Here is a 57671-nt window from a genome sequence, read left to right on the forward strand (position 1 = left end):
GCTCAAGATGCTCATGATACTGCTGTAAATGCTCAAACTGCTGCTGCAGATAAGTTAGCTGCTGCTAAGGCTTATGCAACTGCTAGTGCTAACGTAAACAAGGCTAGCGAAGACTTTGCAAACGCTCAAGCTGCTCAACAAAAAGCTCAAGCTGCTTATGATGAAGCTATGAATGCTCAAACTGCTGCTGCTGACCAGTTAGGTACTACTAACCCTGACGTAGCTGCTCTTCAAAAGGCATATGATGATGCTTCAGCTGCGGCTAACCAAGCAGGTGCAAAGCTTGAAGATGCTAAGGCTGCTCTTGCAAAGCAAAACCAAAAAGTTGCTGATGCTCAAAAGGCATACGATGACGCAACTGCTAAGGTTAATGATGCAACTAAGTCATTAGAAGATGCTAAGGCTGCTACTAAGAAGGCTCAAGATACCTTCAATCAAAACAATGAATTCGCTACTGATGCTGCTGCAGCATACAACGAATTAAAGGCTGACCATGCAGAAAACGCATTGAATGCTGCTCAAGCTATGCTTAACAAGGTTCAAAAGGTTTACGGTTACAATGCACCACAAACTGATGCAGCCGAAGCATTAGTAAGTGCTCTTAAGGATTACTACCTTAACCCAACTACACCAGCTGACAAGACTGCTACCTTGAACAAGATTCAAGCAGCTCAAGATGTCTTTAACAACCTTGTTAAGGATGCTAATGCTGCCAAGGATGCTGCTGAAGCTAAGTACCAAGATGCTCAAAAGAATGCTGATGCAGCTAAGGCAATTCTTGATCGCGTAAACAATGGTGACTTTAGTGACTTCCCAGCTGTTAAGGATGCAGAAGATGCTCAAAAGCTTGCTCAAACTAACTATGACAATGCATTAGCTAACTTGAAGAATGCTCAAGCTAACTTAGACTTAGCAAAGGCTAACCTTGAAGCTGCTAAGAAGGCTGCTGACAACACTAACAAAGGTGACGACAACACCAACAAAGGTGACGACAACACCAACAAGGGTGATGACAACACCAACAAAGGTGATGACAACACCAACAAAGGTGACGACAACACCAACAAAGGTGACGACAACACCAACAAAGGTGACGACAACACCAACAAGGGTGATGACAACACCAACAAAGGTGACGACAACACCAACAAAGGTGACGACAACACCAACAAGGGTGATGACAACACCAACAAGGGTGATGACAACACCAACAAAGGTGACGACAACACCAACAAGGGTGATTCAAACAAGGATCAAAAGACCAACGACACTGTTAAGGATAACGGCGCAGTTGTAAACGACACTAAGAAGAGTGAAGCTACTGTTGCTACACCAGCTGACAAGAAAGCTACTGCAACTACTAGCGTAACTCGTGCTGAATACAAGGCTGCCAACAACCAAAACGGTACTAAGGATGAAACATTACCACAAACTGGTAACGAAAATGGCGTTGCTGCAATCGCATTAGGTGCTGCGGCTGCTATGTTTGGCCTTGGCTTAGCTGGTAAGAAACGCGAATACTAATAATTATATTTTGCAATTATTAGCTTGGATTTAATTTTATAATTTGCTCGGACATACTAGAGGGTTGTGACGAAGGTTTGCTTTGCCACAGCCTTTTAGTTTATATCCAAAAAGTGAGGGAAAAATATGGCTGATGTAAATATGGCGTTAAAGCAGGCGCGAGTGACTTATGAGCAAGCTCAGCAATCCTATGAAAAGTTTAATCAAAAGTACCGTGAAGCAAAACAAGCAGTACTTTCTGCTCAAAGTACATTTGCCGGTGTTCAAACGATTGGCGACCGGACAACAATTGAAACAAGCAGTCAATTGTTGAAAAACGTTCAAAATAATTTAGACAGGATTTCTGCTAATCTGTTAGTGGCAAAGGAAAACGTAAAAGCAGCCCGTAATAATTTGGAAAATGCTAAAAAAGCAGTTGAATTAGAAGAGAAAAATCATCAACCTCTAAAACAACCGCTTTATACTACTATTTCAACAAGTTATGGTGAAATCAAAATTACCAAGAAAAATAAGCCTAAGTCATCACAGAAAAGAGTTGCAAAAGAACAAAAAGATGCTCCCGTTAAAATGACGAGAGCGGAATATCGGCAAAAATTAAACGAACATAAATAGTATTAAAGAAGGACTTGCAAAACGATGAATGCAAGTCCTTCTTTAATTACAGTTAATTTATTAATTTTCCTTTAGCGATTGCCAATTTGAATTGTCCATAGTCTGCTGTGACCTGATCTACATACTTTAAAGCCCAATTTGGTAAAAGAGTATCTAATATCTTTTGGTGCTTTAAATAACCACGGATCATTGGTGCGGTGGGGCTTTGAAAATGAGCCATCGCTAGCAAGTAAGCACACGTCTGGCAGTAGAATTGAAAACTTTCAAAGTCAAGTTTATTAACATTAATTGATTCTTTCATATCCCGGAACTGTCGAATGTAATAACTACGGCCACCAAAAGTTGTACTTCCTAAAAAACGATCGGATGAGGATTGGAGAACCCGTTGTGCTGTTACAATTCTTTGACCAGCAATTCCCCCATTTCTAATTGCTTGCTGTACAGGGAGGGAAAGCAAATTATAACGCAATGGCATAGCTTCTTTGACTTGTAGAACGATGTGACTATTATCGTTGCCAGTAAGCATGATTAAGTAACATCGTGTTCCGAAACTGCCAACCCCGACACTGTAGCGGATAATATCAGAAATGTGAAAGTTTGCTAAAAGGACTCGAACATCTTGCCGAACATTTTCGCGATATTTGTTATATCCTTTAACAATCTGTTGATAACGCACAGCACTAAGATGACGTGCGCGTGGTGGATTATCCCGAAAAACAAGGTGCCCTTGATTATTGATAGTCGCCATTTTTTGGATTATTTCTTCTGAATTGCTACGCTGACTCTTTTTAAGAACCTTATTAAGGACTGTTTGCATTTGCGTTGAAATATCACCAAAAGACTCAATCGCTTTCCCCATGTCTTCATAGGCAAATGAAAAATAAAACAGTTGGGAAAGGCTCATCTTATTGGCGCTTTTGATAGTATGGCGGTAGGTCTTAGTCGTTAATTGAAGGAGGTGGTAAAGGTCATTGCGATCAAAACCGTTCTCTTCTCCTGCCAGTTCAGCACTAACTAATAACCGTTTCAAATCACTTTCCCAATTTCCGATTCGGGCTTCATCAAAGTCATTAAGGCCAAAGAGAAGCTTGCGTTCAGGGGAGGCGTAAAAGCCAAAATTATTTACATGAGCATCCCCGCAGATAATTATGGGAAGATTGGTTTGAGCCTGTCGTTTAAGGTCGTGTTCCATTAATTCAGCAGTTCCACGGAAAAATGAAAAGCGACTGGCAATCATTCTTTGGTGGCGCAATGGAAGCAACTCGGGGATCATGTTAGCTTCAGTGATCTGAATTATTTTAACGGGGTCCCGATCAACTGGTGTGAAGGTTCCTAACATGTCACTAGAGACTACTTTTTGCTGCCGTTTACCATTATTTTCCAATTCAGCTTTGGTTTTATTGATTTGAATTTTTCGTAAGTCAAAGATATCGAGATTTTGATTAATCAAAAGTTGCGCATCCTTTCAGAGACAATACTTATGTCTTATTTTAAATCTTCTAATTTATTTGTAAATATGGTTTGATTAAGTTGATAAATAATGCTTTTCAAAATAAAATTAATATAAGCGAAATTATAGGAGGGGTTGATAGGGTGATTATTGCAGTGGAAAATTCACTTGCCCAACATTTGCATATTAATTCACAGGTGATTGCTCCATCTGATCTATTAGAGACAAATGTTTGGACAATTCGTGTTACTGGGGAATTCATGATTATTATGAATAACTTAATGTCGTTGCCAATTATTGTACGCTATCCTCAACGCTTTAATGACTCACGATCTTTTATTGCGGCATTTAAGCGTGAATTCTTAAGGTTGTTAGAAGTTTCGCCAATTCCTCATGCAAAAATTAGGATGATTCGTGACGCACAATTTAGTAAAGTAGTATTTACACGCCAAATTCAACCAGAAACTCAACAGCAATTACAGATGTATCAGAACCTTATGATGGGGCCTAATTCAATTATTGACTGGGAAAAAGATCCGACTAATGCTGAAATTGCACTTCAATTAGCGGAACAGACACGTATTACCAATAAGACAACGGATGAAGAATATGTTGTAATGGATATTTTTGAAGACTATTCAGTTACGGACTTTAAGGTGGCTACTCATCCTAAACTTAATGAACATAACCGGCGCTATCTTTACCGCTCACTTTCAATTAACGATATCATGAATGCAACGGCGGTGGGAGAAAAGATTTTGGATGATTATCAAGATTATTTAGAAAATCGTGGAAAGAGCGAGAGCATCGTTGATCGAGATTTAGATTGTGCTGCAGATTATATCGGCTACTGTGAGGCACTCGGTGAATCTGTTCTTGACGATATTACCTTGGTCTATCACTATTTAATTAACTATGAAAAACTACATAATGATCGTCCGACTGATACCGGCTTTCATTCTAAAAGTGATGCCTTTCGCGAATTTGGAAAGTTTTTACGGGCAGAAGATCTTTTCTCTAGTGAGGACTACGATTTGTTTGTTCAAGCAATTAGTCAGGGGATAAAAGATCTTGGTTCTAAACAGCGGATGTACCACCTACAACGTATAATTCGTGATATGCAGCGGCAAGTAAGAAATCAACGCGAGCATGCAATCCAATATGTTAATAAACAATATACGATTTATGTTGAGCTAAGTGATTATCATCCTAAAATGTGGCGGCGATTTACCGTCAGCGGTGATATGCGCCTCGATATGTTGTGCTTTGCAATTTTAGCAGCCTTTAACGCGGACGGGCATCACTTATTTGAACTGCATCAGGGAAATACTCACTATCAGTTGCCGATTCTTGATAGTGGCTTTGGTCAATCAAAAGATATTACCCAAAGTTGGGTAGGCGATTGTAATCTTGACCATGAATATGACCTAATATATGACTTTGGCGATATGTGGAACTTTAAAATTAGATTTGAGGAAGTAAAGCCTAAACGATTGCCGGCTCATACCAGTCCCCAAATTGTTAGTGGTTTTGGAAATGGAATCTTGGATGATATCGGCGGAGTAGAAGGGCTGACCCAAGCGGCAAAAGATGATCCGGCTATTAATGAGCCGTTAAACATTCCAAAATTTAAGGATCAATGGTCTCGTCAAATTGAAAAAATACGGCACTCTTATGAATAAAAAGCATTACAATAAAGAATGAAATATATATTTAATCGAGGTCTTTAAGGATGGAAAAACGCGAAAATGCTATTCCGAAAACAATGAAGGCCTGGGCAGTCACAACTCCTGGGCCGATTGATGGTAAAAAATCACCAATCGAATTTACCGAAAAGCCTGTGCCAACTCCTAAACGGGGTGAAGTCCTTGTTAAGGTATTAACGTGTGGGGTATGTCATACAGATTTACATGTGACAGAAGGAGATTTGCCGGTTCACCACGAACACGTTACTCCAGGTCATGAGATTGTTGGTAAAGTTGTCGGCTTTGGACCAGAGACACAACGATTTAAGCTTGGGGAGCGAATTGGGATTCCATGGTTCCGGCATGCTTGTGGGGTATGCAAGTTTTGTCGCTCGGGTCATGAGAATCTCTGTCCTCATTCACTTTATACCGGTTGGGATCATGATGGCGGTTATGCAGAATACGTCACGGTTCCAGAAGGATTTGCATATCGGCTTCCGGAAAAGTTTGATTCCCTAGAGGCAGCTCCATTATTATGTGCAGGGATTATTGGTTATCGGGCTTTTGAGCGAGCCAATGTTCCCGCTGGTGGCCGTCTAGGGCTATATGGCTTCGGTGGCTCAGCGCACATTACGGCCCAGATTGCACTCGCACAGGGAATTGAAGTGCATGTCTTTACGCGTGGTGAGGATGCAAAGAAATTCGCCCTGGAATTGGGATGTGCTTCTGTTCAAGGATCCTATGACCCTGCGCCGGTTCCTTTGGATTCGTCAATCATTTTTGCGCCAGTTGGTGATATGGTATTACCGGCTTTAGCAAGTTTAGTTCCAGGCGGGACTTTAGCATTAGCTGGTATTCATATGACTGATATTCCAACGATGAATTACCAAAAAGAAATATTCCACGAAAAGACATTAACGAGTGTTGAGAGTAATACCCGTCGTGATGGGGAAGAATTCTTAACATTAGCTGACCGTCTCAATATCCATCCTGAAGTACATGAATATCCACTAGCAAAGGCTGATGAAGCATTACGCTATGTTAAACATGGCGATATTAAGGGAGCTTGTGTATTACGTGTTAGCGAGGACTAATAATTGTCTTTTCCTTCATATTCCTGCTAAGATAGTTAGAGAGGTTTAGAAGAGAAAAGAGGAGGCTTTATTTATGAAATATCCCCAATTATCATTGGATGAGGTTAAAGGACCAAAAGCAGTAATTGAAACTACAATGGGAACAATTACGGCCCAACTTTTTCCAAAGTACGCACCTAAAACGGTTGAAAACTTTGTTAAATTAGCAGAGAAAAATTATTATGACGATGTAATTTTTCACCGGGTTATTCCTGATTTTATGATTCAAGGTGGCGACCCAACTGGAACCGGACGTGGTGGTGAAAGTATTTATGGTCACCCATTTGAAGACGAATTTTCTGAAGAATTATTTAACTTTACCGGTGCTCTGTCAATGGCTAATGCTGGTCCGAACACAAATGGCAGTCAATTCTTTATTGTCACTAATGAACATGTTCCAGAAAATATGATTGATCAAATGAAGGCCGTTGGGTACCCGCAGCAGATTATTGATTATTACGAAAAACATGGTGGTACACCGTGGCTTGACTTCCATCACACCGTATTTGGCCAAGTATTATCCGGAATGGATGTTGTCGAAAAGATCAGCAAAGTTAAGCGAGATGCGATGGATAAGCCTGAAAAAGACGTTATTATTAAAACAATTAAGATTGAAAAAGAGAAATAATAAAAAGGAATGACAAATAGCCACCGTATTAGACAGTTATTTGTCATTCCTTTTTTGTAGTTAAAAGATCCCATAGTTTTTGCTTGGGAGCTGTTAATAATTCAGTTGAACGAGTAACAGCTGACAGACGGAACGATTGTTTTAACGGGCTAGTAACATTTATGGAATGGATATTATCTTCTGGGGTAATCGCCAAACTTGTTAAATAAGCAATTCCAAGATTTTCTGCAACCATGGTTTTGATAACGTGAATGTCAGCGGTTCGGTAGATGACTTGGGGACGAAAATGAGCTAAATGAGAGATTTGCTTAAAAGCCTGCTCATGAAAGAATTCAGTATCAGGAACAATAAAGCGTTCATTTTTAAGAGTAGCAAAATCAATCTCCTTTTTAGCAGCGAGGGGATGACGCTTGCTAACGATAATCTTAAAGGGATACTCAGCTAGTTCAGTAGTTTTTAGCCCCACTTCCTTTAGGGGGTTAAGCGATCCAAGCAATGCCAAATCAAGGTGGCCGTGTTTAAGCATCTTGAGAATTTCCTTAGAACCATGCTCAGAGGTTTCCAAGTGGCTTAAAAGGCCTTCTCGCATTAATAGCGGGGTCAATGGCGGAAAGTAGTAATTGCCGATAATAGGTGGCAACCCAAAGCGAATACTGGATGATTCAGCTTGATTGATTTCTTGGTGAGCAATCTTTAATTCGTTTAAAATAACGTCAACGTGAATGGCAAATTGCTTACCAGTCGGCGTGATATGCAATTGTTTATGGACATGGTCACGAACAAAAAATGACGTGCCAAAATCTTTTTCTAGTCGTTGGATAGCCATTGTAATAGTAGGTTGACTGACATTAAATTTTGCTGCAACTTGCGAAAAATTTTTATATTTTACCAGTGCTTGATAATATTTTAGGTCGTTTAATTTCATAGTAAATGCCTCTCTGTCAGTGATTATAAAGGGGATTATCAATTTTATTTATATCATAGCATATATTTGACTATAAACTAGCGCTGGAATTACTCTAAGAATGTTGAAACAGAAAAAAGGTAAAGGATAGGCGATAATGTTGCGTAAAGGAATGCAAATATTAAATGACCCTTTTAAGAATAAGGGAACTGCTTTTACGATTGAAGAACGAAAAAAGTATGGTTTATTGGGCTTGTTACCATCTTGTGTAAGAACGATTGAGGAACAGGCAGACGAAATCTACCGGCTATATCAATCTAAGAACTCACGGATTGAACAACGTCACCTATTGATGGAAGTATTCAATACTAACCGTACGCTTTTCTTCTACTTAATGGAAAAACATATTGCGGAATTTATGCCGGTTGTGTATGATCCCGTAATTGCTGAGGCGATTGAGCAATATAATGAACGTTACATTAAGCCGCAAGATGCTGCATACTTGAGCATTGAGCATCCTGACTTAATTAAAGAGGAACTTGCTGATGCCGCTGATGGTCGTGATATTCGCCTCATCGTTGTTACAGATGCTGAAGGAATCCTTGGTATTGGTGACTGGGGTGTAAATGGGGTTGACATTTCTGTTGGGAAATTAATGGTTTACACAGCAGCGGCTGGGATTGATCCATCCCAAGTGCTCCCGGTTTCTATTGATGCTGGGACGAATAATGAAAAATTACTTAAGGATCCGCATTATCTTGGCAATCGGATGAAGCGGGTTGAAGGACAACCTTACTTTGACTTCATCGATAAGTTTGTTGATGCAGTTGAAGGATTGTTCCCTAAGAGTTTATTACACTTTGAAGATTTTGGTCGGGGAACGGCTGCGCGGATTCTTGATAAGTACCAGGATAAAATTTTGACCTTTAATGATGACATTCAAGGAACCGGAATTATTGCCTTAGCTGGTGTGCTAGGAGCCATGAATATCTCAAAAGAAAAGTTAACGGATCAAACATTCTTAACATTCGGTGCTGGTACCGCTGGAATGGGAATCGCTAAGATGCTTTATGACGAATTGATTCGTCAAGGCCTGACACCCGAAGAAGCAAAGAAGCACTTCTACCTTGTTGACAAGCAAGGATTATTGTTTGACGATACGCCCGGCTTAACACCAAAGCAAAAGCCATTTACCCGTCAACGAAGCGAATTTGCTAATGCTGATGAATTAACTAATTTACTTGCTGTTGTTAAGGCTGTTCATCCAACAGTAATGATTGGTACGTCCACTCAGCCAGGAAGTTTTGATGAAGCGGTGGTAAAGGAAATGGCAGCCCATACTCCACGACCTGTTATCTTCCCACTCTCTAACCCAACTAAGTTAGCAGAGGCAAAAGCAGCCGACCTTCTCAAGTGGACTGATGGAAAGGCATTAATTGCGACGGGAATTCCGGTTAAAGATATCGAGTATAACGGGACCGTTTATCAAATTGGGCAAGCTAACAATGCGTTAATTTATCCTGGAGTTGGTTTTGGCGCCTTGGCTGCTGAAGCCAAAGTATTAAATGATAATATGCTTGCTGCAGCTGCTCATGCTTTAAGCGGCTTAGTTGACCCAGAAAAACCAGGAGCGGCTGTTTTACCTCCTGTTTCTAAGTTAACAGAATTTTCTAAGCGGGTGGCTGAACGAGTAGCTGAATCTGCTATCGACCAAGGCTTAGCAGGCGATGGAATTACCGATGCGAAGAAAGCGGTAGAAGAGAAAATTTGGAAGCCTCAATATTAATCAAGCAGCTTTCATCTTTGTGAATAATAAAACCAGATTATTAGACAAAAATAGAAAAGCATCTAAGAAATTAAAAAATCTTAGGTGTTTTTTTGTATAGAAGTTTGTGAAACTTTTGCAAACGCAATTGAAAAAAGCTATTATAACAGTTGGTAAGGCAATAGCTATAAGTGAAATTTATTGAAAATTAAAGATTTGACTATAGCTTTACTTACAAGGTAGGATATACGTGTAAATGATGTGTAACATTTCACAAGGCAAAATTGCTCAATTAATATATTGGAGGTTTTTGAGATGTCAGAATACCGTACTGAAGAAGATACGTTAGGTCCTGTTAAAATCCCTGCTGAAGCATTATGGGGACCACAAACAGAACGGAGTCGGAATAACTTCCCAACCGGTCAATACATGCCATTAGCAATCATCCGTGCTTTATTGAACATTAAAAAGGCAGCGGCCCAAGCTAATATGGAAACTAAAGCTATCTCTGAAGAAAAGGGTAATTTAATCGTTAAGGCGATTGATGAATTACTCGCATTAAGTGATGAAGAATTGCGGAAGGACTTCCCATTAAAGGTTTACCAAACTGGTTCTGGTACCCAAACCAATATGAACACTAATGAAGTTGTTGCGCACAAGGCTCATGAAATTAACCCTGACATTGAAATCTTACCAAATGATGATGTTAACAAGGGTCAAAGTTCAAACGATACATTCCCAACTGCTATGAATGTAGTTGCTTTAGAAGCGCTTGATAAGTTGAAGCCAGCTGTTCAACACTTAATTGATGAATTAAAGGTTAAGGAAGAGAAGTACATGAAGACTGTTAAAGTTGGACGTACTCACTTGCAAGATGCTGTTCCATTGACATTTGGTCAAGAACTTTCTGGTTACATTGCTTCCTTAGAACATGACCTTGATTACATTAAGACTTTGGAACCAACATTAGATGAATTGGCAATTGGTGGTACTGCTGTTGGTACTGGTTTGAATGCTGCAGAAGGAATGCCTGAAAAGATTGCTGAAAAGCTTAGCGAAGTTTACGGCTTAAACTTAACTGCTGATTCAAACAAGTTTTACGGTTTAGCTAACCACTCTGGTTTAGATGTTGTTCACGGTGCTTTGAAGACATTAGCAGCTGACATGTTCAAGCTTGCTCAAGATATTCGTTTCTTGGCTTCTGGTCCACGTGCTGGTTACGGTGAATTAAATATCCCAGCTAACGAACCAGGTTCATCAATCATGCCAGGTAAGGTTAACCCAACTCAAGCAGAAGCTGTAACAATGGCTGCTTTACGGGTATTCGGTAACGATACTGTAGTAACAATGGCTTCATCACAAGGTAACTTCGAAATGAATGTTTACAAGCCAGTATTAATCGATGCATTCCTCGAATCAGCTGACTTATTAACTGGAACAATTACTGGATTTGCTGACAAGATGATCCACGGAATGACAGTTAATGAAAAGCGGATGGAAGAATTAGTTGATAATTCATTGATGACTGTTACTGCTTTGTCACCACACATTGGTTACCATGACAGTGCTAAGATTGCTCAAGCTGCTGATAAAGCTGGTAGCACATTAAAAGAAGCTGCTTTGAAGTCTGGTAAGCTTACTGAAGAACAATACGATGAATGGATGGACATGCTTAAGATGACCAACGTTGATCGTGACAAATAAGAAATGAGTTAAAAGTAATGCCAATTTTGGCAAGAGTGGAAATAAGCAATAAAAAGAACTTGTTCCACTCTTTTTGACTGTTAATATATTTAAAATTTAAGAATTAAAAGGAGCGCAATATCATGGCTGAAAAATTCCAACCATTATCTGTAAGCAAATTAGATAATGATTACGATGTTATTGTAATTGGTTCTGGTGGAACAGGTCTTTCCGCAGCAATTCAAGCAAACGAATTGGGAATGAAGACGGTCGTTCTTGAAAAGGAAGAAGAACTTGGTGGAAATACTAACCGGGCTTCTTCAGGAATGAACGCCGCTGAAACCAACGTGCAATTACAACATGGAGTAATTGATAACGTTGCTGATTTCTACCACGAAACATACCAAGATGGTGGACGTCTAAACGATAAGGACATGCTTGGTTACTTTGTATATCACACAGCCCCAGCAATCGACTGGTTAGCTGATCATGGAATTAAGCTTGATGACATTACAATTACTGGTGGAATGTCTCGTAAGCGTACTCACCGTCCAGCAAGTATGGCGCCAATTGGTGGTTTCTTAGTAAAGAGTTTATTGGAAGTTGTTCAAAAGGAAAATATTCCAGTATTTAACAAGGTTAAAGTTAACAAGCTCTTACAAGATGATGAAGGTAAGGTAATTGGTGTTGAAGCTAATGCTGATGGCCTGATTAAAACTATTCACGCAAAGGCTGTTATCTTAGCTACTGGTGGATTTGGTGCTTCTAAAGAATACATGAAGCGGTTCCGCCCTGACCTTGCTGATTACAAGACTACCAATCAACCAGGAGCAACTGGTGATGGTTTGAAGCTTGCTGAAGGCGTTGGCGGTGAGTTAATGCAAATGGACCTTGTGCAAGTTCACCCAACCGTTCAACAAGATAACCCTCATGTTTACTTAATTGGTGAAGCTGTCCGTGGTGAAGGGGCAATTATGGTTAACGCTGAAGGTAATCGGTTTGTTAACGAATTAAATACCCGAAAGATTTGTGCTAATGCAATTACTTCCCTTCCAGAACACAGTGCTTACTTGATTTTTGATCAAGGTATTCGTGATCATGTTAAGGCAATTGAATTCTACGATAAAGTTGGTCTTGTTGTTCATGGCGATACGATTGAAGATCTTGCAAAGAACCTTAACATGGATCCTGAGAACTTGAAGAAGACAGTTGCAACATGGAATGAAGCTGTTGAAAATCATGATGATAAAGAATTCCATCGGACAACAGGAATGGATCGTGGAATTACTAAGCCAGGATTCTTCGCAATTCATATTGCACCTGCAATTCACTACACTATGGGTGGTATTCATATTAATACAAAGACTCAAGTGCTTGATGGTAATGGGGATGTAATCAAGGGATTATACGCTGCAGGTGAAGTTGCTGGTGGTTTACATGGTAATAACCGTGTTGGTGGTAACTCAATTGCAGAAACAATTGTCTTTGGACGTCAAGCAGGTCAACAAGTAACTGTTTACGCCCGTGGCTTAAAGTAAAAAATAATGGGCAGTGAGAAACTGCCTAGAGCAATTATCAATTAATTACTTAACTATAAGGGATAAGGAAATGAAAAAATTAGAAAGTGTAAATTATAAGGGGTTCATTTGGCCTGTTATTATTGGCTTGATTTTATGGTTTATGACTCCTATTAAACCAGCTGCCGTTCCAGTTGCTGGTTGGCATATGTTTGCTTTGTTTGTTGCTACAATCATTGCATGTATTACCCGTCCACTTCCAATTGGTGGTGTTTCAATTATTGCTTTTGCTTTAACTGTTTTAACAAAGACAGTTCCAATAGAAAAAGCAATTGTTGGTTTTGGGAATGCATCGATTTGGATGATCGCAATGGCCTTCTTCATTGCCCGGGGATTCATTAAGACCGGACTTGGTCGGCGGATTGCATTGAACTTTGTTAAGGCATTTGGTAAGCGGACTTTAGGGCTTGCTTACTCCTTGATCGGTGTTGATTTGATTTTAGCACCAGCTACACCAAGTAACACTGCGCGTGCTGGTGGTGTTTTATACCCAATCATTGAATCATTGTCTCTATCATTTGGTTCAGATCCTAAAAAAGGAACAGAACGTAAAATCGGTTCTTTCTTGATCTTTGCTGAATATCATGGTGATATGATTACTGCGGCAATGTTTATGACAGCCATGGCCGCTAACCCATTGGTTCAAACACTTGCCAAGAGTAATGGTGTAAACATTACTTGGGTTGGTTGGTTCTTAGCTGCCTTGGTACCAGGGCTTATTTCCTTAATCATTGTTCCATGGTTGATCTACAAAATGTATCCACCTGAAATTAAGGAAACTCCTAATGCTAAGCAATGGGCAGAAGGCGAACTCTCTAAAATGGGAGCAATGACTTTACCAGAAAAATTAATGGCTGTTATCTTTGTTATTGCCTTAGTTCTCTGGATTGTCGGAAGTTTTATCGGGATTGATGCAACACTTGCTGCATTTATCGCATTAGGGTTGTTACTCTTATGTGGTGTGTTAAGTTGGCAAGATGTTCTTCATGAAACGGGAGCTTGGAACACTTTGACATGGTTCTCTGTTCTTGTTATGATGGCCGGCCAATTGACAACTTTAGGATTTATTCCATGGTTGAGTAAGACTGTTGGTAACTCGCTTCACGGTATGAACTGGATTTTGGTATTAGTGATCTTAATTATTGCTTACTTCTACTCACATTACTTATTTGCTAGTTCTACTGCTCACGTAACTGCAATGTATAGTGCATTCTTGGCTGTTGCTATTTCAGCTCATGTTCCACCAATGCTTGCAGCTTTGATGCTTGGTTTCTTCGGTAACTTAATGGCATCTACTACTCACTACGCTTCTGGTCCAGCTCCTGTTCTCTTTGGTTCAGGTTATGTTCCACAATCGAAGTGGTGGTCATTAAACTTTGTCCTTGGTATTTTCTACCTTGTCGTATGGATCGGTATTGGTAGTCTTTGGATGAAAGTTATTGGAATGTGGTAAAAATTTATCTTAAAAGAAAACTACTTGGTGAAATTTGCCAAGTAGTTTTTTTGTTAGGCCAAAGATGAATACAAGCATTATAAGAATATTCAGAATCTTAATTGCAAATGAATACTTAATTGACGTAAGATAAAGATATTATTTCGACATAGAAAGGGTTAAGACGATGAATACTCGTGATTTACAATACTTTGCCATGTTAGTTAAATTAAAAAATTATACGCAAGTAGCAAAGTATTTTAATGTTTCTCAACCTAGTATTACCCAGGCAATTCGTCGCCTTGAGCAAGAATTTGACACAAAATTAGTGCGCAAAGATCGTGTTCATAGGGATGAAATGATTACGCGCAGTGGGCAGTTATTATATGAAAAAGCGTTGGCGATAAACAAAAAAATAGACATTGCTCATCAAGAAATAGCACGGTCTGATCAACGCCAAATAAAATTCGGCCTTCCGCCAATTATTGGAAAAATGTATATTTCACACATTATCGGCAATCTTTCTAAGCAACTTCTTCAACGAATAAAAATTGTTTCTGTGGGGTCTCATGAATTGCTAAGTGAATTACAAGCGGGAAAGATCGATATTGCCATGTTGGGCTCAATTGCACCAATTGATCAAACCGGTATTTTTGCGGAATTAATAACTACGCGACCATTTAGTATCATCGTAAGTGCTGATCATCCGCTTGCAAAGAAAAAGGCGGTTAGTTTTCAAGACTTAACGAATGAAATCTTTATTAATTATGACCAACAATATGTGCATAAAGCTGCCTTCCAAGCTTATTCTACCTATGCCCAAATTAATCCACAAACGGCAATTTATAAGGTGCCAAATGTTTCCTGGATTAAAGAGTTGGTACGGCAAAATAAGGGAATTAGTTTGATGGTTAAAGATGCGGTAAAGGATGAACCGGGAATTGTCGCCCTCGATATTAAAGACCCAATTCCGGAAAAGTTTTTTATTTCGCTTGCCACACGGGAGGATTACATTTTAAGCGATGATGAACAGCAATTAATCACTAAATTAAAGGAAATCACTCCCATCGCTTGACAGCCGCCGTATAATTAAATAGTTAAGAGAATTGATAAGAGGAGCTGGATGGGTTTTGAGTAAGGATAAAGAGATCTCAGCGAATGATTTTGAGCCGACTGAACATTTGTCTGATAAGCATCATATGGCGATTCCATGGCATGACTTTTTTACAAATGATAATTTCACCCCTGCGTATGAGGCTAATTTAGTAGAACGAGCAGCGATTGTCGGGCGAATTGGATTAATGATGCTGTCTTATGGAACGGGGGCATGGCGAGTCCGTGATTCAATGAATACAGTTGCCCGGACGTTGAAAATGACTTGTTCGGTCGATATTGGGTTAGTTTCCCTCGAATATACCTGTATGGATGCCCACCATAGTTACACGCAGGCAATATCTTTGCCAAGCACAAGTGTAAATACGACAAAACTTTCGCAGATGGAGCGATTTATTAAAGAATTTGACCAGAATGGGAGTGAGATGACAATTGGAGAAATCCACTCCCGTTTGGAAGAAATCGCTCACTCAAAAGGGAATTACGCTCCTTACCAAGTAGGACTAGCAGCCGCTCTGGCATGTAGCGCCTTCGTCTTTTTACTCGGCGGTGGACCAGTTGAAATGTTTTGTAGTTTTATCGGAGCTGGCCTCGGAAACTATGTCCGTCGTAAGATGATTGACCATCACATTACCTTATTTGCGGGAGTAGCGGTTGCGGTTGCAGTTGCGTGCCTTTCTTACCTGCTGGCTTTAAGTTTGATGCAATTAACATTTAATGTAAGTTCGCGTCATGAAGCAGGGTATATTGGCGCAATGCTGTTTATTATTCCGGGATTTCCATTTATTACTAGTGGACTTGATATTTCAAAACTTGATATGCGGTCCGGGCTTGAACGAATGACCTATGCAATCGCAATTATTACAGTTGCTACATTGGTTGGGTGGATTGTAGCATTAATGGTTAACCTGCGTCCTGAGAATTTTCAAGCATTGCCCCTATCGGCATTAATGCTCTTTTTACTCCGGCTGCCAGCTAGCTTTTGTGGGGTATTTGGCTTCTCAATAATGTTTAACAGTACGCCTAAAATGGCAGCTATTGCCGGTTGTATTGGTGCGATTGCCAATACCTTACGCTTAGAATTAACGGACTTGACCGGAATACCGGCAGGAGCAGCCGCATTTTTAGGGGCGTTAGTTGCCGGGTTATTGGCATCAATTGTTAAACGTAAAATTCAATATCCACAAATTTCAATCACGGTTCCATCGATTGTTATTATGGTCCCGGGACTTTATATGTATCGGGCAATGTATAATATCGGTTTAACTTCGATTAGTGTAGGAACGCTTTGGATGACCAAGGCGCTTATGATTGTTGTATTCTTGCCAATGGGATTGATCGCTGCTCGTATTCTTACAGATTCTAAGTGGCGACATAATGGATAGGAGATTGAGAATATGATTGCAGAATATCCGCCAACGCTCCTGGCAGAGGTAAAAGAAAAAACGAAGGATCGGCAATTAACAGGTTTTACTCCTGGTCAAGGACCGCTTAATCCAGATTTGATGTTAGTAGGAGAGGCTCCGGGTCGTCACGAAGAAAAGGTAAATATTCCTTTTTCTGGTGCTTCCGGTCAGGAACTGATGAAATTGATTGAATCAATCGGATATTCACGTTCAACTGTTTATATTACTAGTGTAGTTCGTCAACGGCCATATAGTATTAAGAAGGCAATTGATAAGAAAACAGGTGAAGTAATTGAAAAACGGCCTAACCGGACACCAACTAAAAAAGAAGTCTTAGCATTTTCTCCTTTGTTTGATTGGGAACTGGCTCAAGTTAAGCCGAAAATTATTGTTACGCTTGGCAATACGGCTTTACAACGGCTGCTTGGTAGTCAGGCTAATATTGGTAAGCTTCATGGGCAACTTCTCCACGAAAAAATTCAACGGACTAATGATGCGCATGATGGTTATGAGTTGACGACTGACAAGCATTGGATTATGCCGATGTATCATCCGGCCGCAGTACTCTATGCCCGCCGATTGGAGCCTACTATTAAAGCTGACTGGCAACAGTTAGGGCAGGACATTAAGAAAATGAAAAAATAACCATTATACTTTTTGTGACAAAGGTCGTATAATGGGAAACAGTTTGTAATTCAAGAGGATGGGACAACGCATTTTGATGCTCTGTTCCATCCTCTTTAGTACGTAGAGAATTAAGGGAGATGAAAAAGTGGAATTACAACAACGACGAACAATTGTTACTGGTGCGTTGTTATTATCTAACATCATGGCGGGGATGGATGGTACGATTGTAAATACGGCCTTGCCAGCTATTACCAGTGACCTTCATGGGTTGCAATATATGGGGTGGATCATCGCAACTTTTCTTTTGGGAATGGCTGTTGCAACCCCATTATGGAGTAAGTTTGGTGAGCATAAGGGAAACAAGCAAGCCTATATTACTGCTACCTCCATGTTTTTAGTCGGAGCCATCTTTCAAGGATTAGCCCCTAATATTTTATGGTTTATTATTGCGCGAACTGTAATGGGAATTGGTGCTGGAGGAATGAATACAATCCCGTTTATCGTTTTTGCTGAATTGTACGACAACCTAAAAAAACGAGCCCAAGTATTAGGAATTGCCAGTGCTTGTTTTGGAACTGCTTCGATTATTGGTCCCCTACTCGGTGGATGGATTGTTGACGCGTTGAGCTGGCACTGGGTCTTCTATGTTAATGTACCGATTGCCTTAATTGCGATTACGATCATTAGCTTGTTCTATAAGAATGTGAAAAAGCAAGCTGCAGGTAAACCAGTTGATTATCTTGGAGCAACTTTACTGGTAGTCAGTTTAGTAATAATTTTAGTGGCTGTTCAATTGATTGGTTCAGCTTCTGGCTTAGTAGTGGGCTGTTTATTAATTGTTGGTCTCTTATTGCTTGGCGGAATGATAAAAGTTGACAGTAAGGCGGTCGACCCAATCGTTCCTAGCCGTCTGTTTAAAAATCGCGAATTGGTAATTGATTTTACTTTATTCGTCATAATTTGGGGTTCATTTATTGCTTTTGTTACTTATATTCCAATGTGGGCTCAGGGAATTTTAGGCTTAAGTGCGCTGCTTGGCGGAATGACGCAAATTCCAGGAGCGGTTACTAACTTTATTGGTTCAGAATTAGTACCGGTATTGCAGGAACGGTGGGGAAAATACTGGATTGTTACCTGTGGAGCGGCTTCGATTTTTATTGCCTATTTAGGAATAATGATTGGGGGACAAAAAACACCATTCTGGCTTATTTTATTCATGGGTGCTTTTGAAGGGTTTGGTGTTGGCCTTGTTTTTAATATTTTACAGATTAATGTTCAAACAGATGCTGAATTACGGGATGTGCCAATTGCTACTTCACTAGGATACTTATTGCGAATTTTGAGTCAGACCCTTATGTCCGCGGTTTATGGCGTTATTCTTAATCAGGAGCTATTTCAAGGTGTTCAAACGCACCACGGAATTACCTTAAGAATGCTAAATAAATTATCAAATGCCCAAACTGCTAGTAGTCTTCCAGATAAGCTTTTACCAACCATGCGTACGATACTTTATAATGGGTATCGCGACATTATCATTGCGGCAGTAATTTTAATCGTTATTGCCTTAATTTTAGTTGTTGCTTTGGGCTGGCAAAATCATTGTCACCAACGCGACCTAATGACTTTAGGTAATCTTAAAGACACAAAATCTTAAATCATGATAGGATAATAGTAAGATTTTAAATGAGGAGCGATCGTTTCAGTGGAGAAAATAAAAAAATTTAATACTCAAATTGCTAGTCATTTGGCTAATAATCTTGAGAATAGTTTGCGAGAGTTACGGCGATGTGGTGCTCATCGTTCTAGTAAAGCAACCTTTACTGAAATGGGAATTCAATTAAGCGGGTTTAAAAATGATCTTGCAGAAAATAATAAATTTAATGCCTTAGTGGGTAACGCATGGATTGACAATGAAGCTGATTACTACTTACCTGCTGCTGTAATGACGGTTGATGTTCAGCGTCAAGAACAGGAAGTAACAACATATGTCTTAAATGATCACGGAAATAATCAACGAGTAATCATGTACCTAACTGGTGGAGCCTATATTCAACGTCCCGATAAGACTCATTGGCAATATTTAAACCGGTTGGCAATCGCCACGGATGCGAAGATTTATGTCCCAATTTATTCATTGGTACCGCATGCTACTTATCGTACCGCCTACCAAGAAATTGCTAGTCTTTATAGTAAAATTTATACCCTTATGCCTGCTAGTAAAGTAACTATTATGGGCGATTCAGCTGGTGGAGGATTAGCAGCAGGCTTTTGTGAATATCTTGGTAAAAAGGGACTTCCACAGCCTGGTCACCTCATTCTATTTTCTCCTTGGCTTGACCTTGACCTCACAAATCCCCTCATTAGCAAATATGAGGATAAAGATGTTACACTAGCAGTGAATGGTTTACGAAAAATTGGTACGATGTGGGCCGGTGATACAGATCATCAAGACTATCGCTTAAGTCCCTTATATGGGAATCTTGATCAGTTGCGAGATGTGACCATTTTTGTAGGGACAAGGGAAATACTATATCCTGATGTGACCTTGTTTGTTCAAAAATTGCGTAACGCTGGGATCACTGTAAACTCATATACTGGTCGTGGACTGTTTCATATTTACCCGCTTTATCAAATTCCAGAAGCAAAGAGTGTAATGAAACGGGTAGTTGCAACAATTAATAATTGATGGGGTGATATTTTGGCTAAAGTTGCTGTAGTGTTTGCACCAGGTTGTGAAGAAGTTGAAGGACTTACAATTGTGGACGTTCTCCGGCGCATGGGGATTGAAACCACAATGGTTGGATTAGAGGATCTTCATGTTCCTGGCGCCCATGGGATTGAATTAACTTGTGACGAAGTAATGAGCGATCAGCTTCTCGACTATGATGTGGTGGCCTTTCCTGGTGGTCGTGGGGGTGCCCAAAAGCTTCGCGATAATGATAGGTTGATGAAATTGATGCAAAAACGTAATGCAGAAAATAAGTGGGATGCTGCAATGTGTGCTGCTCCGATTGCCTTGGCTCGGTATGGCTTGCTTGATAATCATAACTATACTTGTTTCCCGGGAATTAACGAGGAAATTGCTAAGGTAGCCCCAACAGCAAATTTTGAAGAGGATATTACGGTTGTTGATAATGACGGAAAAATCATTACCAGTCGTGGTCCCGCAACTGCCTTAGCCTTTGCTTATCAGATTGCAGAGGTATTAGGATACAACACTGATAAGATTAAGCATGAGATGCTATATGATTATTTGATGGATCAAAAATAGGCGATAAAAGTTAAAGAGGGTGAGGAAAAAACGGAAAAGTTTTTCCTCACCCTCTTATCATTATTTAATCAACCACCAGAAGATTGAACGGTGGTTTTGCTGATCAACACGTTGGTTAACGACACTAACTAGAATCATCATTGTGGCAATGATTGAATTCTTCTTACGGAAGGCAGTATAACGTGAATACCAAACTGTCGCATATTTATCTTTGTATCGTCGTAATCCTTGAAAGCCGTACAAATGATATCCATATTCATAAATGAAGTGCGCAGCTTTTTCTTCAATAAAGCTAAATTGATATTCCCCGACATTTGAAAGAGGGGCCATTCCGAGGTCAAAGTAGGTATAACCATTTTCCTGACCATACTGGAACATACTGATGAAAATTTTATCCATTATTCCAGAAGGGGCATCTTTGCTATGACGCATGAGGTCAATTGTTAAAATCTTTTTGCCTCCTGTTGGCATAAAAGTTGCAAAAGCGACCATTTTGCCCTCTTTATCACGGACGATGCCAACTGGTGCTTGATTAATATAGTAGGAGTCAAAGAAACCAAGAGAGAATCCCTTTTCTGTTTCGTTGCCTAACCAGCTATCGGAGACTTGTTTCATTTCTTGCATTAATTCTTTACTAAATGGTGGCTGTTCAACAGAGAAGGTATAGCCTTCACGATCAAATTTATGCATCAATGCTCGTTGTGATCGTTGTCGCTTACCAGCAAGCGTAAAGTCTGCCAGCTTAACGAGGCCAGTTTCACCGGTTTTAATAAAGTCGAAGCCAAATTCATGAAGAAGCATTGTCATATCGCTGGAGACTTCATAAAAGACAAGCTGATAGCCATACTTATCAGCTTCTAAGACAAATTGTCGAAGAGCTGGTCGCCAACTATCCTTATCTCCAACTGGATCGCCCATTACGACTAGGCGATCATATTTACGGCGATACATGAAAAAGAGCTTATCATGATCATCAACACTGTAATAGTAGATACTTTTATCCTTTAAGAAGGCGAGGTGACTAGTTTCATTTCCCCCATATTCTTTAATAACATTGCGGATCCGTTCAGCATCAAATACGTTTGGAATATTGAAAGGATCAGTTCCTGCCATAAAGTAGCGCAGAATGACGAAAATTAATAAGAGGCCGAGGATTAATCCGAAAAGTCCGGAAATCCAAATCTTTTCACCAGGGAAAAATAGAAAATCAGGGATGTGGTGCTTACTGGAATATTGAGGAGCATTAATAACCCCGACAATTACATAGAGGATACATGCCCCAGCAAAGATAAGACTATCAATTGCGAATTTTCCAATTGAGTATTCCAATTTCTTCCGGTATAACACATGGCGAGAGAGTAAAACAAGTATCAAAACAATGACGAGGTAAATTGTTAAGCTCAATGTTCCCAGGTTCCAAATGGTATTAGCAATTCCAATTACCAATAATATTAAAGTAGGAAGGTATGCCTTTTTCACCTTTGATTGAAGACCGCGAGCACAGGCAAGCATAGCCAGTGCAAATAAGATGGTTGTCAATTGGTGGAGGAAGAAGAAGGTATAGGGATAAAGGTTCGCGATAATCTTATTTTGTGCTGTGATGTCTGGAATTGAGGCAGTAATAAGCATCAAAATCCCAGAAACATACATAAACGTTGTAATTAAATAGTAAGCAAGTTTGCGGACCATTAGCAATGGTAATCCGTCAAAAAACTGATTAACTTGGGATGCCAGCGAGTGCAAGAACATGAATCCGGCAATAATTAATGGAACGATGTAGTAAAAAATTCGGAATAGTAATAACCAAATAACAGAGGTAGTTTGGGAAACGCCAAGTAATGACAGTTCTAACATCATTAAAAGGTCAAACGAACCAAGTGCCCCCGGAATCATTGAAAGAACCCCGAGAACTTGGGCAACAACATATAATGGCAGAACGCTAATAAGGTTATGCCGAACGCCTAGGCACCAACCGACTAGTAAGAAAAAAAGTGCTACAAATAGCCATTCACAAGTTGAACTGGTGACTAAAAAGGTCCCTACTTTGGGCGTGATATCCTTAAATATTTTACTATTATGAATAACAGTAAAATAAAAAACGATCGGAAAATATAATCCGCCCCCCACAAGCCAAAGTGCGTATTGGTTGAAGTGGCCGCCATCGTGAAACACAAACATGATGATCAAGGCTACCCAACAAAGAACAGATAAACCAGAGAGTAAGAAAACAGCGATTTTAGAGATAGCAAGTAGAATCTCTTTCTTAGTTGCGTTCTTTCGATAGAAGTATGCTCGTAGGGTAGAACCAAGAATTCCGCCAAATCCGGCAATATTTGTTAAAGTATTGGTAATCCATCCACACCGAATGGTATATGATTTCTTAAATTTCCCGGGTAATAAATGGGTAATTGCAAAATCATATCCCAACATGGGGACAACAGCGATGCATCCCGTAATTAGTAGCAGAATAATACTTTCCCAAGACAGGTTTGCTAAACCAACCCCTACTTCATGCCATTTAACTGTTTTAAAAAAGTTACCTAACGCGAGAATAACAAAGACTAGGACTGAGGTTACAAACACTACTTTTATGATTTTTGAATACTTAGACCACCAGTTTAATAGGCGCTTGCCCAACTGCTGCATTAAAAACTCCTCCTTAATAATAGCTAGTACTTTCATTATAAACTATTGATAATTTTTACGGTATAGATAGGAAAAACGAAAAATCAAAAATAAATTACAAATTTTTGTTGACTAATTTTGAGAAATCTCGTATACTTTTATTTGTTGTCAAGTTGGTCCGTTGGTCTAGTTGGTTTAGGACGCATCCCTGTCACGGATGAGATCACGAGTTCGAGTCTCGTACGGACCGTTCAATATTAAAGAGCTGTGATTTAGGTCATCAGCTCTTTTTTTGTATCTTTTGTAATGTCGATGGAGGAAATTAAGATGGAAAATACGTGGATATACCGAGGAACCGCACCGATTAAAATAAAGAAGTATCTTCAGTCATTGGGGATGGGGCACCGTTTATTTAACGATCTTAAAAACGGTGAAGGGGAATTCCTTGTTGATCATCGAAAGGTACGGCCAACAACCCAGATTCTTCCTAATCAACCTTTAACCATTAAGGCTCAGCCAGAGTTAGCTGATGATACTGTTGAAATTAGTAATGAGCCCTTAAATGTTGTTTATGAAGATGATAATTGGTTGGTAATAGATAAGCCAGCAGGTGTGACTTCTATCCCAGGACCAACCGTTCAAAATGATACAGTTTTAAATCGGGTAAAGGGATACTTAATCGCAAATAATTCTGTAGATCTCCGCCCTCATTTAATTACACGACTGGATCGCTTTACGGGGGGATTACTTCTTGTCGCTAAGCATCATATTGCCTCCAGTATGATCAGTCAGCAAGTGCAGCAACATCAAATGCTGAAGGAGTATACAGCCTTAGTAGAAGGACAAATTATGGACGAATATGGCGAGATTAACAAGCCGATTGGAAGGCAGGATGGTCAAGCAGCCCGGGTAATTGACGAGAATGGGCAACGAGCTTTGACCGAGTATTGGGTTGAAGAACGAGGTGCAAAGTGGACACGAGTACGGGTAAGACTTCACACTGGACGCACACACCAGATTAGGGTTCACTTTGCCGCTATTGGTCATCCCCTAATTGGTGACCATCTTTATGGCGGCGATACTAGTAAGTATGATCATCAGTTGCTTCATGCAAGTAAAATTAGTTTTAATGATCCCTTTACCCTTAAACAAAGGACATTTACCTCAGAATTGCCACCAGTATTTTTGAATTAGATTAAATACAAAATAGAGACTAGGAGATTGTTTTTTCTCTTAGTCTCTATTTTTTACTTAACTTGTTTTAAAATTTGTTTAACGCTTTGGGCCTGAAATTCTTGTTCTGCTTGTGCCGATACTTCTTGGATTTGCTTAGCAGTCATGTTAGGATTCTTGGCCATTGCTGCTTGAACCTTTGATGTAACAAAAGCGCGTCCTTGTTCTGCTGCTTGTGCTTGTAATTTGGCTCCTGTAGCAGATTTAGCAACTCTGGCAAGTTTAGCAGCCTGACTCGTTGTGAGTTTAACATACATTCGTGGATATTCTAACACGTTAGTCCGCTTAACCAATGTATTGTCCATTCCTGACCATGCATATAGGACTTTATAAAAATTATTACGATATTGCCAACGTGTCTCAGTTGTTACGAGTTGAGGAGTAGTACCATTAGTCCATTTAATCCGGCTAGTGGTATATTCGTTTGCTTGGGTATGGTTAGGCGTTTTTTGTTTAACCTTGGTGTTATAAATATAAACATCATCACGGCCACTTTTACCAACCGGTTGGTAAATTGCCAGGGGCATTGAGGAATTTGAAGCAGAGTAAATCCGCTTGGTGGTTGTTGTCGTAACTTTTTGCATTCCAAAATGGTGACTGTAATTTAGTGTCATCAAAAGCGTCGAGCCTACAAAGATAATTCCCATGAGTGTAGTTAAAATGATTCGCAGGCTTTTTTGCCGAATAAACATCATGCAAGCAAAAAAGGCAAGTGCTCCTAGAAAAGTTAAAATAATAACCATTATTTCATCCCTCCTTTATCAGCTGAGTTTGCTATATCCTCACTATCCAGCCGAATGTGAATTCCATTACCACTTGTAACAAAGAATGTGAGGAATAAACCAATGAGTGAGAAGGCGATTGCAAACCAGAATGCTGCATGATAACCCATCAAAGTAGCATCAAACATCTTTGCTTTATATTGCAATGGGGATTGTGTCAGCAATGAATGAGCAGGTCGATTGCTATTAGTAATATTTGTCAAAACAGAGATCATGATTGCTGTTCCCACAGAAGTAGCAACTTGACGAATGGTGTTGTTAACGGCTGTACCATGCGAGATTAAATTGTAAGGAAGAGAATTCATTCCCGCCGTAGTAACGGGCATCATTACCATCGAAATACCAAACATCCGGACTGCATATAGGAAGACAATATAAATAGTTGGGGTATCACGAGTAATAAAGGCAAAAGGAATTGTTCCAACAGTTAAGATAAACATTCCCGTAAAGGCTAAGCGCTTAGCACCGTGACGGTCAAATAAGTTCCCAGTAATTGGACTCATAATTCCCATGAAAAGGGCCCCAAATAAAAGGGTAAGACCTGAATGGAAGGCAGACATTCCATGAATAATTTGAAGGTAAAGAGGAATGACGAATTCTACCCCAACCATTGCCATCATTACAATTGAACTAAGGATAGTTGCGAGGGAGAATTCTTTGCTTTCAAAGACTTTGAATTCAAGAAATGGGTCGTCTAGCTTGTTTTGACGTATGATTAGAATTACAACTAAAATCACCCCAATGATAATGGTTGAAAGGACAACTGGATCTGTCCAACCCTTATCACCGACACTTGAGAACCCATAAAGCATGCTCCCAAAGCCTAGTGTTGAAATAATAACAGAAAGCCAGTCAAGATGCGGCTTTTTGTTAGGGATAACATTCTTAACTGCAAAAAAACTAACAATGATGACTAAAGCAGTGATTGGGGCAATCATTCCGAAAAGCCACCGCCAGCTATAGCTATCAATAACCCACCCTGATAGAGCAGGACCGATTGCTGGCGCTAATCCGATAACTAGGCCATTCACTCCCATCGCAGCCCCACGCTTTTCAGGAGGATAAACAGTCAGCATGATATTCTGCATTAAAGGCATGTTGATTCCTACTCCGACTGCTTGAATAAGACGACCGGCTAATAAAACGGCAAATGATGGAGCGATCCATGCTAGGATTGTTCCGACTTCAAAGGTTGACATAGCAATGATAAAAAGACTTTTAGTATTAAAACGACTAGTTAGGTAGGCACTTACGGGGATCATAATCCCATTAACCATTAAGAACCCAGTAGTTAACCATTGAACGGTGGCTGTACTAATATTAAAAGCATCCATTAATGCCGGAAAGGCTGTTGAAAGAATAGTTTGATTTAAAATGGTACAAAAAGCTCCAATTAATAAGACAAAGATCATTAAGGAACGATTATAAGTTTGACCATTAATATCAACAGGTTGTTGCTCTTGATTCACTAATAGAATCCTCCTTTACATTTTTTACAATGTGAAAAATAATAATACTATTCGATATCTTTGTCAAATTATTTGACAAAGATATCAAATTTTTGGTAATTTATGATTAAAATATATACTTTGGAGGAAAATGATGGATCCGCTTTCTGAAAAAATTAGAAAAATGATCGCTAGTAAACAATTAAAAATTAGTATGAGTGAAGTGGCACGTGTAACTGGTGTCTCCACTAGTCAATTAAGATACTGGGAGAAAAAGGGTTACATTAAATCTGAACAAGATGAGCAGAATAAAAATCACTATTTTAGTTTTCCAACAATTTTTCAAGTATTAACGATTAAAGTATTTTTGGATCAAGGTTTTACTTTAGCAATGGCTGTAAAGAAGGAACGTAAACGGCGCGAACTTCATAAGATTTTTACCCGTTTTATTACGGATGGCATCAAAGAAGTAGAACAAACTGGGGAAGATAGTGGAGAAGTTAAGTTAGGCCCATTAGCTGAGGATCCCACAAAAGAAGTATATGCAGTGATTGATGGTGATAAGACTAGTCTTCGTATTCGAGATCGTAAAGAAAATTAACGGATAATAAACTTTGTGTTAAGGTTAAAATGTAGAGGATAATCAAAGTAAATTAATTTGAGAAAGGAAGAATACCAATTGGCTACAACAGGTTTAAGTTATAGTGAGTTAAGCGACGATGCTAAAGAAGTTGCCCTTAATTCGTTTATTAATTTTTATGTTGATCAATATTGCAGGGGTAGTTTAGAGATCCTTAGCTCACAAGTATCTAATGAACTAATGGCTACAATTAATCAAATCTTGCGCGATAATGCTTTTATGGGTCATCAAGAATTAGTTAATGTAAGCACGCGGCTAAGTAAGCCAGCTTATCAAAAAATTTTAACCGCATTGACTAATGTTAAATTTCATGAAGATGGGGAACCGGTTGTTGATTGGATGAAGGCTTGGGAACAAAAAGAGGAACAGTTACCAGAAGAAGATTAGGCAAGCAGCTAGCGAGATTTAAAAAGGAAGGTGGCTGGGAGAAAACTTTTGTTTTCTCTCAGCCTCAACTGCTTTTATGAACAGTAGTAAGATATCGTGGAAAGCCTCGTAGGCTAGCTTCACGTCGTAACTACAAGGCTCGAGGCTAAGTCCGAGCGATAATCAGCCCGTGCCGTGCTAATCACCGTTCTATCCTTAGCCCACCGTCTTGTCGAGGAAGTTAATTCCCACTCACAACCTTCTTTTTTAATCAAAGAATTAGGCAATTACTACCTTCAATTTTGTAGATGTGGTAAAATAATAGTTAGTTTTACGTACGGATTAAATAATTAAGATTAAGTGCCAATAATAAAATGAATATCAATAACCGACCTTGTCAGAACAAAGCGGTTCTTTTGGCTTACTTAAATTCCGTTAATTAACATGATAAAAATCTATAGAAGGAAAGGTATTATGACAAAATTAAAGATTAAAAACAATGAAGTTGCCTTTTACGCCATGGGTGGTCTTGGTGAAATTGGTAAAAATATGTATTGTGTACAATTCCAAGATGAAATTATTGTTATTGACTGTGGAGTTTTATTCCCCGAAGATGAATTACTAGGAGTGGATTACGTAATTCAAAATTATGATTACCTCATTGAAAATAAAGATAAGATTAAGGGAATCTTTATTACTCACGGTCATGAAGACCACATTGGAGGATTGCCATTCTTCTTACAAAAGGTCAATGCACCTATTTATGCTGGACCATTTGCAATGTCATTAATTAAAGGAAAACTGGAAGAAAAACACTTACTAAGAAATGCCGAATTGCATGAAATTAATGAATTTGATGAAGTTCATTTTAAGAAGTTATGGGTGAGCTTCTTCCGAACAACGCACTCAATTCCTGATACCCTTGGTGTGGCCGTTCATACTCCTCAAGGAACAATTGTCCAGACTGGTGACTTTAAGTTTGATTTAACACCAGTTGGTAATTTACCAGGTCCTAATCTTCAACAAATGGCTAAGTTAGGGGATGATGGGGTTCTCCTTTTAACATCAGATAGTACAAATGCTGAACGACCAGAATTTACAAAGTCTGAACGCTGGGTTGATATCCATATTCGCCGGATCTTTGAACGAATTAAGGGACGCATTATCTTTGCCTCATTTGCATCTAATGTTTATCGATTGCGTGAAGCATCTGATGCTGCAATTGCGCAAGGGCGAAAGATTGCGGTTTTTGGTCGCAGTATGGAAAATGCAATCACTGCTGGTCAAGAATTAGGGTACCTTAACATTCCTAAAGATTCACTTATTGACCAAAATGAAATTAACAATTACCCACCAGAAAAAGTATTGATCATGTGTACTGGATCGCAGGGAGAACCTATGGCAGCCCTTAGTCGGATTGCTAATGGTACTCACCGTCAAATTACTATTCAGCCCGAAGATACTGTTGTCTTCTCTAGTAACCCAATCCCAGGTAATACTACTAGTGTTAACGCCCTCATCAATAAGCTTGAAGAAAGCGGGGCTAATGTAATTCACGGGTATGTTAATAATATCCACACATCAGGACACGGTGGTCAAGTCGATGAAGAATTTATGCTACGGTTAATGAAGCCTAAGTTCTTTGCTCCGGTTCACGGTGAATACCGAATGCAAAAAATTCACACCAAGTTAGCTGAAATGACTGGTGTACCAAAGGAAAATAGCTTTGTCCTTGCAAATGGGGATGTTTTAGCTCTTACGAAGGATTCTTGCCGAGTAGCAGACCATATTGATAGTGTTAGCGATGTTTATATCGATGGTCGTGATGCCGGCGATACAGTTGGAAACCCAGAAATTCGCGAACGGCGCTTACTTTCGGAAGAAGGAGTCGTAACAGCGATTGCGGTTGTCGACTTAAAGGATTACCAAATTGTTGCGGGACCTGATATTGTTTCTCGTGGCTTTGTTTATATGCATGAGTCACAAGAACTAATTAAGGCAGCCAATCATGAAGTATTCTGGGCAATCCTTAATACGTTTAAGAATCACAAACATGTTGATCAACGAGTATTAAACCGGACAATCATCAGCCGTTTACAAAAATTACTCTATGATCGCACCGGTCGTCGTCCAGTGATTATTCCGATGGTGACAATTTTGAACGGTAATAATCGTTCCGAAAACCAACACTATCGTCGACCAAACAATAAAAATAATCAAACACATAAAAACGAACGACAAAATAATCATTCCCACCGGAACTCTCAGCAACATTCTAAAAAGAAGAATAGTAAAGAGAAGCAACCAGTTGCAACTGGAAACACAAAATAAACGATAAAAGAACTTGCGGTTTTTTTGCCTGCAGGTTCTTTTGTGGTTTAAACTAAAAAAAGAAGATTTGTTCTTAAAACTAAGGAGATTGTTTGGTATGATCATATTTAGCAATTATTTTAGATTTCCCAGAGAGGATGAGGAAAAATGACCGGAAACGATTATCTTAGGATCTGGTACCGGGTTCAAATTGGGGCGACCCTGGTCATTTTGGCAATGATGATGATTCGTAATTACGAATTTAATCGTCAGACTGTTGCATTAGCATTATTGATCATGGTTATTATTTTAGGAATTGGTTTAGTCTTTGAACTCTTACCTAATGTATCCTTGTTAGTTAAAAAGTTGAATGCATGGCTACAAGTAATTACTCAGCCGATAATTTTAGTGTTTGCTTGGGATGTAATGGTTCGAGAAATTATTGTTTTATTACATTTACCATCCCGGGGCGTTGTGACAATGATGATTTTTTATTACTTTATTATGTTTGCACCATTTGCAAGCGTAATTGGTGAACTCATGCATTGGAGCATCGAACGATTAATCTTTATTGCCTGGTTAGCTCAGGTAGTTTTCACGCCATTGATTGCCTTACCAACAGACTTAGTAGATAATCACTTTTTATTGTTAGCATTATCCACTGGTGCAGTTGGCGCAGTTGCCTTTTTTATTCTTACGACAACTGTCATGCGGACGTGGCACTTATCATGGCCAGGATTAAAGCCACATTGGAGCGGTGATTTTAATTGGGGGATATTTGCTGGGCTAGTTGTTGTTGATATTATCTTTATGGCTCTAAATACGGGAGAAATGCCAAGTCTCCATCGTGCTAATTGGGATTTTACCCTTTCGGCATTTGAGGCTGCGGTAATGGAAGAGACGTTGTTCCGTTTTGCTATTCTTGGCATCTTATTCTATGCTTGGCGTAATGTAAAACAACGACTTCCGTTAGCATTAGCAACTAGTTCAATTTTATTTGGAATTGTTCATCTTACCAACTATGGTCCTCAAGAATGGTCGATGACTGTTTTACAAGCAGTTAGCGCAGCAGGAATTGGACTATTTTTTGCAACTGTTTATGTTTATACTGGTCAATTATGGCTAGCAATGGTAATGCACTTCCTATTAGATTGGACAGCATTTATTGCTTCTGATTCAACATTGATGACTGGAAAAGTAACAGTTCAGGATTGGATTGGGACAGGCATTGAATTAGTAGTATTTATTGGAATCGCCGTTTGGATGATGTTTGGACAACGACGTCAAGTGATGGAACGGCATGTTAATCGCTTGACCGGCGAGCACCAACGGTTTGACTTTATGATTCAGTATTAAATAAGTGAGTGGAAATTAACCGCCTTGTGGTTAATTTCCGCGATATCGTAACAATATTCATATAAAACGAGGCTGAGAAAAAACTGTTGTTTTTCTCAGCCTCGTTTATACTTATGCAATGTGTTTATGCAAATAACGTGCAACCAATGATAATGAGTAGCAGACAATAAAGTAGAGGACTGCTAACGCAACGAACATCGGAATAATATAATTTGTGTTTTGACCATAGATGATCTGGGCGTGGTACATTAACTCTGGCAAGACGATGATTGTTGCTAGTGACGTATCCTTAACTAATGAAATGAACTGACTAACGAGGGCCGGCATCATATTCTTAATTGCTTGTGGTAAGACAATAATTCGTAATGCTTGCCACTTAGTTAATCCATTAGCTAATGCCCCTTCCGTTTGACCGTAATCAATCGAATTTATCCCTGAGCGAACGATTTCAGCAACCATTGCCGATTCGAAAATTGAAAGCGCCATAATTGCGGCAGGAATAATTTCTGGTTTAATTCCGATATTGGGGAGGCCAAAGTAGGTGAAGAAAATTATTAGCAGGAGAGGAAGATTACGGATAATATCGATAATGAATCCTACAATTGCTGATAAGTATTTGATGTTAGCATAACGAATAATTCCGAGAAAAGTTCCCAAAATAAAACTGATTATAATTGAAATTACGGAAACTTCAATCGTAATCCAAAGCCCTTCTAGGAGGAAACGGATATTAATCCATGAATAAGCGTCAATAAAATTTTGCATTGATCATTCCTCCTAAGCTAATTTCTTTTCAAGGTGGCGCATGTAATAACTCAACGGAAGCGTGATGAGGAGGTACATGATACCGACGATGAAATAAGTGGGCATAGTTGCTAAGGTATCATTTGCAATTAAATTTCCTTGGTACATAAGATCAAAGCCAGCAACAAAGGCAAGCACCGATGAATTCTTTACCAAGTTGATAAATTGATTGCCAAGTGGCGGAATAACAACGCGAAATGCTTGTGGTAAAACAATGTAGCGCATCGCTTGTCCATAAGTAAGTCCATTGGCAAGGGCTCCTTCCATTTGACCAGGATCAATTGAATTAATTCCAGCACGCACAGTTTCAGCAATAAATGCAGACGTATAAAGAGTTAAGCCAATTGTTCCCGCAGTAAATCCATTAATTTTCACTACATACATTGGGATGATCAGGAAAAAAGCCATTGTAATTACCAACAGTGGGATATTACGAAAGACCTCCACATAGACATGACCGATGATTTTTAAAACCCGATGCTGCGAAATCTCGAGAAGGGCAAAAAAGGTTCCAATAATAAGGCTCCCGATTAGTGCAATAAGGCTACATAGAATAGTATTCCAGAGGCCGGTTAAAAGGGGATGCCACTCATTTATAATTAAATTTAACATTAGCGCTTCATCTCCTGATAATTAAATCCTTTAACATTGCCAAACCATTTAAGAAGAAGACGGTTGTAGGTTCCATCCTTTTCAACTTCTCTTAACGCCCAGTTTAATTTATTGCGAAAACGCGTTTGATTTTTGTTAACGGCGATTCCATAAGGTTCTTTAGTAAAGTTACCGCCGACAACTTCATAGCCCGGATTTTCAGCTGCCATCCCATAGAGAATCCCATTATCAGTGGTAAGGGCATCCCCCTGTTTAGATTTAAGGGCCGTCATCGCTTGAGCATAGTCAGATAATTGAAGGACGCGTGCTTTAGGAGCAAACTTCGCAACGTTTTTAACTGAATTTGATCCAGAAACCCCAAGAATTACAGCACCTCGTCGATTTAAATCGCTGATGTTTTTGATCGGACTTCCCTTTTTAACTAAGAGAGATTGACCAGCATCAAAGTAAGAATGGGTAAAATCAACTTGCTTTTCTCGCTCAGGAGTGATCGTCATAGTTGCCATAATCGCATCAATATTACCATTTTTTAATAGGGGCACCCGGGTTCCGCTGGTTACAGGAACAAAAATTGGTTTTCCCTGTGGGCCGACGATCTTTTTTGTAACGGCTGTTGCGAGATCAATTTCAAATCCTTCTAGCTTTCCTGTCCGGATATTTTCCAGCCCAAATAGGCGGGTATCTGCTTTAACTCCCCAGGTAATTCGTTGACTACGCATATCTTCGGTCAGGACATCTTTTTTTGCAATTGAGGTACCGCAGGCAGAAATAGTAAGGAGAGTAACAAAGAGGAGGGCGCTAAGGCTAATCAATCGCCAATACTTTTTCATTGTAATTCCTCCTTAGTGACCACTGATCTTACTCATAAATTCGCGAGCACGCTCTGTAGAAGGCTGGTCGCCAAAGAATTTTTCGGTTGAATCGTCTTCTAAGATCCGACCATCTGCCATAAAAATAACCCGGTCAGCAACTGCCCGTGCAAAGCCCATTTCGTGGGTCACTACTAACATTGTCATGTTGGAGTTTTTAGCGATATCTTTCATAACGTCTAAAACATCATCAATCATTTCGGGATCGAGAGCACTTGTTGGTTCATCGAATAGGAGGCATTTAGGCTTCATAGCCAGACTGCGGGCAATCGCAATTCGTTGTTTTTGCCCTCCAGATAGCTGAGCAGGCATACTTTCAGCTTTATTTGCAAGTCCAACTTTATCAAGCAGTTTCATTGCTAATTCACGGTTCTCTTCTTCCGGACGCTTTAATACAATTCGTGGTGCGAGCATTATATTTTCGATAACGCTCTTATTGTTGTATAAGTTAAAGTGTTGGAAGACCATCCCGACATCCTTTCGAATTAAATTAACATTGGTTTTCTTATCGGCAAGGTCAAACCCATTAACGATTAATTGACCATCTCTAATAGGATCTAATCCATTGATTGTTCGAATCAGGCTACTTTTCCCCGAACCAGATGGTCCAATTAAAACAACCGTTTCGCCAGCATCAATTGTTAAATTAATATCTTTTAATGCATGGAATTTACCGTAGTATTTTTGCACATTATGAAATTCAATCATTGACATGTGTAGTTAACCCCCATTTCATTTGTATTTATAATAAGCAGTAAACATCCCTAATTATATATTTTGTTCTATACCCCGTCAAAATCTGCATTGTGTAATTATTAATTTGCTAAAATAATTATAAAATTCTTTAATAAATCACTTTTATTTTAGGAAGACCAAAATAATTATTTACAAAATTGAGATAAGTAGTAACATAAGGAGTGAAGAATATGACTTAACGAAGAGGAGCGAGTAATGCTTCACCGTTAAAGTGTAGAACATAGGGAGGAGAATACTAATGTTCGAAATAAAGCCAAAGAAGTTCAAGAAGATCCTCGTTGGTGTTGACGATGCACCAGATGCCCGTGCCGCTTTCTCATACGCGGTTGATAAGGCGAAGCGTGATGGTTCAGAGTTAGGAATTGTATCAATTCTGGAAACTGACCGGGTAAACGTATATCAAATCTTAGATAAGGATTATGTTCATAGCAGTGAAGACGAATTACGTCAACGAGTAAATGAATATGTCCAAGCAGCAATTGATTACGGTGTTGATCCAGAAAAGATTACGGCGATTGTTGATCGTGGTGAGCGGCCAGCTGAGCGGATTTGTAATCATGTTATCCCTGCTTTTCAGCCAGATTTATTAGTTGTTGGTTCAATTGGTAAGAAGGGTAATCGTAAGGCGGTTGGTTCTCAGGCATCATACATGGCTCGTCATGCTGGAACGTCAGTATTTGTTATTCGGACAAACACTGTTCAGGCTTATGAATAAATAATTTAATTTTTTAAGATTATTGCGATAGTTCTGATTAGGACTATCGCTTTTTACATAAAAATACAATTTTTAATGATTCTAATATAGAATATCATTTGAAGATTATTTGGTTGTTTTTACTTATCCCTATGTTATAATGATTCTAAACTAAAAGAGGGAAGGGATAAATGTGTCCAAGAAAAAGATGTCATTAGCACAAAAGGTAAATGTTCTGCGTGCAAGTGTAATGGGGGCTAATGATGGGATTATTTCAATTGCCGGAATTGTTATCGGGGTGGCAGCGGCAACGAGTAATGCCCGTGCCATCTTAATTGCAGGTTTGTCCGGAACGCTTGCCGGGATGATTTCGATGTGTATGGGGGAGTATGTCTCGGTTTCAACTCAAAAGGACTCACAAAAAATGGCTTTGATTAGTGAGAAGCAGCGCCTTCAAAATCAATACCAGCATGAATTTGACTATGTTCAAAAGAAATATGAAGCTCAAGACATTGATCCGCAATTAGCTAAACAAGCAACGAAAGAATTAATGGAAAAAGATGCTTTAGGGACAGCTGTTCAAGAGCGCTATGGCTTTAATCCCAATGAGTTTACAAGTCCATATGCTGCGGCGATTGCTTCTTTTATATCTTTTCCAACTGGTTCAATTTTACCAATGGTGGCGGTTACCGTTTCCCCCGCAAATGTTCGAATCTTAGCAACCGCAATTGCAGTTCTGATTGCCTTGTTAATTACTGGTTATTTTGCGGCAGTTTTAGGAAAATCTAACCGGATTAAATCGATGATCAGGAATGCAGCTGCTGGATTATTAACAATGGGGGTTACATACCTGATTGGACAATTATTTGCACGGTAGGGAGATGAGATTAAATGAGTATTAAGGTGAAAAAGCATCAGAAGCAAACAATGGAAGAAAAACTGAATACGTTACGAGCAGGGGTACTAGGTTCAAATGATGGAATTTTGACTGTTGTCGGTGTTTTGGTATCGGTGGCAGCAGCGACAAGTGACCGTTTTACTATCTTCATTGCTGGCTTATCTGATTTGCTTGCCTGTGCATTTTCAATGGCTTCTGGCGAATATGCCTCTGTATCTACTCAAAAGGATACAGAAAAAGCGGCCGTTGCTAAAGAAGAGCAACTCTTAAAAGACGATTATGAAGGGGAACTTGCGGCAGTAAAAGACTATTATGTAAATAAAGGAGTTACTCCTGAAACATCAATCAAAATTGCTAAGGACCTCCTTAATAAAAAGCCCCTCGAGACAGTTGTTCGGATTAAGTATGATATTGAGCTTGGTCACTATCTTAACCCTTGGGATGCTGCATTTTCTTCTCTTTTTTCAGCAGCTGCCGGAGGATTAATTCCGTTGATGGCGATGACTTTTGCTCCCGAAGCATATAAGTGGTATGCCGTGATTTTGGCAGTTGCCTTTACGAGCGCTCTAACCGGTTATATCAGCTCTAAACTTGGGAACGGGCTTGTAAAAGTTGCAGTTATTCGAAATATTATTATTGGTTTGATTACGATTACGATTCACTATGGAGTCGGAAAATTATTTTAATCGATGTGAAAAAATAGGAAGCAAGAGGCTGAGTTTTCACTCAACTTTTTGCTTCCTTTAAATTTAGTCCTCTTTGAAATCGTTATTAATAACGTTCTTTTCATCAACGGGAGTATTGAATAATTCTTCATTTTTCCCACGGTGATATTCTGCTTGAATAGTAACGTGACAGATCCCATATTTTTCATGCAAGATTTTTTCTACTTGACTATAGATTCGCTCAACCTGGCTTAGTGGCAAGTCATCACAATTAAGATGGGCAGAGAAAATGATTCGGTGTTCATCCATCATCCATGCATGGACGTGATGAACTGCCGTAACTCCGTCGATTTGCTTTAAATCATTTTCGATGGAATTATAATCAAGATCTGGGGAGGACTGCATGAGAATTTTAATGGTTTGATTAATAATTGGCCAAGCCTCATAAGCAATATAGAGGGCAACCCCAATTGTCAAGGCGGGATCAAGCCATGGAACATTAACAAAGGTAAGAATGATTCCTCCAATGATAACGGCAACTGATGAAAGTGCATCACTTAGAATGTGGAGATAAGTTGCTTTGACATTTAAGCTGTCTTCGCTTCCGGCATGTAAGAGGGCTGCAGAAATAAAGTTGGCAAGCAGACCAATTACGGCTACGGTTAACATAATGCCCCCGTTAATATGCTGGGGATGCTCTAACCGTTTAATAGCTTCAATAATTAAGAAGACAGAGATAACAATCAGGAAAATACTATTAGTTAATGCTGAGAGGATTTCAGCTCGACGGTAGCCATAAGTTCGTTGCCGATTCTCTGGTTGTCCGCCAATATGCTGGGCAAAATAGCCTAGTACAATGGAAAGCGAATCCCCTAAATTATGAAAAGCATCTGATAGTAAGGCTAAACTTCCCGAAAGAATACCTCCAAGAATTTCAACAATTGTAATTAATACATTTAGGAGGGTAACTGCTAAAAAGCGTTTCCCTGTTACTTTTTCGTCCATGATTTACCTACTCCTCCGTAAAGATCGATTGCGGGTTTATAAAAAGCTTATAACAAAAAAGTTAGGCTTTCCAAACTACACTTTTAATAATATGCTATAATCAATTTGGGTTCAATGTTAATATATAAAAACACATAATGACCGATCGTAGGCCAAATTTTAATACCCAGAGGTGAAACAATTTGACTCCAATGAAGGAAGACTATCTAAAAATTATTTTTGAATTAGGTGGTAGTCATAAAAAAGTTTCTAATAAAGAGATTTCCCTTGGACTAGGAATTGCCGCTGGATCAGTAACCGAGATGATTTCTAAGTTGGCTGACGAAGGGCTAGTTGTTCATGAACCATATGCCGGTATTTCTTTAACTGAAAAGGGACAAAAGTATGCTGCAGAATTAGTTCGAAAGCATCGTTTATGGGAAACATTTTTAGTGGATAAGCTTCACTACAATTTTGCCGACGTCCATTCAGAAGCGGAAATTCTTGAACATCAGACAAGTGATCGACTAGCAACGGCCTTAGATGCTTTTCTTCAACACCCTGATCATTGTCCGCATGGTGGAGTAATTCCATCAGCTAATGGCAAGTTCCCAGATGTAACACATCGTTTATTGGCAGATGCTGATGATGGGGAAAAAGTTGAACTAGAACGATTCTTAGATAATCATGAACTTCTCACTTACTTAGAAGAGTTAGGATTACGACCTCAGGAACAAGTAACTGTAATTCGCCATGAGCCTTTTGAAGGACCAATTGTGATTCAAAAAGAGGATAACGACCAAGAAATTAATGTTTCATATAAGGCCTCACATAATATTTTTATTGAACCGGACACAGCTCAAGAAAATAAAGATTAATTATGTAAATGATTGCTTATGTGATACAATGGTTTTTGTAGTTTTTTTAAGTGCGGTTGGTTCGATTGTTTCATTGCAAATGGATCTCTTCACCTGAGACGAATTACAAATTATATTAGTGCTTAATGCACAGGAGGATTTCCAACATGGAACAAGGAACTGTTAAATGGTTTAATGACGATAAGGGGTATGGCTTCATTACTCGTGAAAGCGGCGATGACGTGTTTGTTCATTTTTCTGCTATTCAAGGGGATGGCTTTAAGTCATTGAGCGAAGGACAACATGTTACGTTTGAAGTTGAAGAAGGCGAACGTGGCCTTCAAGCTGCAAATGTAGTTAAAGACTAAATACAAAAAACGACTGGATTTTTCCGGCCGTTTTTTTGTATTGAGCTCCTTATCTAAACAGAGGATAATAATAAATATCTTTGAACAGAGAAGGCGAAAAGATGTTAACGAAACGACGACAAGCACTAGCACTAAAGACTTGTTTGCTAGCTGGGAGACTGTTAATTGAAAATGGATCTAATATGGAACGAGTTAACGACACCTTATCCCGAATGGCAAAAAGTGCAGGACTTCATGGCTTTCAGGCTTTTACAACCGTAACTGGAATTGTAGTTGGGACGATTAATGAACCTGATGCCCAAGTAATTACTATTCGTCATCGCAAAAACAATTTAAGTAAAATTGCGGATGTCAATGAAGTTTCTCGTGAACTAGCACGGCGCAAAATTGATGTTCCACAAGCATTTGCTAAATTAAAAAAGATTGATCGCCAAAAGATGTCAAGATGGCAAAACTGGTATGAATCATTTGCTGCTGCGATTTTAAGCGGTGCATTAATGATTGTCTTTACAGGGAATGTTTCGGATTCTTGGGCTGGCTTTCTTGCAGGTGGCGTAGGTTACGGAGCATTTTCATACCTTTTACGAAAGTTTAAGATTCAATATTTAGGAGAGTTTTGTTCTTCCTTAATTATAGGTATTTTGGCGGTGATCTTTGTTAAAATGCACCTTGCTAATAATATTAATGATATTATTATTGGTGCGGTTATGCCTCTGGTTCCTGGGGTGCCCTTAACTAATGCGGCACGGGATTTAGTTTCCGGAAACTTAATTAGTGGACCTACAAGAGGAATTGAGGCGATTCTAACTGCCGTTTCGATTGGTAGTGCAATTGTAATTGTTCTGCACTTTAATTAGGAGGGTAGGAGATGAATTGGGGTAACCTATTATTACAATTTTTCTTATGCTATGTTTCGACAGTTTGTTTTGGTATCCTCTTAAATATTCCTAAACGTGCCTATCATACTGCGGGGATGATTGGTGGAGGCGTATGGGTAGTCTACTGGATAATGTATTATTGCAGTGGCATTGGCCTTGCGTTTAGTAATTTAGTTGCTGCAATCTTAATTTCGGTATTAAGCCAGGCAGCAGCTCGTCGAAAACGAATGCCAATTATTGTTTTTAATGTGCCCGCGCTAGTTCCATTCGTGCCTGGAGGACAGGCTTATAAAATGGTTCGTAATTTTGCTATTGGTAATTACCATCTTGTTAATGTTTATTTCTACCAGGTAGTTGTCATTGTTGGTGCAATTACGCTTGGCTTTGGTTTGGGAGAGCTTTTAAATCGTGTTTTGAACTATCTTCATAAATATTTAATCAAAAAGTCACGATGGAATTTTTGACACTGTGGTATACTCATTTTTGATTAATTAATTTAAGTTAGGAGAATCCTTGATTATGTTTATTGAACGTGATGATCATCGGTGGTGGCGCTTTGCCTTAAGCGGTGGTTTCTTTATCGCATTGATGCTATTAATTATGTTTAATTCGTCAGTGCTAACAATGATTGATGCTGTTCTGCAGTCGTTATTCACTAGTCAGCGCCTGGAAGGAATTGGTTGGTTCCATGCTTTGATGAGCTTACTTTCATTTTTAGCTAAACCGGTCTTAGATTTAGTATGGGTATTTATTATTGCAGGTGTTTTATGGTTGAAGGGCTATCGCATCCCGGCTTTATGGTCATTAGGAACGATTTTTGGTGGTGATGTGCTTGGAACAATTATTAAACACATCGTTAAGCGGGTCCGTCCTGCACAACACTTGGCAGCAGATGATGGCTATAGTTTCCCTAGTGGTCACACTTTAGGATTCTTCTTGGTAGTAGCAATTTTATTCTTAATTGTAATTCCACTTATTCAAAAAGCATCTGTCCGCACAATTTTGCAAATCTTATTAATATTTGCAGTCTTCTTTTTGGCGGTATCGCGGGTATATCTTTATGCTCACTGGCCATTTGATACTATTGGTGCAATGTTATTAGCTTATGCATGGTTACAAGTAGCTGAATGGCTCTATGTCGCTTGGGCACCACGATTGCAACGAATTCCGTTCTTCCGTAGTGTTGAAATTTAATAATCGAAATTGATGGAGGGCAATCTTTTTGGGTTGCTTCTTTTTTTTATTTCCCGGGAAATAGGAGAAAAAATGAGTGAAATTATAATTGAACCAGCAAAAACTAATAACAATTTAGGAGCAATAGTTAAATTATTGGATAATGAAAACTTAACACAAGCAGTAGGAATGCTTTTACCACTTCAAAGAGAAAAACGTGCGCAAGCTATTAAGATGTTTGTTCGCCAGAATCATGTAATGGTTGTGAAACTAAATGAAGATGTAGTGGGGATGATTGTATTAAGTGCTTGGTATGGGGATGAAGGAAAAAGAATTGCTCATCATTATGAATTAGGTTATCTTTTGCAGCAAAACCAATGGAATAAAGGCATAATGACAACTGCACTTCAAAAATGTATTTCTATTTTGCCATCTAAAATTACGATTCATGCGGAGTGCAAACAAAGTAATTATCGTTCCCAGCGAGTACTTGTTAAATGTGGTTTTACTTATGACAAGGACGATTTATGGCAACGCATTATTAAATAATCGGACTTGCATTTTTATTTGAGTGGGGTATAATTTCATTCGATGAAGAGGTTGCATATTTTATCAGTAACTAGTATTAGGTGAATAAGCACCGGAGTATTAGTGAAAGGGAAATATGCCGAAACACTACTTAGCTTATTTCTGGTAGATGTTGGGCTATAGTCACAATAGGCTATAGACTGTCGCAATAATTGCGGGGCGCTTCCTAAATTGATTCAACAATTAATTATAGGTATTAAGTTGGGTCTTCTGGTGGGGTTACCGATCAGAAGACCCTTTTAATTTATCCTCTTCGAAAATGTTGACGTTAAGGCACACAAATTTGGAGGAAATATATTTATGGCAGATGAATCTAAGTCGACGGGTCATATGGAACGGACATTACAGACACGTCACTTGTCCATGATTGCTCTTGGTGGAACAATCGGTACTGGACTTTTTATTGCCAGTGGATCCGCTATCTCAACTGCGGGACCTGGTGGAGCGTTAGTTGCATATGGAATTATGGGAATTATGGTTTATTTCCTAATGACGAGTCTAGGGGAAATGGCAACATATATGCCATTAACTGGGTCATTTTCAGCTTATTCAACAAAATTTGTTGATCCAGCACTAGGTTTTGCTCTTGGTTGGAATTATTGGTTTAACTGGGCGATTACCATCCCCGTAGATGTTACAACTGCGGGAATTGTAATGAATTATTGGCTTCCTAATGTTCCAGGTTGGATTTTTAGTGTAACAGTGATGGCATTAATTTTCTTAATCAATTATTTATCAGTACGATCTTATGGTGAAACTGAATTTTGGCTTGCTTTAATCAAAGTTGTCACAGTTATCGTATTTTTGATTGTTGGTGTTGCAATTATTTTTGGAATTATGGGTGGTAAGCCAGTTGGATTAAGCAACTTCCACTATAAGCAGGCACCGTTTGTTGGGGGTGTGCCAGCAATTATTAGTGTTTTCTTGGTTGCTGGGTTCTCATTCCAAGGAACAGAATTAGTTGGAATTACTGCTGGTGAAGCCGCTACACCAGAAAAGTCTGTCTCAAAGGCAATCCACTCAACTTTCTGGCGAATTTTACTTTTTTATATTTTTGCTATTTTTGTTATTGCCTGCATCCTTCCTTACACAGATAAGAACTTGTTGAATCAAGACGTTTCAAATATTACAATGAGTCCATTTACGATTGTGTTTAAGCGGGCAGGATTAGCATTTGCGGCTAGTGCAATGAATGCGGTTATCTTAACTGCTGTTATTTCTGCTGCTAACTCTGGTTTATATGCTTCAACCCGGATGCTTTATTCACAAGCGCGTGAAGGATATGCATGGCGGATTTTTGGTTACGTAAACCGACGTGGTATTCCGATTTATGCTTTGCTGGGAACGATGGTTGTCTCATTAGCAGCCTATGCAACTCAATTCATTGGTCCAAAAGCTTATAACTACTTAATTGGTGCATCTGGATTGTGTGGATTTATTGCATGGTTAGGAATTGCAATTTCCCACTACCGTTTTAGGAAGGCATTTCTTAAGCAAGGACATACACTGTCTGAATTGAAGTATCATGCAACAGGGTTCCCATTTGGCCCAGTATTCGCGCTTGCTCTATGTATTGTCGTTATTTGTGGTCAAAACATTGATGCTTTTGTAAAAATGGATTGGCAAAACATTTTAATTACTTACATGGGAATTCCATTATTCTTAATTCTTTTCTTCTACTACAAGATTCGTTACAAGACGCACTTGATTCCGCTTGATAAGGTTGATTTATCACGGCGAACAAAGGGTGAATCGTACGAACCAGAAGATGATTAATAAAATAAAAAGGGAACGAGAAAATACTCGCTCCTTTTTATTTTAAATGTTAGAATTGTTTTCGTTACTTTTTGAATTTGAAACAGGGGGAAATAACTAATGATTGCTTTAGCCGGGACAATCGGTGCAGGAAAGACCAGTTTGACAAAGCTGTTGGCAGACCATCTTAATAGCCAGGCCTTCTATGAATCTGTTGACGATAATAAAATTTTGCCGCTTTTTTATAAAGATCCTAAAAAATATGGTTTCTTATTACAGATTTACTTTTTAAACAAGCGACTTGATGAGATTAAAGATTCATACTCGAATGATTTAAATGTTTTGGATCGTTCAATTTTTGAAGATGCCTTATTATTCAAGTTAAACGCGGATATGGGTCGAGCTACGGAAACGGAGTCAAATATTTATTCTTCATTATTAGGTAATATGATGGAAGAATTACCAGAGCAACCACACCAAAAAGCCCCCAACCTTTTAATTACAATTAGGGTTTCGTTTGAGACAATGCTTGAACGAATTAAGAAGCGGGGACGTTCATTTGAACAAATTGCTAATGATCCTTCCTTATATTCATATTATAAAAACTTAAACGAGCGTTATGTTCAATGGTATGAGGATTATAATGAAAGTCCTAAGATGGTTATTGATGGTGATAAATATGATTTTGTTGAAGATCCGGCTGCTGCTAAGAAGGTCTTAGCCATGATTGATGAAAAATTAATTGAATTAAATCTTAAATAGGATTTGACAAAAAATCATATAGATGATATATTGAATAGGCTGATTTATATAGCAAGCCTATTTATGGAGGATTAGCTCAGTTGGGAGAGCATCTGCCTTACAAGCAGGGGGTCACAGGTTCGAGCCCTGTATCCTCCATTAATTTGCGGATGTGGCGGAATTGGCAGACGCGCAAGATTTAGGATCTTGTATCATTTTGATGTAAGGGTTCAAGTCCCTTCATCCGCATTTAATATTTTTTGAAAATTCTTGTTGACATTGATGAGATTTTCGTGTAATATTAATAATCGTTGATAGGGAATAACTTATCAGAGACATGCGGAAGTAGTTCAGTGGTAGAACATCACCTTGCCATGGTGGGGGTCGCGGGTTCGAATCCCGTCTTCCGCTTATATGCACCCATAGCGCAATTGGATAGAGTGTCTGACTACGAATCAGAAGGTTGAAGGTTCGACTCCTTCTGGGTGCACTAATTATAGTAAGCGTGACAGTTTAACTGTTACGCTTATTTTTTCGGAATTTAGCTCAGCTTGGTAGAGCGCTGCGTTCGGGACGCAGAGGTCGCAAGTTCAAATCTTGTAATTCCGACTATTGAGTAAGCCTATTGTAATAACCGTTAATAATGGTTGTTATAATAGGTTTTATTGTTTTTTATTTCTTATTGCTTTTCCTAATGTTTTGGTCGTTTTGTTGGTCGCTAAAATATTGATAGATTAGTGATTTAAGAAGAAAGTAGATCATTTTAAGTATAAATCCTTAAGTATCATATTAATGGTGAAAAATGTGTATCAAGATTAGACGTTTAAAAAGAAAACGCCAACCAGCGCTCCATATTTGAGGCGCTGGCTGGCATTTTGTCGTTTGATTATGCGTTGAAACTGTCTTTTATAAACTTTGCAATTTGATCTACTGGAATTTTTTCCATATTATCATAAAGATCAATATGCTCGCAGTTTTCTACGATCAATCTTTGCTTTGGTTGGTTAGCAAGGTAATAAGCTCTCTCAGAATAAGAACGAGAGTGAGCATTGTCTCCATAAATAAATAGGATTGGTCGTGGTGAAATTTCTTTAATATAGTCTAACGCAGAAAATTCAAGCATTGCTAAATTAGAAGTGGTTGTTGCAGTTCCACGTGCATTTGGATGGAAGCCACGTTTAAGAGCGTAAAAACGAAGCCACTCATTTGTTAATTCATCATGATTTGGTAAATCGTCAATACTATCATATGGTTCTTCTGGGAAGGAAGGATGATAGTCAGGCTGCCCATTTTCAAAATCGTCCCACCGTTGCTTTGATAATTGATCTTTAAGCTGGAATAATTGTTCAGGAGCAAGATTAGCCATTTCACGAATATCTGTCATATCATACATTGAAATTGTTACAACAGATTTAATTCGTGTATCAACAGCCGCAGCGCTAAGAGCAAAGCCTGCCCCTCCACTGATACCGATAACACTTATTTGTTCGCGATTGACATGCTTTGCTTTTGTACCCAGATAATCAACTGCGGCACTAAAAGATTCCGCATATAAGTCTGGAGAAGCAACATGACGAGGTTCGCCAGCTGATTCGCCCATGTATACTTGATCAAATGCAAGGGTAACAAAACCTAATTGAGCAAACGTATTTGCATAAATTGCTGCTGCCTGTTCCTTTGTGCTTCCATAAGGTGCCCCGATTACGATGGCTGGCAACAATTTGTCTTCTTCTAAATTCTTAGGGGTGTAGATATCAGCAGCAATTGCCGTTCCATAACGATTATTGTAACGAATATGTTGCCGCTCTACATTTTCACTTAGCTTGGTGATATATCCATAAGACATTATTATACTCACTCCTTTGTCTAATTGATTAAATTATAACATCCATATTAATAGGGAGCGTCTAAAATTGTAACAGTAAAGTTTTAGTGATAATTAGTAAGTGATTTACTATACAATATTAAAAGAATTAATTTGTCGGGCGTGATCATTGTTATATCAGTGTTTTAAATAAAAAATAAAATTATTAATTTCGTTAAATGTGCAAATTTTCACTTTAAATTTGTCTAGGAGTTGTGGTACTATAAGCATTGTAAAAAGTAATTTGTTTATTAATAAAGGAGATCTTACCTTATGAAAGCTGCTGTTATTAACGATCCAGTAGACGGTTTTGTTACTGTTAAAGATGTTCAACTTCGGGATTTAAAGCCCGGTGAAGCTTTAGTTGACATGGAATATTGTGGTCTTTGTCACACTGATTTACACGTTGCTGCTGGAGACTTTGGTAAGAAGCCAGGTCGTATTATCGGTCACGAAGGGGTTGGTCGTGTATCTAAGGTTGCCCCTGGGGTTACTTCATTAAAAGTTGGCGATCGTGTATCAATTGCATGGTTCTTCAAGGGCTGTGGACACTGTGAATATTGTTTAACTGGTCGTGAAACTCTTTGTCGGAACGTTCTTAATGCGGGTTACACTGCTGACGGTGCAATGGCTGAACAATGTATCGTACCAGCTGACTACGCTGTTAAGGTTCCAGAAGGTCTTGATCCTGTTGAAGCTACTTCATTAACTTGTGCTGGTGTTACGATGTACAAGGCATTGAAGGTTGCTGACATCAAGCCGGGTCAATGGGTATCAATCGTTGGTGCTGGTGGTTTAGGTAACTTGGGTATTCAATTTGCTCACAACGTATTTGGCGCTCATGTTATCGCTGTTGATGGTAATCCTGATAAGCTTGAGGCCGCTAAGAAGAATGGTGCTGAAATTTTAATTAACCGTCATGACGGTGATGTTGATAAGCAAATTCAAGAAAAGGTTGGCGGTGTTCACGCTGCTGTAGTAACAGCTGTTTCTGCCTCTGCATTCGACCAAGCAGTTGATTCACTTCGCCCAGATGGTAAGCTTGTTGCCGTTGCGCTTCCACAAGGTGACATGAAGCTTAACATTGCTAAGACTGTTCTTGATGGTATCATTGTTGCTGGTTCATTAGTTGGTACCCGTCAAGACTTAGCTGAATGTTTCCAATTTGGTGCAGAAGGTAAGGTTCACCCAATTGTTAAGACTCGTAAGTTAAGCGAAATTAATGATATGATCCAAGAACTTAAGGATAACAAGGTTGTTGGTCGGAATGTTGTTGATTTTGTTCACAACGATAACGACTAATTAAAAAAGTAGTTCATATTTAATTCTCTAAAAGACTAGTGTCGCTTGAATGCTTCGCTAGTCTTTATTATTTTCTTAAATGTGTAACTGAATGATCATACAAGTAGGCGCCGACTCTAAAAGTGTGTTAAAATAATGGTCAAGATTAGTCAAAAGAGCCGAGGTGATATAATGGAGAATAAAAGTATTTCAGATATTATCGAAGCATACTTAAAAGAAATACTTGGTGACTCAGCTCAGGTCGAAATTCGTCGTTCTGAGATTGCCAACCAGTTTGATGTGGTACCGTCACAAATTAATTATGTTATTAAAACGAGGTTTACCATCCAAAATGGTTATTTAGTAAAGAGTAAGCGTGGAGGCGGCGGATACATTCGAATCGAGCGAGTTAATTTACTTGATGACGTAAATGTGCTAAACTCACTTATTCAAGCAATTGGCGACTCGGTTCGTGAACGTGATGCTTTTGATATTGTTCGAACGTTATATGAAGAAGACGTGATTACGAGACGTGAAGGAGACCTAATGCTAGTTGCATTATCTAAACAAGCATTAGCAGTTAATGATAGTAAGATTGAAGATCAACTTCGCGCCCGTATATTAGTATCATTCTTGAATCGACTTCGCTATGAAAGTTAAAAGGGGGATTGTACATGGATAATATGTTCACGCCAAGTGCAAAGCATGTTCTAGCAATTGCACAAGAACAAGCAAAATACTTTAAACACCAAGCAGTAGGGACTGAACACCTTTTGCTTGCCCTCTCAATGGATAAAGATGGGATTGCTAACAAAATATTTGAACAATTTTCTATTACAAGCGATGATATTCGTGAAGAAATTGAACGCTTGATTGGCTATGGAACGCTAGAAAATCTGGGAGCTTCAGATTATCTTCCATATTCACCAAAAGCAAAGCAGGTATTATCATTAGCTGGTCGAGAAGCTCAACAAATGCATGCATTAAAAATCGGCACTGAACACTTATTACTAGCATTAATTGCAGATGAAAGTGTCCTATCTTCACGAATCTTGTATAGTTTAGATGTTGTTCCGCGGCAGATGAGAAAAGTAATTTTACGCCGGTTGGGGATTGCTGATAGTCAGCAACGCAATTCTAATCGTCAACCATCTCGTCGACGGACCCAGCAAACTGGTACACCAACATTAGATAAACTAGCTCGTGATATGACAGAACTTGCTCGAAATGGTCAGCTTGATCCTGTAATTGGTCGAAATAAGGAAGTTAAACGTGTGGAACAGATTCTTAGTCGTCGTACCAAGAACAACCCAGTTTTGATTGGAGAACCGGGAGTAGGGAAGACGGCGATTGCTGAAGGACTTGCTCAGCGGATGGTTGATGGTAAGGTTCCAGCTGAATTGGCTAATAAACGTTTGATGATGCTTGATATGGGATCATTAGTTGCGGGTACCAAGTATCGAGGAGAATTTGAAGATCGTCTTAAAAAAGTAATTGATGAAATTCAAAACGACGGGCATGTGATTCTTTTTATTGATGAACTCCATACCTTAATTGGTGCTGGTGGCGCTGAAGGTGCAATTGATGCCTCCAATATTTTGAAACCGGCCTTAGCGCGAGGTGAGTTGCAAACAATTGGTGCTACTACGCTTGATGAATATCAGAAATATATAGAATCGGATGCAGCACTTGAACGACGCTTTGCCACTGTTCAAGTTGATGAGCCGACTACTGACCAAACTCTACAAATCCTGCGAGGACTACGACCAAAGTATGAGGAGCACCATCATGCTAAGATTACTGATGAAGCGCTAGAAGAAGCAGTTAAATTGTCAGATCGTTATATTTCGGATCGGTTCTTGCCAGATAAAGCAATTGATCTTATTGATGAATCGGCAGCTATGGTTCGAATTGATGCTGAAGATAAGAAAAATCATCAGCCTTCACTAGAAAGTCAGTTAGAAGATTTGCGAACCCAAAAAGAAGAAGCAATTGATAATCAAGACTTTGATCGTGCAGCTACTCTTCGTCAACAGGAATTAGCACTAAAAGATAAGATTGAACGTAAAAAGCAACGCACGCAACAAAAAGATTCTCATAACTATAAATTGAAAGTAACTGGTGAAAACATTGCACAAGTTGTTGCTGAATGGACAGGAGTTCCTTTAACTCAATTGAAGAAGAGCGAAAGTGAACGATTGGTTAACTTGGAAAAGGTTCTGCATCAACGAGTAATTGGTCAAGATGAAGCAGTTACCGTAGTCGCTAAGGCAATTCGGCGTGCACGAAGCGGTCTTAAGGATCCTAGTCGGCCGATTGGTTCTTTTATGTTTTTAGGACCGACCGGGGTAGGAAAAACAGAACTTGCCAAGGCATTAGCTGCTGCAATGTTTGGCTCGGAAGATAATATGATCCGGATTGATATGTCCGAATATATGGAAAAATATAGTACTAGTCGCTTGATTGGTGCCGCTCCAGGATATGTCGGTTATGACGAAGGGGGCCAACTAACTGAAAAAGTACGGCAACATCCATATTCAGTTGTCTTATTAGATGAAGCTGAAAAGGCACATCCAGATGTATTTAATTTATTACTTCAAGTTTTAGATGATGGTTACTTAACTGATGCAAAAGGTCGACGCGTTGATTTTAGAAATACCATTATTATTATGACTTCTAACCTTGGAGCAACTCAGCTTCAGGATGAAAAAGAAGTTGGTTTTGGGGCAAAAGATATGTCACAAGACTATAATGCGATGGCAGCGGCGATTAAGCAACAAATGAGGTTATACTTCCGCCCAGAATTTCTTAATCGGATTGATGAAACGATTATCTTCCATTCATTACAAAAGAAAGAACTTCATCAAATTGTTAAACTCATGGTTAATGATTTAAATAAACGGGTAAGTGAGCAAGGGATTAACTTGAAAGTTACGCCTGCTGCAATTGATGTAATTGCAAAGCTTGGTTACAATCCTGCTTATGGGGCTCGTCCGCTTCGTCGAGCTTTACAAGATCATGTTGAAGATGATTTGAGTACTGGACTACTTAGTGGTGAAATCAATGTTGGAGATGACGTAACAGTAGGTGCGCATCAAGGTAAAATTACTTTTAAAGTAAAAAAGCCAGATGAAGATAAAGCTGTTGAATTAAAATTGAATAGATAAAAAGAACGGTAAATTATTCTGAAAATGCAGAGTAATTTACCGTTTTGTGTTCTAGCTTCGTTAAATTTAAAATACATAAAATAAATATTTGAATATTATATGATATAAAAACACTATAATTGTAACTTTTGTTCTCTAATGATAATAGAAGAAAAAGCTACCAAATTGCATTCATTTATCACATTTGATGATTATTTTTCTAAAACGGTTGTCAAAAGATAAGTTATAGTCTTATAATGTGTTTATCAGATAATTAATGATTAAAAATAGGGGATGAACAATAAATGAAGCGAGCGGAACAATTAGAAAAGACAAGACAAGCAATCTTAAAAACCGCTACAAAGTTATTTTTACAAAAGGGGTTTGGTGAAACTTCAACACGGGATATTGCCAAACAGATTGGAATTACGCAACCAGCTTTATACCACCACTTCAGCGATAAAGAGGTTTTATATCTGGATGTAATGACAAATTTATGTGGAAAAGTTCGCCAAGATATTAATAAAGTAATGCGTAAACATGATTTGTCACCGAATGAACAATTATGGCAAATCACCAAGGCATTAAAAAAACATCATCCATTAAGTATTTATGACCAATACAATCAGGCAATGCGCCTATTATCGAAGAGTGCACAGCAAAAGCTTAATATGATTTTTACAATGGATTATCTAGAACCGATTGCAGCGTTTTTCCGTCAACCAGATGTAGGGTTACGTCCTGATATTCTTCCTAAAGAAGCTGCTGAATTATTTATTGCAGGACTAACTCCAATTTTTGGCACTTCGCAATTAATTGGTGGTCATTCAATTACACCAGAACAACGTGACCAATTAATCCTAGACTGCATTATTAATGGTTTATCAAATTGGGGCGGAAAAAATTAAAAAATATAAAAATAATTGTTGACAAAATTTAATAGAGCTTGTATACTTAAATAGTATGTAATTGTGAGTTCATTTGAACCTGGTGATCTATTGTCCATCAGATTCTGCATAAAAGCCAAAGACAGTCGTTGAACTGTTTTTGGATTTTTTTTGCCCAAAAGTCGTATTTTGGGCAAATTGTAATCAAATTGTAACATTTAAATGAACTCGCGGAATAAATTAGAGAGGTGAACAGTTTGGCTGGACATTTAGTTAAATACGGTAAACACCGTACCCGTCGTAGCTACTCGCGAATTAAAGAAGTTCTCGAATTGCCAAACCTTATTGAAATCCAAACCGATTCTTACAATTGGTTCATGGAAAAAGGTTTGCGGGAAATGTTTGATGATATTATGCCAATTGATGATTTTCAAGGAAAACTTTCTTTGGAATTCGTTGACTATCAACTTTTAGAACCTAAGTATACTGTTGACGAAGCTCGTGAACACGATGCTAATTACTCAGCACCACTTCATGTTACTTTACGGTTAACTAACCATGAAACTGGTGAGATTAAGTCTCAAGATGTATTCTTTGGTGACTTCCCATTAATGACTGACCAAGGTACATTCATTATTAATGGTGCCGAACGAGTTATTGTTTCACAATTAGTTCGTTCACCAGGTGTCTACTATAGTGAAGAAAATGATAAAAATGGTCGGCCAAACTACGGTGCTACCTTTATTCCAAACCGTGGTGCATGGTTAGAATACGAAACTGATGCTAAGAATGTTTCATATGTTCGAATCGATCGGACCCGTAAGTTGCCAATGACTGAATTGATTCGTGCATTGGGCTTTGGCTCTGACGATGAAATTATTGACATGTTCGGTGGCGATAGTGAGACATTATCATTAACCTTGGATAAAGATGTTCACAAGAACGCTGAAGATTCTCGGGTTGAAGAAGCCTTAAAGGACATTTATGAACGGCTTCGTCCTGGTGAGCCAAAGACTGCTGATTCAGCACGGAGCTTATTAACAGCTCGTTTCTTTGATCCAAAACGTTATGATATGGCACCAGTTGGTCGTTATAAGACAAATAAGAAGTTAATGCTTAAGTACCGTTTACTTGGACAAACTTTAGCTGAAACTTTAGCTGATCCTGATACTGGTGAAGTATTAGCACAAAAAGGTGATACGGTAACTAAGGAATTGCTTAATAAGCTTGAACCTTACTTAGACCGTGATGACTTTAAGACTATTACTTACACTCCATCAGATGAAGCGGTTGTAACTGAACCAGTTAAGTTACAAAAGATTTTAGTATATTCTAAGACTGATCCTGATCGAGTTGTACCTATTATTGGTAACGGTCATATCCCATTAGAATATAAGCACATTGAACCAGCTGATATTCTTGCTTCCTTAAACTACTTCTTTAACTTACAAGAAGGTATTGGTAGTACAGACGATATCGACCACTTAGGTAACCGTCGTATTCGTTCAGTTGGTGAATTACTTCAAAACCAATTCCGGATTGGTCTTGCACGGATGGAACGGGTTGTTCGTGAACGGATGTCAATTCAAGATCCTGACACTGTTACCCCACAGCAATTAATTAATATTCGTCCAGTGGTTGCTTCTATTAAAGAATTCTTTGGTTCATCCCAACTTTCCCAGTTCATGGACCAAACTAACCCATTAGGTGAATTAACTCATAAGCGTCGTCTTTCAGCTCTTGGTCCTGGTGGTTTAACTCGTGACCGGGCTGGATATGAAGTGCGGGACGTTCACTATACTCACTATGGCCGGATGTGCCCTATTGAAACACCAGAAGGTCCTAACATTGGTCTTATTAACAGTCTTTCATCTTACGCACGGGTAAATAAATATGGATTCATCGAAACTCCATACCGTCGTGTTTCATGGAAGGATCACAAGGTAACTGATAAGATTGATTACTTAACTGCTGACGAAGAAGATAACTTCATCATTGCTCAGGCTAACACGCCATTAAATGATGATGGTTCATTTGTTGACGATCAAGTAATGGCTCGTGATAAAGATGACTACATCGAAACCAGTGTTGAAAACATTGACTACATGGATGTTTCTCCTAAGCAAGTTGTTTCTGTTGCCTCTGCATGTATCCCATTCCTTGAAAACGATGACTCCAACCGTGCATTGATGGGTGCTAACATGCAACGGCAGGCTGTTCCTTTGATCAATCCTCATGCTCCATTGGTAAGTACTGGTATTGACTACAAGGCTGCCCATGACTCTGGGGTTGCAATGATTGCTAAGAAGCCAGGAACGGTTGAATATGTAGATGCTCGTGAAGTACGGGTTCGTGAAGAAGATGGAACACTTGATACTTACAAGTTAATGAAGTTCCGTCGTTCAAACGGTGGTAAGAACTACAACCAACGCCCAATTGTTAAGGTTGGCGAACATGTTGATGCTGACGACGTATTAGCTGATGGTCCATCAATGGAACAAGGTGAATTAGCTCTTGGACAAAATCCATTAATTGCCTTCATGACTTGGCAAGGATATAACTTCGAAGATGCCATCGCCATTAATGAACGATTAGTTAAAGACGATGTTTATACTTCTATTCACATCGAATCATACGAATCTGAAGCACGTGAAACCAAGCTTGGACCTGAAGAAATGACGCGGGAAATTCCAAACGTTGGTGACGATGCTTTGAAAGATCTTGATGAAAACGGGATCGTTCGTGTTGGTGCCGAAGTTCATGATGGAGATATTTTAGTAGGTAAGGTTACTCCAAAGGGAATGACTGAATTATCTGCCGAAGAACGTCTTCTTCACGCTATCTTTGGTGAAAAGTCACGTGAAGTTCGTGATACTTCATTACGTGTTCCTCATGGTGGTGGCGGAATCATCCAAGATGTTAAAGTCTTCACTCGTGAAAATGGGGATGAATTATCACCAGGTGTAAATACAATGGTTCGTGTTTACATTGCACAAAAGCGGAAGATCCAAGTTGGGGATAAGATGTCTGGACGTCATGGTAACAAGGGTACTGTTTCTATCGTTGTACCAGAAGAAGATATGCCATACATGCCAGATGGAACTCCGATTGATATTATGCTTAGTCCAATGGGTGTGCCAAGTCGTATGAACATTGGTCAGCTTCTTGAATTGCACCTAGGAATGGCTGCTCGTCGTCTTGGAATTCATATGGCTACTCCAGTATTCGATGGTGCATCTGATAAAGATGTTTGGGATGCTGTTCGTGAATCTGGATTCCCAGAAGACGGTAAGACAATTCTTTATGACGGTCGTACCGGTGAACCATTTGAAAACCGGATTGCTGTTGGTTCAATGCACTATCTTAAGTTAGCTCACATGGTTGATGATAAAATTCACGCTCGTTCAACTGGTCCTTACTCACTTGTTACTCAACAGCCATTAGGTGGTAAGGCACAATTTGGTGGACAGCGTTTCGGTGAAATGGAAGTTTGGGCTCTTGAAGCTTATGGTGCTGCTTACACTCTTCAAGAAATCCTTACTTACAAGTCAGATGATACTGTTGGTCGTGTTCGGACTTATGATGCAATCATCAATGGTCAACCAATTCCTAAGCCAGGTGTTCCAGAATCATTCCGTGTTCTTGTTAAGGAATTACAAGCATTAGGTCTTGATATGAAGGTTCTTGATGGTAACAACAAGGAAATTCAGTTAAAGAACATGGACGAAGATGATGATGAAGTTGTAAATGTTGATGCATTAGCTAAATATGCAGAAGAACATAAAACAGACGATAAGAAGAACGAAGAAGAAAACAAGTCTGAAGCAACTTCAACAACTACCGATGACAAAACTAATCAAAATTAATATTTAGGTTGCTACGGTTTACTGAAAGAAGGAGGAACATCCTTTGATTGATGTCAATAAATTTGAAAGTATGCAGATCGGTCTGGCATCTCCAGATAAGATCCGTAGTTGGTCATATGGGGAAGTTAAAAAGCCCGAGACTATTAACTACCGGACATTAAAGCCAGAAAAGCAAGGTCTGTTTGACGAACGAATCTTTGGCCCAACCAAGGATTACGAATGTGCGTGTGGAAAGTACAAGCGTATCCGTTACAAAGGTCGTGTTTGTGACCGTTGTGGTGTTGAGGTTACTAGTGCAAAAGTTCGTCGTGAACGGATGGGGCATATTGAATTAGCTGCTCCTGTATCTCACATTTGGTACTTTAAAGGAATTCCAAGTCGAATGGGACTTGTATTAGATATGAGTCCACGTTCACTTGAAGAAGTTATTTACTTTGCTTCATATGTTGTTCTTGACCCAGGTGATACTCCACTTGAAAAGAAACAACTTTTAACTGAAGCTGAATATCGTGATAAAAAAGCAGAATATGGTGACCGTTTCAAAGCTGAAATGGGAGCTGCTGCTATTCAAAAACTTTTAGCTGATGTTGACTTAGAAAAGGAAGCTGCTGAATTAAAAGAAGAATTGAAAGAAGCTACTGGTCAAAAACGGACTCGTGCTATTCGTCGTCTTGATATTCTTGAAGCTTTCATTAAGTCAGGAAACAAGCCTGAATGGATGGTTATGGATGTAATTCCAGTTATGCCACCTGACTTGCGGCCAATGGTTCAACTTGAAGGGGGACGTTTTGCTACCTCCGATTTGAACGATTTATATCGGCGGGTTATTAACCGTAATAACCGGTTAAAGCGACTTCTTAAATTACAAGCACCTGGAATTATTGTTCAAAATGAAAAACGGATGCTACAAGAAGCGGTTGATGCATTAATTGATAATGGTCGCCGCGGACGTCCAGTAGCTGGACCAGGTAACCGTCCATTGAAGTCACTTTCTCACTTGCTTAAGGGTAAGCAAGGACGTTTCCGTCAAAACTTACTTGGTAAGCGTGTTGACTACTCTGGTCGTTCCGTTATTGATGTTGGTCCATCATTGAAGTTGAACCAAATGGGATTACCAGTTCCAATGGCACTTGAATTATTTAAGCCATTTATTATGCATGAATTGGTAAAACGTGGCCTTTCCGCTAATGTTAAAGCTGCTAAGCGTAAGATTGATCGCAGTGATGATGATGTCTTTGATGTATTGGAAGACGTTATTAAGGAACACCCAGTTCTATTGAACCGGGCACCTACTCTTCACCGGTTAGGTATCCAAGCATTTGAACCAATCTTGGTTTCTGGTAAGTCAATGCGTCTTCACCCATTAGTATGTTCAGCATATAACGCTGACTTTGATGGGGACCAGATGGCTATTCACGTTCCATTATCTGATGAAGCTCAAGCGGAAGCACGTTTGTTAATGCTTGCTGCTCACCATATTCTTAGTCCTCGTGACGGAGAACCTATTGTTTCACCATCACAGGATATGGTTATTGGTAACTACTACATGACTACTGAAGATAAGGGTCGTGAAGGTGAAGGAATGATCTTCAAGGATACTGATGAAGCTGAACTTGCTTACCGCAATGACTATGTTTCATTACAAACCCGTGTTGGAGTTCAAGTATCTGCATTCCCTGAAAAGCCATTTACTGATGAACAACGAGACAAGATCATGGTGACAACTGTTGGTAAGCTTCTTTTCAACCGAATTATGCCAAAAGATTTTGCTTACATTAACGAACCAACAGATGCAAATATTCAAAATGGTGTTGATGATCGTTTCTTCCTTGAACCTGGTCAAGATATTCATGAATACCTTGAAAATGCACCATTAGTTCCACCATTTAAGAAGGGCTTCTTATCTGACTTGATCGCTGAAGTATACAAGCGTTACAAAGTTACGAAGACTTCTCAATTCTTGGACCGTATTAAGGACTTAGGTTACTACGAATCAACTATTTCTGGTTTAACGACTGCTATGTCTGATATTCATGATTTACCAGAAAAACCAGAAATTCTTGATAAGGCACAAAAGCAAGTTGCTTTAATTACTAAGCAATTCCGTCGTGGTTTAATTACAGACGATGAACGTTATGAACGAGTAATCGGTGCATGGAACGATGCTAAGGATGAAGTTCAAAACAAGTTAATTGAACACATGGATATCCATAACCCAATTAACATGATGTCCGACTCTGGTGCGCGGGGTAACATTTCAAACTTTACTCAGTTAGCCGGAATGCGTGGATTGATGGCATCCCCAAACGGTAAGATTATGGAATTACCTGTTAAGTCAAACTTCTATGAAGGACTTTCAGTGTTGGAAATGTTTATTTCATCACACGGTGCTCGTAAAGGTATGACTGATACAGC

Annotated in this window: 48 protein-coding genes, 6 tRNA genes and 1 riboswitch (1 of these 55 running past the window's edge); of the genes, 43 read left to right on the plus strand and 11 right to left on the minus strand. The window is 39.0% G+C overall.

Annotation, left to right across the window (positions count from 1 at the left end; translation table 11 throughout):
- Together LMC10_RS04700 and LMC10_RS04705 are read left to right on the plus strand one after the other, a co-directional pair.
- Positions 1-1524 (plus strand): LPXTG cell wall anchor domain-containing protein (locus tag LMC10_RS04700; RefSeq protein WP_229269089.1); only part of this gene is annotated, 1524 nt, incomplete at its 5' end.
- A gap of 126 nt (positions 1525-1650) precedes the next feature.
- A complete protein-coding gene (locus tag LMC10_RS04705) occupies positions 1651-2136 on the plus strand; it encodes a hypothetical protein (RefSeq protein WP_229269090.1) in 486 nt (161 codons plus the stop codon).
- Between the two features lie 52 nt (positions 2137-2188).
- On the opposite strand, the gene LMC10_RS04710 is transcribed toward LMC10_RS04705, so the two are convergent.
- The gene (locus tag LMC10_RS04710) at positions 2189-3586 is read right to left on the minus strand and encodes a DUF2252 domain-containing protein (protein ID WP_229269091.1); all 1398 of its coding nucleotides are present in this window, start codon (positions 3584-3586) and stop codon (positions 2189-2191) included.
- A 143-nt stretch (positions 3587-3729) separates the two neighbouring features.
- On the opposite strand from LMC10_RS04710, the gene LMC10_RS04715 reads away from it, so the two are divergent.
- From LMC10_RS04715 to LMC10_RS04725, 3 genes are all read left to right on the plus strand, one after another.
- Positions 3730-5268 (plus strand): IS1096 element passenger TnpR family protein, encoded by a 1539-nt coding sequence (locus LMC10_RS04715; RefSeq protein WP_229269092.1) that lies wholly within the window; start codon positions 3730-3732, stop codon positions 5266-5268.
- Between the two features lie 50 nt (positions 5269-5318).
- On the plus strand, positions 5319-6365 hold the full coding sequence (locus LMC10_RS04720) for a zinc-dependent alcohol dehydrogenase family protein (protein ID WP_152719111.1): 1047 nt from the start codon (positions 5319-5321) through the stop codon (positions 6363-6365).
- Between the two features lie 73 nt (positions 6366-6438).
- The gene (locus LMC10_RS04725) at positions 6439-7032 is read left to right on the plus strand and encodes a peptidylprolyl isomerase (RefSeq protein ID WP_229269093.1); all 594 of its coding nucleotides are present in this window, start codon (positions 6439-6441) and stop codon (positions 7030-7032) included.
- A gap of 43 nt (positions 7033-7075) precedes the next feature.
- Here the strand turns inward: LMC10_RS04725 and LMC10_RS04730 are convergent, their stop codons facing one another.
- Complete coding sequence (locus LMC10_RS04730) at positions 7076-7957, minus strand: LysR family transcriptional regulator (protein ID WP_003670718.1); 882 nt, start codon at positions 7955-7957, stop codon at positions 7076-7078.
- 136 nt (positions 7958-8093) lie between these two features.
- Here LMC10_RS04730 and LMC10_RS04735 point away from each other — a divergent pair, with 136 nt between their 5' ends.
- From LMC10_RS04735 to LMC10_RS04780, 10 genes are all read left to right on the plus strand, one after another.
- On the plus strand, positions 8094-9722 hold the full coding sequence (locus LMC10_RS04735; RefSeq protein WP_229269094.1) for a malolactic enzyme: 1629 nt from the start codon (positions 8094-8096) through the stop codon (positions 9720-9722).
- Between the two features lie 294 nt (positions 9723-10016).
- Positions 10017-11405, plus strand: a complete 1389-nt coding sequence (locus tag LMC10_RS04740) for a class II fumarate hydratase (protein WP_003668857.1) — start codon at positions 10017-10019, stop codon at positions 11403-11405.
- A gap of 122 nt (positions 11406-11527) precedes the next feature.
- Positions 11528-12922, plus strand: a complete 1395-nt coding sequence (locus tag LMC10_RS04745; protein ID WP_153703167.1) for a flavocytochrome c — start codon at positions 11528-11530, stop codon at positions 12920-12922.
- 70 nt (positions 12923-12992) lie between these two features.
- Positions 12993-14414 carry an anion permease gene (locus LMC10_RS04750; protein WP_229269095.1) on the plus strand — a complete coding sequence of 474 codons (1422 nt, stop codon included), beginning with the start codon at positions 12993-12995 and terminating at the stop codon, positions 14412-14414.
- Between the two features lie 166 nt (positions 14415-14580).
- A complete protein-coding gene (locus tag LMC10_RS04755) occupies positions 14581-15468 on the plus strand; it encodes a LysR family transcriptional regulator (protein ID WP_229269096.1) in 888 nt (295 codons plus the stop codon).
- A 55-nt stretch (positions 15469-15523) separates the two neighbouring features.
- Positions 15524-16891, plus strand: coding sequence for a threonine/serine exporter family protein (locus LMC10_RS04760; RefSeq protein ID WP_003668849.1), 1368 nt, complete (start codon positions 15524-15526; stop codon positions 16889-16891).
- A gap of 12 nt (positions 16892-16903) precedes the next feature.
- Entirely contained in the window at positions 16904-17557 is a 654-nt protein-coding gene (locus LMC10_RS04765; RefSeq protein WP_229269097.1) for a uracil-DNA glycosylase, read from the plus strand.
- 127 nt (positions 17558-17684) lie between these two features.
- Positions 17685-19193, plus strand: coding sequence for an MFS transporter (locus LMC10_RS04770; RefSeq protein WP_229269098.1), 1509 nt, complete (start codon positions 17685-17687; stop codon positions 19191-19193).
- A gap of 48 nt (positions 19194-19241) precedes the next feature.
- Complete coding sequence (locus tag LMC10_RS04775; protein WP_229269099.1) at positions 19242-20225, plus strand: alpha/beta hydrolase; 984 nt, start codon at positions 19242-19244, stop codon at positions 20223-20225.
- 12 nt (positions 20226-20237) lie between these two features.
- Positions 20238-20810, plus strand: coding sequence for a DJ-1 family glyoxalase III (locus LMC10_RS04780; protein WP_172468132.1), 573 nt, complete (start codon positions 20238-20240; stop codon positions 20808-20810).
- A gap of 60 nt (positions 20811-20870) precedes the next feature.
- On the opposite strand, the gene mprF is transcribed toward LMC10_RS04780, so the two are convergent.
- Positions 20871-23456: a bifunctional lysylphosphatidylglycerol flippase/synthetase MprF gene (gene mprF, locus LMC10_RS04785; RefSeq protein WP_229269100.1), complete on the minus strand. Its 2586-nt coding sequence runs from the start codon at positions 23454-23456 to the stop codon at positions 20871-20873.
- A gap of 154 nt (positions 23457-23610) precedes the next feature.
- Here mprF and LMC10_RS04790 point away from each other — a divergent pair.
- Together LMC10_RS04790 and LMC10_RS04795 are read left to right on the plus strand one after the other, a co-directional pair.
- Positions 23611-23685, plus strand: a tRNA-Asp gene (locus LMC10_RS04790).
- Between the two features lie 77 nt (positions 23686-23762).
- Positions 23763-24629 carry an RluA family pseudouridine synthase gene (locus tag LMC10_RS04795; protein WP_229269101.1) on the plus strand — a complete coding sequence of 289 codons (867 nt, stop codon included), beginning with the start codon at positions 23763-23765 and terminating at the stop codon, positions 24627-24629.
- Positions 24630-24682: 53 nt separating this feature from the next.
- On the opposite strand, the gene LMC10_RS04800 is transcribed toward LMC10_RS04795, so the two are convergent.
- Together LMC10_RS04800 and LMC10_RS04805 are read right to left on the minus strand one after the other, a co-directional pair.
- Positions 24683-25411 (minus strand): DUF4811 domain-containing protein, encoded by a 729-nt coding sequence (locus LMC10_RS04800; protein WP_229269102.1) that lies wholly within the window; start codon positions 25409-25411, stop codon positions 24683-24685.
- Entirely contained in the window at positions 25411-26919 is a 1509-nt protein-coding gene (locus tag LMC10_RS04805) for an MDR family MFS transporter (RefSeq protein ID WP_229269103.1), read from the minus strand. Before LMC10_RS04805 ends, LMC10_RS04800 begins: the two co-directional genes overlap by 1 nt.
- Positions 26920-27052: 133 nt before the next feature.
- Between LMC10_RS04805 and LMC10_RS04810 the strand changes: the two genes are divergently transcribed.
- From LMC10_RS04810 to LMC10_RS04825, 4 genes are all read left to right on the plus strand, one after another.
- Positions 27053-27499, plus strand: coding sequence for a MerR family transcriptional regulator (locus LMC10_RS04810; RefSeq protein WP_229269104.1), 447 nt, complete (start codon positions 27053-27055; stop codon positions 27497-27499).
- A 78-nt stretch (positions 27500-27577) separates the two neighbouring features.
- Positions 27578-27925, plus strand: coding sequence for a DUF3368 domain-containing protein (locus LMC10_RS04815; RefSeq protein WP_229269105.1), 348 nt, complete (start codon positions 27578-27580; stop codon positions 27923-27925).
- A 453-nt stretch (positions 27926-28378) separates the two neighbouring features.
- Positions 28379-30235, plus strand: coding sequence for a ribonuclease J1 (gene rnjA, locus LMC10_RS04820; protein WP_035160344.1), 1857 nt, complete (start codon positions 28379-28381; stop codon positions 30233-30235).
- Positions 30236-30382: 147 nt separating this feature from the next.
- Entirely contained in the window at positions 30383-31570 is a 1188-nt protein-coding gene (locus LMC10_RS04825) for a CPBP family intramembrane glutamic endopeptidase (protein ID WP_229269106.1), read from the plus strand.
- A gap of 111 nt (positions 31571-31681) precedes the next feature.
- Here the strand turns inward: LMC10_RS04825 and LMC10_RS04830 are convergent, their stop codons facing one another.
- From LMC10_RS04830 to LMC10_RS04845, 4 genes are read right to left on the minus strand one after another with little or no spacing between them, the layout of a single operon-like run.
- Positions 31682-32335, minus strand: a complete 654-nt coding sequence (locus LMC10_RS04830; protein WP_003664620.1) for an amino acid ABC transporter permease — start codon at positions 32333-32335, stop codon at positions 31682-31684.
- Between the two features lie 12 nt (positions 32336-32347).
- Complete coding sequence (locus tag LMC10_RS04835; RefSeq protein ID WP_229269107.1) at positions 32348-32986, minus strand: amino acid ABC transporter permease; 639 nt, start codon at positions 32984-32986, stop codon at positions 32348-32350.
- Complete coding sequence (locus tag LMC10_RS04840) at positions 32986-33816, minus strand: transporter substrate-binding domain-containing protein (RefSeq protein ID WP_229269108.1); 831 nt, start codon at positions 33814-33816, stop codon at positions 32986-32988. The genes LMC10_RS04835 and LMC10_RS04840 overlap by 1 nt, the downstream gene beginning before the upstream one ends.
- 12 nt (positions 33817-33828) lie before the next feature.
- A complete protein-coding gene (locus LMC10_RS04845; RefSeq protein WP_308015807.1) occupies positions 33829-34569 on the minus strand; it encodes an amino acid ABC transporter ATP-binding protein in 741 nt (246 codons plus the stop codon).
- Positions 34570-34849: 280 nt separating this feature from the next.
- On the opposite strand from LMC10_RS04845, the gene LMC10_RS04850 reads away from it, so the two are divergent.
- From LMC10_RS04850 to LMC10_RS04860, 3 genes are all read left to right on the plus strand, one after another.
- Positions 34850-35326, plus strand: a complete 477-nt coding sequence (locus tag LMC10_RS04850) for a universal stress protein (protein WP_003668816.1) — start codon at positions 34850-34852, stop codon at positions 35324-35326.
- Between the two features lie 172 nt (positions 35327-35498).
- Positions 35499-36182, plus strand: a complete 684-nt coding sequence (locus LMC10_RS04855; RefSeq protein WP_229269109.1) for a VIT1/CCC1 transporter family protein — start codon at positions 35499-35501, stop codon at positions 36180-36182.
- 14 nt (positions 36183-36196) lie between these two features.
- Positions 36197-36889, plus strand: a complete 693-nt coding sequence (locus LMC10_RS04860) for a VIT1/CCC1 transporter family protein (RefSeq protein WP_102815776.1) — start codon at positions 36197-36199, stop codon at positions 36887-36889.
- Between the two features lie 63 nt (positions 36890-36952).
- On the opposite strand, the gene LMC10_RS04865 is transcribed toward LMC10_RS04860, so the two are convergent.
- Positions 36953-37873 carry a cation diffusion facilitator family transporter gene (locus LMC10_RS04865; RefSeq protein WP_229269110.1) on the minus strand — a complete coding sequence of 307 codons (921 nt, stop codon included), beginning with the start codon at positions 37871-37873 and terminating at the stop codon, positions 36953-36955.
- A gap of 182 nt (positions 37874-38055) precedes the next feature.
- Between LMC10_RS04865 and LMC10_RS04870 the strand changes: the two genes are divergently transcribed.
- The 13 genes from LMC10_RS04870 (at position 38056) to LMC10_RS04930 (ending at position 44821) form a co-directional block, all read left to right on the plus strand.
- Positions 38056-38730 carry a metal-dependent transcriptional regulator gene (locus LMC10_RS04870; RefSeq protein ID WP_113897326.1) on the plus strand — a complete coding sequence of 225 codons (675 nt, stop codon included), beginning with the start codon at positions 38056-38058 and terminating at the stop codon, positions 38728-38730.
- A gap of 146 nt (positions 38731-38876) precedes the next feature.
- Positions 38877-39077, plus strand: coding sequence for a cold-shock protein (locus LMC10_RS04875; RefSeq protein WP_003672521.1), 201 nt, complete (start codon positions 38877-38879; stop codon positions 39075-39077).
- A 101-nt stretch (positions 39078-39178) separates the two neighbouring features.
- The gene (locus LMC10_RS04880; protein ID WP_078009678.1) at positions 39179-39934 is read left to right on the plus strand and encodes a threonine/serine exporter family protein; all 756 of its coding nucleotides are present in this window, start codon (positions 39179-39181) and stop codon (positions 39932-39934) included.
- 11 nt (positions 39935-39945) lie between these two features.
- Positions 39946-40419 carry a threonine/serine exporter family protein gene (locus LMC10_RS04885; RefSeq protein ID WP_078009679.1) on the plus strand — a complete coding sequence of 158 codons (474 nt, stop codon included), beginning with the start codon at positions 39946-39948 and terminating at the stop codon, positions 40417-40419.
- Positions 40420-40474: 55 nt separating this feature from the next.
- Entirely contained in the window at positions 40475-41149 is a 675-nt protein-coding gene (locus tag LMC10_RS04890; RefSeq protein ID WP_019252701.1) for a phosphatase PAP2 family protein, read from the plus strand.
- Positions 41150-41221: 72 nt separating this feature from the next.
- The gene (locus tag LMC10_RS04895; protein ID WP_229269111.1) at positions 41222-41677 is read left to right on the plus strand and encodes a GNAT family N-acetyltransferase; all 456 of its coding nucleotides are present in this window, start codon (positions 41222-41224) and stop codon (positions 41675-41677) included.
- A gap of 37 nt (positions 41678-41714) precedes the next feature.
- Positions 41715-41889, plus strand: a riboswitch (Lysine riboswitch).
- Positions 41890-42016: 127 nt separating this feature from the next.
- On the plus strand, positions 42017-43492 hold the full coding sequence (locus tag LMC10_RS04900) for an amino acid permease (protein WP_003668799.1): 1476 nt from the start codon (positions 42017-42019) through the stop codon (positions 43490-43492).
- Between the two features lie 99 nt (positions 43493-43591).
- A complete protein-coding gene (locus tag LMC10_RS04905; protein WP_003668798.1) occupies positions 43592-44233 on the plus strand; it encodes a deoxynucleoside kinase in 642 nt (213 codons plus the stop codon).
- A gap of 65 nt (positions 44234-44298) precedes the next feature.
- Positions 44299-44371 (plus strand) — tRNA-Val (locus tag LMC10_RS04910).
- A 7-nt stretch (positions 44372-44378) separates the two neighbouring features.
- Positions 44379-44461: transfer RNA gene (locus LMC10_RS04915), tRNA-Leu, on the plus strand.
- Positions 44462-44551: 90 nt separating this feature from the next.
- Positions 44552-44623 (plus strand) — tRNA-Gly (locus LMC10_RS04920).
- Between the two features lie 5 nt (positions 44624-44628).
- Positions 44629-44702: transfer RNA gene (locus LMC10_RS04925), tRNA-Arg, on the plus strand.
- A 45-nt stretch (positions 44703-44747) separates the two neighbouring features.
- Positions 44748-44821, plus strand: a tRNA-Pro gene (locus tag LMC10_RS04930).
- Positions 44822-45098: 277 nt separating this feature from the next.
- Here the strand turns inward: LMC10_RS04930 and LMC10_RS04935 are convergent.
- Positions 45099-46058 (minus strand): alpha/beta hydrolase, encoded by a 960-nt coding sequence (locus LMC10_RS04935; RefSeq protein ID WP_229269112.1) that lies wholly within the window; start codon positions 46056-46058, stop codon positions 45099-45101.
- Between the two features lie 291 nt (positions 46059-46349).
- Here LMC10_RS04935 and adhP point away from each other — a divergent pair, with 291 nt between their 5' ends.
- From adhP to rpoC, 6 genes are all read left to right on the plus strand, one after another.
- Entirely contained in the window at positions 46350-47378 is a 1029-nt protein-coding gene (gene adhP / locus LMC10_RS04940; RefSeq protein ID WP_003674904.1) for an alcohol dehydrogenase AdhP, read from the plus strand.
- A gap of 171 nt (positions 47379-47549) precedes the next feature.
- Positions 47550-48017: a CtsR family transcriptional regulator gene (locus tag LMC10_RS04945; RefSeq protein WP_013923834.1), complete on the plus strand. Its 468-nt coding sequence runs from the start codon at positions 47550-47552 to the stop codon at positions 48015-48017.
- A gap of 14 nt (positions 48018-48031) precedes the next feature.
- Positions 48032-50524, plus strand: a complete 2493-nt coding sequence (locus LMC10_RS04950) for an ATP-dependent Clp protease ATP-binding subunit (RefSeq protein ID WP_229269113.1) — start codon at positions 48032-48034, stop codon at positions 50522-50524.
- 284 nt (positions 50525-50808) lie between these two features.
- Positions 50809-51411, plus strand: coding sequence for a TetR/AcrR family transcriptional regulator (locus LMC10_RS04955; RefSeq protein ID WP_003664584.1), 603 nt, complete (start codon positions 50809-50811; stop codon positions 51409-51411).
- Between the two features lie 227 nt (positions 51412-51638).
- Entirely contained in the window at positions 51639-55256 is a 3618-nt protein-coding gene (gene rpoB, locus LMC10_RS04960) for a DNA-directed RNA polymerase subunit beta (RefSeq protein WP_003674901.1), read from the plus strand.
- A gap of 43 nt (positions 55257-55299) precedes the next feature.
- Positions 55300-57671, plus strand: partial view of a DNA-directed RNA polymerase subunit beta' gene (gene rpoC / locus LMC10_RS04965; protein ID WP_229269114.1) — the 5' portion only. 1264 nt of this gene lie beyond the right edge of the window; the window shows 2372 of its 3636 coding nt (coding positions 1-2372); its start codon is at positions 55300-55302; the stop codon falls past the right edge of the window.

It is taken from the genome of Limosilactobacillus reuteri subsp. simiae (genome assembly GCF_020784875.1).
Classification (GTDB): Bacteria; Bacillota; Bacilli; order Lactobacillales; family Lactobacillaceae; genus Limosilactobacillus; species Limosilactobacillus reuteri_H.

Excerpts from the sequence above, each read along its gene's own strand:
- LMC10_RS04935 (WP_229269112.1), bottom strand. The coding sequence starts at position 46,058 with ATGTCTTATGGATATATCACCAAGCTAAGTGAAAATGTAGAGCGGCAA.
- LMC10_RS04955 (WP_003664584.1), top strand. The coding sequence starts at position 50,809 with ATGAAGCGAGCGGAACAATTAGAAAAGACAAGACAAGCAATCTTAAAA.
- mprF (WP_229269100.1), bottom strand. The coding sequence starts at position 23,456 with ATGCAGCAGTTGGGCAAGCGCCTATTAAACTGGTGGTCTAAGTATTCA.
- LMC10_RS04745 (WP_153703167.1), top strand. The coding sequence starts at position 11,528 with ATGGCTGAAAAATTCCAACCATTATCTGTAAGCAAATTAGATAATGAT.
- LMC10_RS04810 (WP_229269104.1), top strand. The coding sequence starts at position 27,053 with ATGGATCCGCTTTCTGAAAAAATTAGAAAAATGATCGCTAGTAAACAA.
- LMC10_RS04725 (WP_229269093.1), top strand. The coding sequence starts at position 6,439 with ATGAAATATCCCCAATTATCATTGGATGAGGTTAAAGGACCAAAAGCA.
- LMC10_RS04840 (WP_229269108.1), bottom strand. The coding sequence starts at position 33,816 with ATGAAAAAGTATTGGCGATTGATTAGCCTTAGCGCCCTCCTCTTTGTT.
- LMC10_RS04860 (WP_102815776.1), top strand. The coding sequence starts at position 36,197 with ATGAGTATTAAGGTGAAAAAGCATCAGAAGCAAACAATGGAAGAAAAA.
- LMC10_RS04735 (WP_229269094.1), top strand. The coding sequence starts at position 8,094 with ATGTTGCGTAAAGGAATGCAAATATTAAATGACCCTTTTAAGAATAAG.
- rnjA (WP_035160344.1), top strand. The coding sequence starts at position 28,379 with ATGACAAAATTAAAGATTAAAAACAATGAAGTTGCCTTTTACGCCATG.
- LMC10_RS04895 (WP_229269111.1), top strand. The coding sequence starts at position 41,222 with ATGAGTGAAATTATAATTGAACCAGCAAAAACTAATAACAATTTAGGA.
- LMC10_RS04950 (WP_229269113.1), top strand. The coding sequence starts at position 48,032 with ATGGATAATATGTTCACGCCAAGTGCAAAGCATGTTCTAGCAATTGCA.
- LMC10_RS04740 (WP_003668857.1), top strand. The coding sequence starts at position 10,017 with ATGTCAGAATACCGTACTGAAGAAGATACGTTAGGTCCTGTTAAAATC.
- LMC10_RS04705 (WP_229269090.1), top strand. The coding sequence starts at position 1,651 with ATGGCTGATGTAAATATGGCGTTAAAGCAGGCGCGAGTGACTTATGAG.
- LMC10_RS04845 (WP_308015807.1), bottom strand. The coding sequence starts at position 34,569 with ATGTCAATGATTGAATTTCATAATGTGCAAAAATACTACGGTAAATTC.
- LMC10_RS04795 (WP_229269101.1), top strand. The coding sequence starts at position 23,763 with ATGGAAAATACGTGGATATACCGAGGAACCGCACCGATTAAAATAAAG.
- LMC10_RS04825 (WP_229269106.1), top strand. The coding sequence starts at position 30,383 with ATGACCGGAAACGATTATCTTAGGATCTGGTACCGGGTTCAAATTGGG.
- LMC10_RS04885 (WP_078009679.1), top strand. The coding sequence starts at position 39,946 with ATGAATTGGGGTAACCTATTATTACAATTTTTCTTATGCTATGTTTCG.
- LMC10_RS04945 (WP_013923834.1), top strand. The coding sequence starts at position 47,550 with ATGGAGAATAAAAGTATTTCAGATATTATCGAAGCATACTTAAAAGAA.
- LMC10_RS04875 (WP_003672521.1), top strand. The coding sequence starts at position 38,877 with ATGGAACAAGGAACTGTTAAATGGTTTAATGACGATAAGGGGTATGGC.
- LMC10_RS04905 (WP_003668798.1), top strand. The coding sequence starts at position 43,592 with ATGATTGCTTTAGCCGGGACAATCGGTGCAGGAAAGACCAGTTTGACA.
- LMC10_RS04720 (WP_152719111.1), top strand. The coding sequence starts at position 5,319 with ATGGAAAAACGCGAAAATGCTATTCCGAAAACAATGAAGGCCTGGGCA.
- LMC10_RS04865 (WP_229269110.1), bottom strand. The coding sequence starts at position 37,873 with ATGGACGAAAAAGTAACAGGGAAACGCTTTTTAGCAGTTACCCTCCTA.
- LMC10_RS04850 (WP_003668816.1), top strand. The coding sequence starts at position 34,850 with ATGTTCGAAATAAAGCCAAAGAAGTTCAAGAAGATCCTCGTTGGTGTT.
- LMC10_RS04765 (WP_229269097.1), top strand. The coding sequence starts at position 16,904 with ATGATTGCAGAATATCCGCCAACGCTCCTGGCAGAGGTAAAAGAAAAA.
- LMC10_RS04880 (WP_078009678.1), top strand. The coding sequence starts at position 39,179 with ATGTTAACGAAACGACGACAAGCACTAGCACTAAAGACTTGTTTGCTA.
- LMC10_RS04750 (WP_229269095.1), top strand. The coding sequence starts at position 12,993 with ATGAAAAAATTAGAAAGTGTAAATTATAAGGGGTTCATTTGGCCTGTT.
- LMC10_RS04900 (WP_003668799.1), top strand. The coding sequence starts at position 42,017 with ATGGCAGATGAATCTAAGTCGACGGGTCATATGGAACGGACATTACAG.
- LMC10_RS04890 (WP_019252701.1), top strand. The coding sequence starts at position 40,475 with ATGTTTATTGAACGTGATGATCATCGGTGGTGGCGCTTTGCCTTAAGC.
- LMC10_RS04755 (WP_229269096.1), top strand. The coding sequence starts at position 14,581 with ATGAATACTCGTGATTTACAATACTTTGCCATGTTAGTTAAATTAAAA.
- adhP (WP_003674904.1), top strand. The coding sequence starts at position 46,350 with ATGAAAGCTGCTGTTATTAACGATCCAGTAGACGGTTTTGTTACTGTT.
- LMC10_RS04800 (WP_229269102.1), bottom strand. The coding sequence starts at position 25,411 with ATGGTTATTATTTTAACTTTTCTAGGAGCACTTGCCTTTTTTGCTTGC.
- LMC10_RS04835 (WP_229269107.1), bottom strand. The coding sequence starts at position 32,986 with ATGTTAAATTTAATTATAAATGAGTGGCATCCCCTTTTAACCGGCCTC.
- LMC10_RS04730 (WP_003670718.1), bottom strand. The coding sequence starts at position 7,957 with ATGAAATTAAACGACCTAAAATATTATCAAGCACTGGTAAAATATAAA.
- LMC10_RS04830 (WP_003664620.1), bottom strand. The coding sequence starts at position 32,335 with ATGCAAAATTTTATTGACGCTTATTCATGGATTAATATCCGTTTCCTC.